Below are 57671 nucleotides of genomic sequence, written 5' to 3' on the forward strand. Positions count from 1 at the left end.
CCAAGCATATAGAATCGCCGATCCTGCGGGACCAAACAATAAGGATCCACCTGAACTAGTGATACATCTTCATTTTGAGGCGAGCTGTATTCCGCTTCAATAGTCTGCTGCGTAAGACTCGCCAAAACAATCAGCCTGAGCAGATAGGGCTGGTTTTCCCGATCAAGTGTCGAGCCGAGCCGGACAATATTTTTCATTTCCTGCGCGAAGCTCGTCTGGTCCATCTTTTTTTTCTGACTAGAGGCCATCACTTTCTCATAAGCACTTTCAAAAGCTGGCGGTAAAAGAGGCTTTACCGTTTCCATAATCTCTCCCAGCTTAGTAAAAGCCTCTGCCTCTTCTTCCGTCCAATTCAGAGGATACAAAGCAAAATTGCTAATAAAAATGTACCCCTTGCCATGCCCCATATTCGTAATCGGAATATGCATAGCGCTTAGCGCCTCCATATCTCGGTATATGGTACGTTCTGATGTTTCACAACGTTCGGCAAGCTCTCTTGCCAATATCCCTGGATTTGCCTGAACAATAGTAATAATCCGCATTAAACGTATCAACCGATCAGTCAAGGAAGTCTCTCCTTTACAAAAAGATAGTAAATTAGACTCACTATATTACACAAATAAACTAGCATAATTGCCTATCTCAAAGTATCATTTTCAGTAAAACGAACATCTCCTAGCGTTATCGGCTTATTAAAAAAGACTTTAGAACTATACGCAGTAAATGATACAAAAGTACCGCTCCATTTATTACGTATAGCTAGAAGCAACTCGGCTTCCTGCAGGTAGTCCATATCATCGCTTCTTGCTGCACGTATAAGTAATTCATCTGCTTGTCTGGTAAGGATGAACGCCCCTTGCTCAAATTCCCCTTTCTCGTACATACGCAATGCCTTTTTTACAATAGGGGACGTCTCATTCAGTTTTATGTATTTTTCCACCTTCGGGTTGGATGGAATGCTCAGCAGACCAAGATGATGCGTAAAATGGATGTAGAGCTGGTCTGTCCGGATCAGCGTTCGCTTTTCCTGCGATGGCTTGCGCCAACTCCACTCCATCATTCCAATCGTATGTCTTCCGGACGAGTGAGCCGGTATAGAAAACGTTAAAATAGCCTGTCTATATTTCCCCCGCCGTACATCACCACAGTGAACCAACATGCAATCTCCGTTTTCCGAGCGTTTAAAACCGAGCCTTACCCCTTCAGCTTTTAATAGACTTACCTCGTTTTCTGGAATGAACTGGAGTTGAAGGTCACATCCCGCTGCTTTCGGTATTAGATTTCCTTTTCTTTTACGTATAGCTCCATAGCCCCATTCTATCAGTAGATTTACTTGTTTGGACCCATTCGCAGATATAGACTCTTTGTCCCATGTGTACGTTACATTGAGCATTGACTTCACCACTGGTAAATTCCCCCTAAAAGAACATGTAACTCTAAATTAACAGTGTTATCTGACACTATATTGTCAGGGAACATATGTTTGATTGTGAAAATTATACATGGGAATCTTTATGAAGGGGGGCCTAGTTTGGTAAATAACATTTTAAACCATTTGAATTACATGAACGCGCAAAAATAGCCCGGCGTATGCCGGGCCATATTATAGTCTACTTCTATGTTTAAACTTATGCGATTGTAGTTTCTGTTAAAGAAACATTCGTTTTTGTGCAAATATCAGATATAGGGGCAAAAGTAGTGCTATCTACGACAAGATCCTTTGATAATGGTTTTCCATTTACAGTAATTTTTAAAGTTTTATAGTTTTGTTCTTTCTTATTCATCTTGCAAAATCTCCTTCTATATTAATTTTTAATATATTTCAGTTCATATATTTAACTTAAGCCCTGATCAGGTGCGGATCGTTCTTAACTCGTATGCTGGGAAAAATGCCGGAATGTTGCCGCTTCCTTGATATACCCGTTTTAAGGTACACTTAAACTAATATATCGATTTTTTTAGAACATTTTCTCTGTATTTGTCGTCCGTTTATTTTAAAATCTGCATCCGAATCTTCATATTATACGTAACCATGTCATATGGGTAATGATCTGTATCATCTAACATCTTGGTTTATCAAAAGGGGGAACATCTCTTGCCACGACCAACTTTTCGATTTGCTTTGTACCGCCGCATTGTCTGTGCTGCTATAGCACTTTTGTTTGTTTTTGGGATAACTCGTGTACCCGAAGTACATGCTGCTTATTGGGATGATGTGTACCAAGGCTTCGAGCAATTTTCGCGCCTTCCCGGTGATGTGTACCAGCTCAAGGAAAGCTACCGACAAACACAGGAGGATCTGGAGAAGGCCCGTAACAGCTTAGAAGCCTATCAAGAGCAAAACGCCCAATTGCTGGAGCAAAACCGCAAGCTGACTGACACTGTCACAGAATTAAAAAATCTTCAAACCCAGCGCGATCAGGCTTCACACCGAAATAAAATGCTCATCATCACAGCTATAATTCTGCTGGCCGGTTATTTTATCGGTATCCGACTGTTGCGTTACGGGATGCGTCGACGTTCGGGAAGATACTAACTGCCTGAAAGGATGAAAGGTCTGAATGGACATACAAGCAGGACAACACCATGATGAAAGCGTCGGTTCGGTCGTAACGCTCGATCTGGCGGAAGGAGAACAGCTGCACGTTCTGCATCCGCAGCAAATCATCGCATACCGCGGGCCCAGCTCAGGCCGCAGTGACAAACTGATGAATATTAAGGGCATGTATCGCAAACACAAACTGATTCAGGCCGATTTCACAGGAGCTTGTCGCCTAATTGCCGCACTTCCTCCTGGCTTTAGTCTGAAAATGATTAAGCTTGAAGGAAGCGATGATCTGTTATACGATTTTCGCAACCTTTTTTGGTACAGCTCCGGTATACAAATGCGTACCAAACTGCTAAGCATGAAAAATATGTTGTTTAGCCGCGATGTTATAAAAATGAAATTCGACGGTGTGGGTCAAATCGGTCTTTTGACGCAGGGATTGGTATGTCAAGAACAGCTTCATCCGACAGAGCCGATATATGTGGATGCGAGCAGCGTCATTGCCTATCCCGAAAACGCCAAACTGGAGTTGACCGTGTACGGCAACCATCTGGCCAGCCAGCATATGAACTATCATTTTAAAATGACCGGACACGGTACCGTACTATTTCATGCCGGGGAACATCATCGGCGGCTGCAACAGGATATGAACGACGATGGCGTGATCAAGCGCTTTTTAAGGGAAGTCATTCCATTTGGTGGAGTGTTTATCAAATAGCCCTGCCATGCTATAATGACAATGCTAAAGCCGTCTGTCCTCGTGACAGATACTAATGAAGAAAATCCATGCGTCATGCATGGGAGAGGTTCGCGAACTCCCTCTATAAAAAACTAACGATGCTTTGTCCTCCGCAAGAAAAATGAATTCGCGGGGCAAGGCCTGTTTTTTGTTGAAGTCGGTTCAAGAACTCTCCTTCTTCCAAGTGACAAGACTCCATGTCTTGCACCATTCCAAGAAGATCGAGAGGTTTTTTTATGTTTGCAAACGAAAAAGCAGTCGTCGTTTTCAGCGGCGGCCAAGACAGCACAACCTGTTTATTTTGGGCAAAAAAACATTTTGCTGAAGTAGAAACCGTGACGTTCGATTACGGTCAACGCCACAAGCAGGAAATCGAAGTAGCCGCTGGAATCGCCCGTGAGCTGGGTGTTCCTCAAACGGTATTGGATATGAGCCTGCTTAATCAACTAGCCCCTAATGCCCTCACACGCACCGACATTGACATTACTCAACAGGAAGGCGAACTGCCGAGCACCTTTGTAGACGGTCGCAACCTCCTGTTCCTGAGCTTCGCGGGAGTTCTCGCCAAGCAAAAAGGAGCGCGCCACATCATTACAGGCGTTTGTGAGACGGATTTCAGCGGCTATCCCGATTGCCGGGATTCCTTTATCAAATCGCTGAACGTCACACTGAACCTTTCGATGGACTATCCCTTTGTGATTCATACCCCGCTCATGTGGTTGAACAAGGCCGAAACTTGGCATATGGCCGATGAGCTGAAAGCTTTTGAATTTGTAAGAACACGTACACTAACGTGCTATAACGGCGTCATTGGCGATGGCTGTGGCGAATGCCCTGCTTGCAAACTTCGCCGTGCCGGACTGGAGCAATATCTCGCGGTGCGCGGAGCTTCATCCCAAGGAGTTGAAGGTCATGCGTGAACCAGGTACCTTTCGTATTGTCGACAAGCTCCAGCAGTTCGGGACAGACATTGAGCACTCTCAGCTGCGTTATCACCGCAAACGTGTATTAGTCAGCAAACAATTTACATTCGATGCAGCACATCATTTACACTGCTACGAAGGCAAATGCAAAAACCTGCACGGACACACCTATATCGTCGTTTTTGGCATAAGCGGTATACCGGGCGAAACGGGTCTAACGCTGGATTTTGGTGACATCAAAACGATCTGGAAAGAGCGAATTGAGCCTTTTCTGGACCATCGTTACTTGAATGAGACGCTTCCTCCAATGAATACAACGGCGGAAAATATGGTCGTCTGGATCTTTGAACAAATGGAGTCAGCCTTGACCTCGGATGCATACTGCAACCGTGTCGAAGGTGGACGTACCGAGTTTGTACGGTTGTTCGAGACACCTACCAGCTACGCCGAGTTCCGACGGGAGTGGATGCTCGATGAGTAATACTGTGACTTCTCACCAACCCATGGCAGCCTCCCACGGCACCAAAATAGCCCCTATTCCCGTACTGGAGGTGTTTGGTCCCACTGTTCAGGGCGAAGGTATGGTCATTGGTCGTAAAACGATGTTTGTACGCACCGCAGGCTGCGATTACCATTGCTCGTGGTGCGACTCCGCCTTTACCTGGGACGGCAGCGCCAAGGATCAGATCCGTCGTCTGAGTGCCACGGACATTTGGCAGGAGCTGAAGGCCATCGGCGGCGAACGCTTTTCGCATGTGACCCTTTCTGGAGGCAATCCTGCCCTGCTACCGCAGCTTGGGCAGCTAATCACCCTGCTGCGCAGTCAAGGCATTGCCACCGCTGTCGAAACACAAGGCTCCCGTTGGCAGGAATGGCTGTACGATATCGATGAGGTAACCCTATCCCCGAAACCGCCCAGCTCTGGTATGACGACCAACTGGGACGTGCTAGATGATATCGTCGCCCGTCTGTCAAACCGGAAGATGGCGGGTGAGTCCCGAGCGGCGTCCAACGTCCCGACCGCAACATGCTTGAAGGAACCCGCTAATGAATCTGCGCGGCTCTATACCGGAGCTTGCAGCTTGAAGGTCGTCATCTTCGATGACACCGATCTTGCCTATGCCCGCATCGTTCACGAGCGCTACCCACACGTACCGCTGTTCCTCCAGACGGGTAATCCAGATGTGAACACGGAGAACACCGGACAGATTGCGGAGTCCCTACTCCATCGTTATGAATGGCTTATCGACCGTGTCATGGACGATTCCCGACTAAACGACGTAAGAGTACTCCCGCAGCTCCACACCCTCGTATGGGGCAACAAACGCGGCGTATAACACTTATATGTAATATATTCCGTATGAGCTGTATGTGATACACAGCACTTCTGCCCCCAACCTACAGGTAAACGAGCAAGGACTTTATGGTGGTGACGGCGGTCGGCAGCGAAGCGGAGGAATTGAAGCTGGAGAAGCGTTAGCGTTCGCCTTTGAAATGGGATTCTAACCTATACATCTTTTAAATCATCAGAAAGAATCCCATTTCAACAGCGATCGGAAGCTCAAATCCTTCGCGGAGCGACCTCCCCATCACCATAACTCTCTATTCCTTTTACCACTAAACCAACTATAAGGAGCCTTATCCATATGACTGGAAGAACACCCGAAGAAATGACCGACGTTACCCTGCTTGGCAATCAAGGCACACAATACACGTTTGCCTATGATCCCGCCATTCTCGAAAGCTTTGATAATAAACATCCGTATCGGGATTATTTTGTTAAGTTCAATTGCCCGGAGTTCACCAGCCTGTGTCCGATTACAGGACAGCCTGATTTTGCAACCATCTATATCAGCTACATTCCCGATATTAAAATGGTAGAAAGCAAATCCCTTAAGCTGTACCTGTTCAGCTTCCGTAACCACGGCGATTTCCATGAAGACTGCGTCAATATCATCATGAATGACTTAATTAAGCTGATGGACCCTCGCTACATTGAAGTATGGGGCAAATTCACGCCACGCGGCGGTATCTCTATCGACCCGTACACCAACTACGGCAAGCCAGGAACGAAGTATGAACAGATAGCGGAGCACCGTATGATGAACCATGATATGTACCCGGAAAAGATCGATAACCGTTAAGACAGAAAAGGCCCTGATATCATTTAAATGATCAGGACCTTTTCTTTACGGATTATATTATTTGCATATATATAAGTATTATTAGAGAATATTATCAACAACTAGACAAAACCCTTTACGAGTCACAGTATATTGGACACTTATATTGTGTTACTGATGGATGTGAAGCTGAAATTAAATTTACGGAAAGAAAAGATGGTACAAATTTTTTTAGTACCATGAATAATCAAGGCAGCAAGCATAGTATTACTTGTCCTGACTATGTAAACTATGATAAGCCAAAACCTACAAATGAAATTACTTTTGCAGGTAAAGCAGAAGTCCCAATCTCTACATTTAGCGGCAACGCTACACCAAACACGGATACACCGAATATTAGATTTGGTAGTATTAATTCTAAGTTTATAACAGATGAACTTCTCGGGGAAAGAAAGCGTGTTTTTGGTTTAGCTATACATGTAGAATTTATCGAGAACGTTGAAAGTGAATATGGATTAATTCGGCTTAAAAATGAAAAAATATATATTAACGCTTATTTTCCATCAGCGTTCTATGCTGACGAAAGATATACAAATAAATCTGCGTTACAATCGTATTTAAGCGTAATCAAGAAAGCTATTTCTGACGATGAACGTATTAGCAAATGAAAATAAATATTATAAGGTAATCACTAGTCAGAATGTTTCAAATAACCCTTATCCAGAATAATTATTACTTAACAGACCACAAATTAATGTTAAAATACTTCCATCATGAAACAATAAAGTGCACCCCTAGAATACACGTTGGAATAACCTTCTGGTTTATCCCCATGTATTTTAAAGGTGCACTTCAATTGTTGTATAGCGAGTTAATTACGTTTTACTTAGTGACTTTCAACTGAGCACTGTCAGCTGTATAGATAACCTTCACTTTATAATTGCTTGGTAAACCTACCGTTTCAATCGAAGAAAAGGCTCCATTTCGTTTACCATAAGTTAAGATCGTAGCACCATTAGCCGGTACATATTTGTTAGAAAAATTCAGGCGTAATTTTCCGTTGAGTATGGCTGTTCCCTTCATTTTGAGCACATCATTTTTACTGCGCAGGTTAAGCTCAAGTGTTCCCTTGGCAGATTGTCTGTAATTTCCGCCAATAATCAGCTTTCCAGATGCATTTTTAAGAAGAGTTCCCCCGTTATTCGTAATTCCGCCACTTCCGAAAGCCGTTTCCGAAGTTCCCTCCAAAGTACCTTGGTCGATCTGTGTACCACCGGAATACGTATTGTTGCCCATTAGCTTCAACGTACCTGTTCCCTTTTTAGTCAGCTTTCCAACACCGGAGATATTGTTGCGCCAGCGATCCAATGCATTGAAACCGCCTTTGGAGGCGTCCATATTCACCGTCACATTATTGGCGAAAGCACCGTAGCCATCCGCAGCGGAAAACAGGTTCAATCGTCCCCATCCCTCAGCATCATCAAGTACAGGATAGCCGGAAGGAATCCCTGTAGTAGCCAAAACCCAACGACGTTGTGAGCTATCCAGGTAAGGCAAGCGTGTCTCCAACAGTACCTCGGCTCCCTTAGGCACTGTCATTGGCGTCGTAGTTAGATTAACCTGACTGAATCCGTATGTTAATCGTTGATTATAATTTTTTTTGTTTGTGGCATAATTGCTGAACCGATCTGGAGCTGTGCCTTTTTGAGACAGCAGTTGTTTGCGAGCATCCTGATAAGCCGCTTTCTTCAAACTGCTATTGGCTGGATCAGACAGGATAGCAGCAGCCATCGCTGTTGCCATGACACGCCCTCCCATAACATCAAGCGGGGAATGCATACCGGCAACAACACGGTTATTGCCCAGCTCCGAAGCTCGTGTCAGCAGTTCCTGATAACGTTCCGGCACGGCATAGGCCATAGCAATAGAACTGAGATACGCAGCATTGGTATGACCACTAGGAAAGCCGCCATCGCTAGTAGCATCAGCTTTGAGAGCGGGGATAAGGCTTGGAACAATCACTGAGTTATCGCTCCAGCGAAACGGACGAGGATAGCTAAAGTAAGACTTAGCCGGGTTCGTCGTAGAGTATTCTCCGCGCAAGGTATTTACCAAATTTACGATGTTGCCTAGATTGGAGCTTGTACTCCCTGCATTCGTTCCCTCATCTTCGTATTTCTTAGTCAGGGCATCTGCCGGAATGTCGTTGATCGTTGTCGTGGCACCTGCATTCTTTCGATATACATCAGTGAGTGAACCCAGACCGTCGATCACACTGTAGCTCTGGTTTCTGCGATCATCCAAATAAGCCGCATCGGCCTCACTGGAAGTGCGACGGGCAGCGATATCAATCACTTTTTGAATATTGGCGTCCAGCACGCTGCTGTTTAGCTTGGTACCTGTATCCCAGGTAGCGCCGGGAGTCCAAAGCTTATTAAATTCGGAGAGCAACCCGAGGGTCGGATTAGAGCTTTCCGTCTTATTTGCAGAACTATTATTTTTATAATGATCTACGAAATATCCCCACGACGGTTCTGTTGGAGTTACCGTTGTTGGCAGGGTTGCCGCACTCGCATAACTTCCACCCAGGGAACCTAGAAGTAGTGGTAAAGATAGTAATGCAACTGATAATGGTTTCCTTAGCGATTTCATTCTCAAATCAGATCCTCTCTTCTCTTGTGCTCTTCATACTTTCTCTACGGAACTATTATCTATATAACAAGATGTATGACATAAAGAATCATATCTTAAGTTTGTTAAATCAAGAGCTTAGTTTTGTTAAATGAAAAAAAGGCATCCCAAGATTCGTATATACGAATCTGGAGATACCTCTTTCAAACCGTTATAGAAAACCAGCTACCCTACAGCCATACTTCTATGACTTTGCCATTCACGAAAGCTACTGCCTTGAAATAAAGACTACGATTACCGTATACCCAGGCTTCGACTTGAGTTCCGTTTGAAGCAGCCCCCTTTTCTCTGACTGTTGGGTTTCCCCATGCGAACTGCACCTGCGTCGTATTCATACCCAAGCCTACCTCATTATTTTTAATTTTGTTCCAGATGGCTTGCGACCATTGGTATTTCTTGTACGGATCGTAAGTCAGAAATTGATCGGAATCAGACAGCATTTGTGGAATGCGTGAAGCTCCGATAATGGAAAACGTGTCATAAGTTTCGCCATTGGCCCCCTGGAAAATAACTTCGTAAGATTTAACACCGTTCGGGTCTGTACTGACTTCGATGTCTTTAACTGTTACCTTGCCAAATCGCTCTCCAGCGCTATAGAAGTTATTGACCCAATAGGTTTTGCCAATTAATTTGGACAGACTGCCCAGATCAATGGCTCTGATAATTTTTTCCGTTTCCGGCGTCTCAATGACCAGCTTGGTAGCGCCCACAGATAATTCTCCTTGCTGACGGTCACGATTCCATTTGAATCCGCCCAAGTTCAGATCGGTCAGTAATGTTCCCGGGAATACAACCTGTCCGTTAACCGTTTGAACCTTGCCCTTCAGTGCAACAGGTTTACCATTGACCACCGCGGTGGAACTCCCTTTTTGGAGTACGATATTGTTTTTACCCAACCTGATCGTAAAGGTCTGGTTCGCCACGGTAACAGATCCACCCAGCGTCTTGAACACAGACTGCACAGGCAAATACACATTGCCGTTCAGTATAGCCGCCCCGGTCAAGGTTTGATCGGACGAAACCTTTAGTGTAAAAGAAGAGGGTATACCTTCGTTCCGCAGAGATACGGTTGTGCTGCCAATACCCCGTACTTTGAGTTTGCCTGATCCGTCCTGCTGTAGCTCGGCAACCTGGGGCTTCTCTACTTCAATTTCACTGGCTTCGGGATGCCGCGTGAGTCGATAGCCATTCGAATACCTCTCCTGTACATTCAATTGAATACTGTCACCGATCGCAGCCTCTTTGGAGGTCGTCAACAAGGACATACCCGTTAATGTAGGCAAACTCAGCGCAGTCGTGGTTCCGTCCTTATAGCCGACCCAAGAGCCATCCTTTAATTGTGCAAAAAGCTCGTCAGGCGAATCAACCAACCGTGCAACATTAGATAACCCGCTAAGTTGCACAGCTGGATATTTCTTCATCCGATCATAGCTCCATACAGTCCCATCATGATGTACAGTAATCAAGACATGTGTACCCTTTTTCCATAAAATAGAAGCGATATCACTTCCCACTTCACGCGGAGGTTCATTCGTCAGCATATCCAGCATCGTGACATGGCCGTCTTCCTTCAGCACCGCGGCATAAGCCGTACTCATTTTGATATCAAGCGCACCGTCTACATGACCTATCTTGCGGGGCTTGGATTCTGCGTACCCTGTGGAATACCATACATCACCGGATCGAGTAAGAACCGTAAAGTAGGTACTTACCTTGTCACCGTCTATAGCATCCGATATTCCCTCAATCTGTTCTCTTCCCCAGGAGATCGTCCCATCGGTTTTAATAGCCAAACCCTCACCAGTAATTTCTTTAACTCCTGGGGATTGAGCCGTCACTTTTGGGTCGGAGTTATCATCCCAGATGGCTACCTTCCCGTCCTCGGTCCAGCCATAATAACCTTGACTCTTGTCTTTGCTGCCTGTAATGCCCTTCAAATTCAATTTCTCAATAGCCGGGCCATCTATACTTTTTCTCCATAAAGAACCATCATCCAGTATGTAGTTATTCCGGTCGATCACGTCTATAATTTTAGCATTTTTCCAAGAGTTGTTCGTCGTTACATTTGCCGCTACTGCTGTTTCTCCAGTGTTTAACGTAGTTCCCACCACCGCTCCACATACCATGGATACTGCCAGCAAAATCATCCCTGCTTTTCTCATCGTGGTTCCCCTTTTCTATCTCTATTTCCATATTAGTAACTTGCATAATTCCATTCCCAACGCTCAAAAATACAATATATAGACGAACTGGATCGCTTCGATCTCTATATTGCTGATTTGAAAGCCTCTTGAGACTGATACAAAATACTCACATATATATCGGTTTTGAGGATGGTAAATGTTTGAATTTGGATAGGTCATTTTAGAAATTCTAACTAAATGGAGCAATGAAGAGTATCCAGCAGGATGGGCAAGCAGTAATGAGTAAAGGTGACCTTAATCCCACTTTCAGCCATTTGCTGCAAACGGATCGCTTCCTATATCTTAAAATATACATACATATTCGGAGGATGCCATGACTACTAAATCTGCTACAAAAAATGAAACGGGCCGATCGCTCCCCCTCCCGGGTCCACAAGCGAAAGGCACCGTTTTTGCGATTCTGATTGCGATCAGTTTCGTCCATCTGTTCAATGACTCGATTCAATCGGTCATTCCAGCGATCTTTCCGATCTTAAAGGAATCTATGAGCCTGAGCTACACGCAGATCGGCTGGATTTCATTCGCGATCAATTTTACCGCTTCAATCATGCAGCCCGTGATTGGCTTGTTTTCAGACAAACGGCCTACGCCCGCTATCCTTCCCATCGGTATGGGCTTTACGCTGACTGGCATGCTGCTGCTCGCCTACGCTGCCGATTATAAAGCGGTGCTGATCGCAGTCATCTTTGTGGGTCTGGGTTCGGCTGCCTTTCACCCTGAAGGCTCCCGCGTATCCCATATGGCGGCCGGGCCGCGTCGGGGATTGGCACAATCCATTTTTCAAGTTGGCGGCAATGCGGGCCAATCGCTGGCGCCGATGCTCACGAGCTGGATTTTTATCCCGTTGGGACAATTTGGTGCGATCTGGTTCACAGGTATTGCGGCAGCGGGAATTGTAGTGCAAACGTTCATCGCCCGCTGGTACGGTAACGTCCTGCGTACAGAAGGCATTGCACGCAAAAAAGCGGTGGCACGCCGCATGAAGCCTGAAGTGCGTAACCGCGTTATGTTTGCCATGATTGTCCTCATTCTACTGGTATTCGTCCGTTCGTGGTACTCGACCTCGGTCGGAAGCTACTATTCGTTTTACCTGATGGAAGTATTTAAAATGCCATTGGCTGATGCACAGCTTTACATTTTCCTATTCCTCGGGGCTGGAGCGCTGGGCACCTTCTTTGGCGGTCCGCTCGCGGACCGTTTCGGTAAACGCAACATGATTTTTCTGTCCATGGTATTAGCTGCACCACTCGCGCTGCTGCTGCCCTATGCCAACCAATTCTGGACAGCAATCCTGCTTGCGATTATCGGATTTATTATGCTATCTAGCTTTTCGGTCACCGTCGTATATGCACAGATGCTCGTGCCTGGTAAAATCGGGACCGTGTCCGGTCTCATTACTGGTCTGGCTTTTGGTCTTGGTGGGGTGGGCGCACTCGTACTTGGTAACTGGATCGACAAAGTAGGCATCACCAACATCATGTTCCTGTGCGGCTTTTTGCCACTGCTCGGCATCTTAACCTTCTTGCTTCCTACAGATAAAACCCTGAACCGCTGGGCGGAAGAAAATGGAGCCGAAGTGTAACAAACAAACGTGTGGCGGCCAGCTTGGTCGCTGCACACCTTTATACCCAACTAACGTAATTCCTCACTCTCTACTTCTGCCAAACGCATTAAAATCCGACGCTTCCGATAGAGCATTTTCCCTGCTTCAGCTACATCACTAATAGCGCTTCGATTCGCGATGGAGCCGAACAAAATACCCGCAATCGGGACCATTTGAAGCAGCTTTTTCCATCCAAACTGATCACGATAGGTGTTAATGACCTCTCTCCATCCCTGCATCTGGGAAAAAACCTGTGCCTGACGTGAAGGATCATCGAACAAAGCCAGCTCCTCTAATACAGCCTTTTTACCCACAATATCAGATGAAGCAAATTGCATACATTTAATAATAAAAATGCGTTCCTGCTTATCATGGGGATTAAAGCCATAGCACAAGGCTATTTCCTGAAGCACTTTGAGTGACAAGCCGAGCAAAAGAGGAATATCCGCCGCAATCGTAAACACACCGCCAATCCCCGTTGTTGCTCCCTGAGCGGTGGCAAAGGTAATGCGACCCGACGTCATCTCGTCAGCAGTCCGATCCATGATTGTTAGCGGGAGCTCAGCCGCCTGCTTCAACTCCCACATAGGTTCGGCACTATGTTCCGAATCAGCGTTTTTCCCGGCACGAAGCAGGTCCTGCGTATCTGAAGCGGAATCTGCGCCATTTTGCTGAATGACATGTTCATGGGCCGTCTTGTTCAGCCTGTTCAGAACCGTTTCTTCCTTCACCAAATATTTGCCGCCGTTCTGAATGAAACTGCCCAGCTCGTTAAGCAGTTGCTCCAGCTTGTCTTTAATGATTTTGGGCGTCAGCCGATCCAGCAGCATAAAAGGCCATCTGCCGATTTTTTCCCAGAAAAATATGTCCTTCTGCTCCTTCTCCCATTTTTCAATATTCTTCAGCTCATGACGCAATACGTCCTGGCTTTCCCGATATTCTGTAAGCTGCTTCATACCCGTAGACGTCTCCTTTTGACTATGCTAGTTTATGTATGAGTAATACGTAAGCAAGGCGAGTTCAGGTTTCTTTTTTTAGCAAACTAGATGATATAGTACGTTAAATTACCACAGTTCATCGCCAGACACTTCCCACATATTCGCGAGATTGTACTGGGCGTCAATGCCCGTAATCTGCCTGCCCAAAGTCTGTATCGCAAATGCGGCTTTATCGATGAAGGCAACACTAAAATGGGACAACACGGCTTGCAGCATATTTTTAAAATGAGCCTATGACGTTGACCTCGATAGCCCTCGCCCAAATATAAAAGCTTTCGGCACAAACGCCGAAAGCTTTTAACGTTAAATCTCACCAATGGAAAAACTCAATTTGTAATTACCAAACTTCGTAAGCTCATCCAGCATGGTATTTAACTCTGCCTGTGATGACATGCGCAAGCGCATCCAATAACAGCCTTCCCCACTCACTCGATGGATTTCGACAATATAGGGATGCTCCCGTGCAAAAGCCTGGAAAGCACTGTGAGTTGTTCCTGAATTCAAAAAAACCGTAATAAAGGCATGAATCGTCTGTCCTATTTTTTCAGGGTTCCAGCGCAGCGTATAGCCCTCGATAATGCCCGCATCCTGCATTTTTCGAACACGCGCCCCTACTGCTTGGCCCGTCAAGTGAACAAGCTGACCGATCTCCTTGTGTGATAAAGAGCTGTCTTCAATTAAATGATGAAGAATGCGCAAATCGGTGTCATCAGGTACGAATAGTTCCATAGTTATTTTTCCTTTCATGATGAAACGATAATGCTGGTTTTCCTTTCAGTAGGCCGTAGCCTGTAGCTCCTTGCGTCAGATATGATTGTAACAGAAACAAAGAACCATCGAAAATACACCCTGTCAAAAAACATTCACTACCAAAGGAGCTTCCATAGATGAAAATCACACTAATCCGCAACGCAACCTTATGGATCGAATACGCTGGAGTAAAATTTCTGATTGATCCAATGTTAAGTGATGCTGGCGCAAACCCGCCGGTTCCCAATACGGAAAATGCCCGCCGTAATCCGCTGGTTCCCTTGCCGCCGCAATGGCAGGCACTCGGACAGCCTGACGTTGTGATCGTCACACATTTGCATCCCGATCATTGGGACCCGGCAGCAGTACGCTGGTTGGATAAACAAATTCCCCTCTTCTGCCAGCCCGGAAATGAAGAACAAATTACTGCTGACGGTTTTACACAGATTACTCCGATTTGGGTAGCTGGTTCTGTGGGAGAAATTGAGATTATCCGTACAGCCGGGCATCACGGCACCGGAGAAATCGGGGAACAGATGGGACCCGTATCCGGCTTTGTGTTTCAGGCACCAGGTGAACCTGTCATCTATTTGGCCGGGGATACGATCTGGTGCAGTGAAGTCGTGGAAACACTGGATAAATACCGTCCTGAGTGGACAATTGTGAATGCTGGAGGAGCACGGTTTACGGTAGGTGATCCCATTATTATGACTGCCCAAGATGTAACGGCTGTTGCGCAGCATGCCTCTTATACACAAATTGTGGCTGTCCACATGGAAGCGATCAACCATTGTCTACTAACTCGCTCCGAGCTTACGGAACATATCAACCGTGAAGGTTTGGAGGGGCGCGTCCATATTCCAGCAGATGGAGCGACGATTTCGGCATAAGGCGATAATCCAGAGTCACCGCTTGCGCCCATTTTGAATATATTGGATTTCAAAACGCCTAAAGAAGGGATTATCAATGAATTGGCAATATCCTTATTATGGTACAGAAACCCAATGTAAAGAAGTTCCGATAGCTTTTCCTCCCCAGCATCAGTATAGACAGCCGGGGTTGGAATACCTTATGGTTCCACGCCCTATTTATGATAATCCAAAGTATATCGGCACCGGAAAGCTTCTGGATCGGGTGGCTATTATTAGTGGCGGAGACAGCGGTATTGGTCGTGCGGTTGCTGTGGCTTTTGCCAAAGAAGGGGCCGACCTGGTCATCGCCTATCTCGATGAGCATCGGGATGCTATGGAAACCCGTGATGTGATTCACAGGCTTGGCAGACGTTGTTTGTTAGTTCCGGGCGATCTAAGGCTAAAAAGCAACTGCTGTCTGGTTGTTCAACAAACGATGGACACCTTCGGTCGTATTGATATCCTCATTAATAATATGGGTGTTCAGTTTGTGCGCGAATCGTATCTGGATATCAGCGAACAGCAGCTTCGTGATACGTTTGATACGAATATTATTTCCTTCTTCCATATGACTACAGAAGCCTTGCCGTATATGCGGTCTGGGGCTAGCATCGTTAATACGGCATCGGTTACAGCTTATGTTGGGCAAAAGAATCTGATCGACTATTCAGCTAGCAAAGGAGCCATTGTCAGCTTCACCCGCGCTCTGGCTAATAATCTGGTCGATCAGGGCATTCGCGTGAATGCCATTGCCCCCGGTCCGATCTGGACTCCGCTGAATCCGGCCACACAGTCGCCTGAAGTCATTCGCACCTTCGGCAGCAATACACCAATGAAGCGTGCCGGGCAGCCTTATGAATTGGCTCCTGCCTATGTGTTGCTGGCTTCGGATGACGGTTCCTACATTACAGGACAAACGCTGCATATAAACGGCGGCCAAATGGTCACGACTTAGTTTCGTTGGCTGATAGCCACAAGACCCAACAAGCAAGAAAACCTCCAGCATCCACATTTCTAGTGGAACTGGAGGTTTTCTTGTTTTACGATATCGAATCTGAGCTTAAGCAGATCTTTTGTTTTTGTTGTAAATATCGAAGGCAACCGCCAGCAGCAGTACCAAGCCCTTGATTCCTTGCTGCCAGTCAATACCCAGACCGATCAGAGACATACCGTTATTCAGTACGCCCATGACCAAACCACCGATAATGGCTCCAAAAACGGTTCCGATCCCGCCGGATGCGGAAGCTCCACCGATAAAGCAGGCTGCGATGGCATCCAGCTCAAAGTTCGTACCCGCTCTCGGCGTAGCCGCGTTCAGACGTGCAGCAAAGATCAGACCGGAAATGGCAGCCAGCACGCCCATATTGACGAATACCCAGAACGTTACTTTTTTCGTTTTGACACCGGACAGACCCGCTGCCTTTTCATTTCCACCCAACGCATACACATGCCGGCCCATAATCGTGCGGTTCATGACGAAGGAGTATACAACGATCAGTATGAACAGCAATACGAGAATGTTAGGAATCCCCGCGTAGCTCGCGAGCATGAAGGTGAACAGATTGATGACCGCAGCTACCACAATCAGCTTGAGTACAAATAAAGTCTGTGACGGAACCTCAAATCCATATTTAAGCTGAGAACGACGCTCACGAATTTCGTTCACGATAAACCATACCGTGAGTGCAATGCCGACAATGATCGATACCAGGTTATAACCGGTAGATGAAAAATCCGGCAGGAAGCCTGAGCTGATTTTCTGGAAGCCCCCCGGAAATGGAGAGATCGATTGGCCTTCCAGCACGATCATTGTCAATCCGCGGAAGAGCAACATCCCCGCCAATGTAACGATAAATGCCGGAATCCGTACATAAGCGACCCAGAACCCTTGCCATGCGCCGATTAATGCTCCGACCAGCAAAGATGCAATCACAGCGATCCACGCTGGAAGCTGCCAATCGACCATCATTATGGCGGCAACCGCACCGACAAAAGCGGCTATGGAGCCGACGGACAAATCAATATGCCCAGTGATGATGACCAGCACCATCCCGATGGCCAGCACGAGAATATAGCTGTTTTGCAGAATCAGATTTGTAATATTAATCGGCTTCAACAGCAGGCCGCCCGTCAGCACCTCGAACAAAATCATAATGACGACCAGCGCAATCATCATGCCATATTGGCGGATGTTATTTTTAAATAATTTAGTTATGGTTTCCATGCTTCACGCCTCCTGACTTGGTCATATATCTCATCAACGTTTCCTGCGACGCGTCCTCACGGCCAACCTCTCCAGTGATCCGCCCAGCATTCATGACGTAAATCCGGTCACACAAGCCCAGTACCTCTGGCAGCTCGGACGAAATGACCAGCACTCCCTTGCCTTCAGCGGCAAGTCGATGAATAATCGTATAAATTTCATATTTGGCGCCCACATCAATGCCGCGTGTCGGCTCATCCAGAATCAGAATATCCGGTCCGGCGAAAATCCATTTGCTCAGCACCACCTTCTGCTGATTGCCGCCACTCAAATTACCTGTTTTCTGTAAAATGCTCGGCGCTTTGATATTCATGCTTTTTTTCATTTCCTCTGCAATGACGACTTCCTCCTGCTCATTGACGACAGCGCCCTTCGTCAGCTTGTTCAGGCCAGTCAGCGAAATATTACGCTTGATATCATCCATTAGGATGAGGCCATACTCCTTGCGATCCTCTGTTACATAGGCAAAGCCGTTGTTGATCGCGTCCGTAACCGTATTGTTCTGGATCGGCTTGCCGTCTTTAATCAGCTGACCGGAAATGTTGCGTCCATACGACTTGCCAAAAATGCTCATCGCCAGCTCGGTCCGTCCCGCCCCCATCAGCCCGGCTATACCGACAATTTCACCGCGACGAATGTTCAAATTCACCTGATCCAGCACCTTACGGTCTGCATGATGCTCGTGATACACCGTCCAATCCTTCACTTCCAAAACGACCTTGCCAATCTCGGCATGACGCTCTGGATAACGGCTGGTCAGATCACGTCCAACCATCCCACTGATGATCCGATCCTCTGTAACCTCATCCTTTTTCATATCCAGTGTCTCAATCGTCTTCCCGTCCCGCAAAATCGTGATCGAATCTGACACCTTTGCGACCTCATTCAGCTTATGAGAGATGAGAATGCAGGAAATGCCCTGTCTTTTAAATTCCAGCATCAAATTAAGCAGATTTTCACTATCATCTTCATTCAACGCCGCTGTCGGTTCATCGAGAATAAGCAGCTTTACCTTTTTAGAGAGCGCTTTCGCAATTTCGACCAGTTGTTGCTTCCCGACCCCGATGTTCGTCACTAATGTATTGGGATTTTCACTCAAACCGACCTTGGACAGTAGCTCGCGTGTCCCTACAAAAGTCTCTTTCCAATCAATCACGCCGCCGTTGGCGCGTTCGTTGCCCAGATAAATATTTTCCGCAATCGAGAGATACGGGATCAGCGCTAGCTCCTGATGGATAATGACAATGCCCAATTCCTCGCTCTGCTTGATATCCTTGAACTCACACGTTTTGCCCTGGAAAACAATATCCCCTTCGTAGGTTCCATGCGGATATACACCGCTTAGTACCTTCATCAGCGTCGATTTGCCCGCGCCGTTCTCACCGCACAGGGAATGGATTTCGCCTTCCTTGACCTTGAGATTTACATTTTCCAGTGCCTTTACGCCGGGAAAGGTTTTGGTAATTCCCTTCATTTCCAAAATGATTCCAGTCATGGGATACGCTCCTTTCGGTTGGATTCTTACTCTTATTTCAGTCCGATTTGTTCTTTGGTGTAATAGTGACTGCCGACAATATCCTTCTCCACATTCGTCCGATCCACCGAGATCGGATCAAGCAAGTAAGCAGGAATGACCTTTTTACCGTTGTTATAGGATTCCGTGTCATTTACTTTCGCTTGCTTGCCCTGTAAAATGCTGTTGGCCATTACGACCGTTTGCTCAGCCAACTTGCGGGTATCCTTAAATATAGTTTGCGTCTGCTCCCCGGCCACAATAGACTTGATGGAAGCCAGCTCCGCATCCTGCCCCGTAATGATCGGTAGCGGCTTGTTCGCTGATCCATATCCGACCCCTTTCAGGGATGAAATGATACCAATACTGATTCCATCATAAGGGGATAGTACCGCGTCCAGATTGGCCCCCGAATAGTAGGCACTCAGCAGATTATCCATCCGCGACTGCGCTAAAGCTCCGTCCCACCGCAGTGTAGCGATCTGCGCCATCGTCATCTGTTTGCTGCGCACGACCAGCTTACCGGAATCAATATAAGGTTTCAGTACGGACATCGCACCATTAAAGAAAAAATAAGCATTATTATCATCCGGTGAACCGCCGAACAGCTCGATATTGAAAGGGCCTTTGCCTTCCTTGAGTCCCAGCTTTTTCTCAATATACGCCGCCTGTAGCACGCCCACCTTAAAGTTATCGAAGGTCGCATAATACGTTAAATACGGTGTGTTGCGAATCAGACGGTCGTAAGAAATGACCTGAATGCCTCGATCGTGTGCCTTCTGAATCACATCCGTCAGCGTGTTCCCGTCGACCGAAGCGATCACCATAACATTGACGCCCTTGGTGATCATATTTTCGATTTGGGAGATTTGGTTTTCCACCACGTCCTCAGCGTACTGTAAATCCGTTTTATAGCCTTGCTCCTGAAACAACCGAACCATATTTTCTCCGTCCCCTACCCAACGCTCGGACGATTTGGTCGGCATGGAAATGCCCACATAGCCTTTTTCCTTGCTGCCCGTTCCACTCTCCGCCAGATTGCAAGCCGAAAGCATCAGGGCCAAAACCAGAAGCCATACGACAACAGCTCCTTTTTTCATATGAAGTTCCCCTTTCCTCATGTAATGCAGGTCATTTGAAGGTAAGGATTTTGCAAAATCCTCAGGTCAGTGCTGATTAGACTAGAAGTTAGATAGCGCTTACATAAGTGAGGCAACGAGTGCCTCTCCTTTTTTTATGTGCAAACACATGGTATCATTCCAGGCCGGGAAAGGTCTTTGCTGGTTTTGAACTTTTTTTATAAAATTTTAACCTTTGTGTGGGGAGGAGAAGCTGGATGAGATAAAATGAAGATTGTCAGGAGATCGTTCATATATTTTGAAAACGAAAAAAAAGACTTAGCCTTCTTACGATTGGCAAAGTCTCAATTTGTTGAATCATTAAATCGGCTATCTAAAGAGTACACATAGCCCCCGGCTCCAACGGAGCCACAACTTAAATATTTATGTTATACGACGGAATCACTCCTTGAATCTGCTCTCACTATTGATTATCTCCAGGTAGATATTCAATCAAATCAGATAATTTACAGTTAAATGTATCGCAAAGCTTGAATAAAGTCTCCAGCTTTGTTGTTTCTATATTCGTTTCCCTATATAGCTTATTAATTGAATTCCGACTCAATCCTGATTTCGCCATCAATTCTGTTATATCATCTATTCGATGTTCTGCCATGAGTTCCCTTATATTGCACTTGATTACGGTCATCTTTTTCCCTCCATAATTCTATCTTATCTCCCATATCAGTAATCATCAACGAAAAGCAAAGTTTTAACTCTACAAAGTCAAATATTCACCTTGTAATTAACCCTGTAAAGTTATATAATAACTCTATAAAGTTAATTAAAGGAGGAACAATATATGATTAATGCACTAGAATCATTAACAGAGCCACTTATAAGAATACGTTTAGAATTACTCTTTGCTGAGCTTCTGGAGTACCATACGGAGTACAATCAGCTTTCTTCGGAGACAGATCGATACTTTAGAACGCTTCGCGAAGCGTTACCCGATCAACTTCAACATACGGTTTTTCTGTACGAAGATGCTCAAATTTCTCTCCAATCCATCTTAGAAAGAAGCATCTACATACAAGGTTTCAAAGACGCTCTACAACTCTTTAGTGAATTGAAAAATTCTAACATCTAGAGGATCATATGATCCTCCTTCCTATTGCTTTTGATTCTGTCGTATAACGTTCTTGTATTCTTGAACCCGAGGACCTTAAGGCCGGCTTGACCGGCCGGGTCCGCTTGAAGACTTAGGTTGGCAGGGTTATCTGCCTGACTTCACTTCCTCGAAATGCCTCGGGCAGATCAAGGGCTCCGCCAGGAGCCACAGCGTGAATATGGTGTTATCTGATGAATCTGCCCTACATCTCCGAATTAAGACAGGACGTCGACCCACATTTAATTACTAATGTTATAATATATTTCAACTGAATATCTATTTACTCGTCAATTTCATTTAATAATTCTTTCTCAATTTCCTTTTCAAGCAAAAAATATCTTCTAATTTCACCCCAGCAATCCGAAAAGATTTCTTGAATCTCTACTTCCTTTAAATTGTAATCACTAGAATCTGTATATATTTTAAGTTCATCATTAGCAACGTCGAATTCAGAATCAAATATTGTATCACCCATTGGGTGTAAACCTGAAATTTTCAAGGATAGCCCCAGAGAAACAGTTATTTCTCTCGTTTTGTCATCTTCGTAAAGAAATGCACTAATGTTGAATTTATCATCACTTCTCTCAAATATAACTTCTTTCTCCCACTCGTACTCCATTAGAAAATCCATAATTTCTTCTAATATCTTTCTTATTTCATTCTTAAGCTTACTAATCCTTATACAATACGCCTCTACATCTATTTCTTTCAATCCTTCATAATCATACATTGGAAAATGTCTTCCATCATTCTCGAGACCTCTAAGATGAGCAATTATCAAGTCATTTTCAAAATCAATAATAAGTCTTTCAGGAATAAATATAAAATCAATATAATTATTACTTCCTTCAGAACTAGCTCCTGAAACTTCAAAAATAATAAATGTATTTGAGCTAGAGACTTCGGCCCATGGTTTTTGAGTTCCTCTTATGTCTGTACTAGATTTAATATAATCCGGAACTATTTTGCTTAAATAATTCTGCAATGATGTGCTAGTAATAAATCGTTCACGTTCAACTGCTTCGGGGGCTTCTCCATTTAATGCCTTTATCAGAAAATGTGTCCATATTCCATGTCCTAGTTCTGGACTACCGTATGATTTCTCTCCACGTGAACATGACAGAAACATAGCTCTATAATTGCTTGATCGCACAAAATCGCTAAACTCTTTGGTATTCATATCAGCAATAAAATCTCTGCTAACTAATTGCTCATCAATATAACTCGCACATGCATCTATAAATATCAAACATTGATTACATCTTGAGTTTCTTAGTGGCTCCATTAATATTCGGTTTAGTGAAACAGTAGTTTCTTGTATATTATTGGGGTGAGTGTCCCACGTTGTTATTTTGTTATATCCTCCATCATAAAATCCATGACCAGCATAATAGAAAATAAATCGATCACTTTCAGTAAGATTTGATATCTCATATTGAAGTTCTTCATTAAGCGCGGATTTTGTCGCATCAACATCAAGCCAAAGCTTAATATTTTCTTGAGGTACTTTAAGATTATTTATAAGCCATTGTTGAAATGCTATTGCATCATTCCTCGCATAATCAACTGTCTTGATTCTAAATTGATAATTTTCCACTGCTATTATTACTGCGAATGTATTCCCATAAAATCCTGAATTCATAAAACACCACCCATGAATCTGTATAATTTCTTCGAGCAACAGGACGTTGCAAATGTAATACTTTCACTCTCTCTGGGGCAGATCTTTTAGATAATGTTCCTGTATTCACGACCCAGCATATGCTGGGTGTTCGGCGCATGCCGGGCCAAGGACGAATGTCCGCAGCGTGAATATTATGTTATGTGATGTCTGCTTCTTCTTCGAACTACTTAGACAGCTTGTTTGATTTCTTTGCCATGCTTTTAAACTCTTCATATTTCTCTTTAGCAGTTTTAATTTTACTTTCCACTACATAAGGAGCATCATCTGAAAAACTGGGTAATTTCTCATTTATGTAATCGTATAATGATTTTTTCTCAGCAGTCGTCGGAATTATCGGCGCAACAGGTATAGGTAGTGGCTTATCTTCTACTTCTATTCCTTCATGCAAATCAGCCATCCCAAAAGAAAGAAAATTATGAATAGCTCTTTTTCTATCTTCTTCTGTCTGTTTATAATTTCCGTCCGAATCTAAATGAAATCTATCAAATTCCACCATAAGTAGTTTATGCGGCTTCCTGTCTTTATTCCTGTAATATAAGATCACTTCAAGTACTTCCTCACCTGCTAATTGAGGAACAGATTTATGCTTATGATCTTTAGGTCGGGCGATCTTTATAACTTTGCCTGCACGAGACACAAATAAATATCTGCTTTGAATCATCTATCTCACTCTTTCTCTCTTATTTAAGCTGATTTCACATAACGTATTATTCACGAAGTTCATAAATATAAGGAATACAATTGATTAAACGAAATCATCGTGTTTAAATAGCCTTTTTGAAGCATGTTTTTATTATACTATTAAATGGGAAAACATGGCGATCACTAATCTTATACTTTCAAACAAAAGCCTCCGCCAGTTCCTTTGGCAGAAGCTTCTTAACAATTGATTCACGCGAACATCCCAGTTATGTGGCTGTGTACACAGTTAATGAAATCAAAATTTAAAACTTCGCCAATTAACTTGATTAATCGCAATAGCAGTAATAAAGCAATTATTAAGTACATTGTAAAAATTGTAATCTCCCTGCTTATAAATTAATCCAGTAGAATTTATTAATATGAAAATTACTATATAGATTAAGTTGATATGTGATACTAGAACCTCAGAAGTGTATTCGTGTTTAATTTTTTTCTGACTCATAACAACAGAAATAAAAAACTGATTAACCCATACTCCTACTAAGCGATATAAAATTAGAAATAATGTAATCAGAGTATAGAGTATACTATTAAGATTAATTGTGAAATTGGGGACAAATAAAAACAGCAATGCACTACTACCCAGAATAAGTAACAAATATATGAAAGAGGTAACAATCATAGTGGTAATTGTCGAGTATACTTTAAACAATATAACTACTATAAAAAATATAATTGCATCTACAAATAATGTAATAAGTAAAATTCTTGTAAGGCTGTTATACACACTAACGCCTATTAAGATGCCCATTAACAAAAACAATATAAACTGATTGATTTTATTTTTGTAATTTAAATGACTCAAAATCATTATTACTCCTAATAAAGAACCCATAGCCGAAATAAGAGTGACAAGGATCGCATAGTAAAGAATTCTGGGTTCCTCATGAAGGTTCAGATCAGGCGTGTACTTTTTTAGTGCAAAAATAGAGCCCCACAATATTATCATGCCAGCAATAGAAAAACTTATTTTAAATTTAGTTGAAGTATTGGATATAAAAAATGAATTGCTCATTTTTAGTAATGGTCACCCCGAATAACAGCATTCTTTTCTAAACATAAGCCACAAGATTAACTGTCTTATCATACCACAAAATGGATGAATATGACGAACGTTGTTCCTGTATCCTAATGAATAACTTCCACTAATACTATTAGCTGAAGCTTCTATAGAAATTGACCCACACAAACATCTCATCAATGACAGGTACATGTAGGTCAATAAACGTTAGCTATACTCAATAGATAGAAAGATAGGCCTGTTGTCGCGCTTCGCGATTTCAAAAGCTTCGTCCGACCTAGGGAACCAGTTCACAGGAACGTATTGATGCTGCAACTAATACAGCGACTGTTCCTTATCTAATGTATTGGTTCCAAATTGACAAAGGCCCTCACAACATAGGGGAATCTCCTCTCAAGTTAAACTTCGTTGAGTTTACCTTGGTAAGAGATATCAGTACAAATATAATTTGTTCGATTAGCAAACAGCTAGAGCAAAGATCTCATTAACTTCCGTTCTTTTCAATCCTTCACTAAGAACTTCCCTCACTGCTCGTAAACTCATAATTCTCCGATGATTTTTCCGATCTAATTCAACTGAGGAAATATGACTTTTCGATTATGGCTTCATCGGTGACCTCGAAGCAACTTTCTCGGCTACTACGTCGTAATTAAAATCTGTTTAATTAATAGCCTTAATTTGAAAAGGAGAAAACTTGCAAGTAATTAAATGTGCATCAATAAACTCAAGTCTTATTTTCAAGGCTATTTTCACTAAATTGTGTTTTACTTTAAAGCTGGACTTATTGTCGAATTAAATAATACCAACGTTATTGCATATTGCAATATTTGAACTTTAGTTTTTGCATCCTCTAGCTCATTTACAGCTATTTCATTTTGGAAATTCGATCCATGTGCAATAGAATGCCTTTTTTTTAATAATTCATCAATGAATACTATCCATAGAGAATCTTCTCTTGCTAGTTTTCCATCCAATATCGACATATTGTATTTTTCTAAATCTATTTCATATGGATAACTAACAACCGCTTGTATCGTATAGTTTTTCAAATCTTCTAGAAGAGTTAATGTTTCTGAGCTATTATTTTCAAATACTATATCTAAAGAAGACTTGTGTAGTAGTTTAAAAAAGTCCTTTACTCCAAAGTTATTGAGAATGATTTCTATAACTGTTGGAGATGGATTCTTATTACGTTCAAATAAAAAAGGTTCCACAGAAAGTCGAGCGTTTAATTCTCCAAATTTTTCCAATAATTTCCCTTGTATTCTATTATCAATACCGCCACTATCATTTATATTTGATAAATACAAAGAACAAAAAGTTTTTTGGATACGTTTTGGAAATTCCGAAAAACTACAATGCTTGTTTAAGTCCTTGATTAAAGTAGCAGCGGCTTCTTTCATAAATCCTTCAAGATGAGCAACCAATAGAACTACAGCTGATCTACAAAGAACATTTTTTACGTCATCATTGGTTTGTAATTTTATTTGTTCTATAAGTATCTCTATCTCTGACCATCGTTCCTCTAATTCTATAATAAAAAGAGAAGCAAATGTGCTAGACTCTTCATCTTCTTCGCTCACATAATTGTTAAAAGGAGTCATTTGAGCAACCCCTTAACAGCATCAATTCGTTTAGTGACCTTTTCTCTATCATTTACACTTCCAGATACTGTATCGAAGAATGTTGTATCTTTGAATAATGCTTGAAAAGTGTCCTTGTTCAGTTTCGAGAAATCTTGGGAATCTAAGTCAATACTATCTACAACAGCTATTGCTAACGCATCGTATACCGCCGCATTAAATTTAGACATCTGAACAAATTCTCCATTTTCGAATCTATATTTTGCAAAGGCCTGATCTCCAAAGTGTTCTCTTATTACTTTCATTGTTTTTAGAAATTTTTCTCTTAGTAGTACTAATTCAGCATCTGACAATTTGTTGAATTCCTCCATAGACTCAGAGAGGAAAAGTTTGAAACCCTTCTTTAAATTCTTATAGTTGTTATTCCGTAAAGCAAAAAAACGAAGAACTAGTTCTATATCCTCCATCTTTTGAACTTTCTTACTTTCCTCTGGATTATCCAAGTTGATTTGGTTTAAAACTCTGAAATCATCGTGTTTAGCAAGTTCCTTAATCAACTTGTTAAATGGTCCTCTATATATAGCATTACGTAATTCTTGCGCTTCCAACTTAACAGAACCAGAATTCAACCTCTCAAATATGTCGTATTTCACTTGTGGGTCAAGGGTTGAGTCGATTCTTAAACACTTAATTGTTCTTTCTTCCAATCTTCTAATCAGGAACGGAGGTAAATCTTTATATAATGATCCATTTAATGGTTTTAATACTTCCATTCCTTCCAAAACCAACTTATTTGTCATGAAATTAAAAATTGCAGTTAATCTTTGTTGCCCGTCTATTACAGAGTACCGAGCTAAATCGTCAGCCTCATCATCCACGTCCACATCCTGAGATAGATATACCAAAGGAACAGGAATGTTTAGTATCAAACTTTCAATTAATTTTGAAGAAGTTTCTTCGTTCCATCTATGATTTCTTTGGTACTCTGGATCAAGTTTAATTGTGTTCCTTTCAATTTTTTTTACTAAAGTTTCCAAATCATATTCAATACTTTGCGTTTTAACAGTCCGCTCTTTAGCTAGTTGTTGTAATTCAGCTAAATTTTTTTTTAGTGTATTCATAATGGCGATCCCCCATCAATAATTTTCTTACTATCTTCGGCTTTAGCTCCCGACCTTAAACATCTGACGCTGTGCCTCTATAAATTATAACACTATACTCAGCGGTTCATCTGATCTCCTAAAAAATAATGTTATCCTTCTTGCTGTGAGCATTCTCCACATTACTCGCAATAAAAATTCCCTTCACAAATATACACTTTTAAACCTATTACTTCATTTCTCGGATAAGCTTATTCCGACAAGAATAAATAGCGAGCGCCTCATAGAAACTTCATTTGTAATGTTTTTCCTCTTATGCTTCTGAAAATATAAAGACGTTAACCAGATCTCAGCGGTTCATCCCAGAAGCATATCGCATCTCCAATATAAGCTCATCCGCCAAATTATCCGTAATGAGCTTGACATTATTCTTCATCGACATCAATTAAAAACACCCGCTCCTGAAAGCCACCTCGCGCCTCGGCTTTGTCCGCCCGCAGCTTGTCCAGCTCGGTCACATTCGCTCCATGTACTTCTGCCAGCGCTCGGATGACTTCCAGCATATCCGCCAGCTCTTCCAGCGCTCCCTGATCTTTATTCGCTTCAAAATATTCCTCGGCTTCTTCACGAAGCTTCGTTCGCAGTTCCTGCTTATACTCCTCTGGTTCCAAGATACGTGTCCGACATTCCTTGCCCTGAGACATAATGATATGCGGAATCCGATCCCGCACCAGCTTGTTGTATGTAGGCATATGAAATACCACCCTTTCTGATATGGAAGCATTAGCCAGCATCCAACATCTTCCTTTTCGTCATTATATCATTAGCTCAAAAAGAACCGGGGATTATTGATAAAAGATCTACCAATTCATTAAACGAATTTTCTTTATAAATAGATGGATACCGCTTAGACGGATCAGCTACGATCCGTTGTGACAGAGACTCTAGAATAGAGTCCGTTTTATAAAGCAACTTGTCTACTTCCCCCAGCTTCATCGGCTCTTTAGTTACATCATCTTCTCCCGAAACCAGATAATGTACCGTACCGATAAACAGCACTATATCTAAATTGGGCTCAGCATCTGTGTGAATTAAAGGGAACAGGTCAGTTACGGATAAACGAATGTACGATGGAATGATTTGGTTTCGATGAACATAAATAGCCTTAGCCATAGAGAACATCGCTCGATCACAAAGAATGAGGCAGTTTTGAAACTGTTTATGGTCGCGCATCATCTGTGCAAGCTTGATCTGGTATTCGGCAAGCTTTTGAAAATCCATCATGCAATTGAATATGTAGGTGTCGCTGTACTTAGGCAATTTGAAATCGGAATCACTATGTAGTTGGGGACTTAAGGAGTAATGTTTCATGGGGAATCAACTCCTGAATTAAAATTTCATAAATAAGGGTTTTGCAAAATCCTGAAACAAATGTGAGCAACGTAGCACAAATATGTACCATCAAGATGTATAATTTTCTAGCTACCGGACAAGCTTCCTAATAAATATTACTATATAGTAGTTTTTAATTCAATTTACTTACTAACACTTATTAATTAGATGTAACTCTTTCTCTACACTTCTAACTAGAGGATTTTGCAAAATCCAACAAGCGACTTCCAATAATAATATATAGGTCGAGATGATCTAGTTCGTCTATATATTGCACTTTGGAGCGATTGGAATCGATTTTGTAGAATCCTTACTATAGAGAGGTGTATTCATGTCAGAACTTTTGGAATTAGTCGGTACACGTATTCGAGATATTCGAAAGTCTAAAGGGCTTTCCCAGGAAGCTTTAGCCGAAAAAGCAGGATTCAATTCGAGTTATATTGGATTCATTGAGCGAGCGGAGAGAAATATATCTTTGAAAAATCTGGAGAAAATAGCGAAGGCATTGAACGTGGGCGTCTATCAGTTGCTTACATATGTGAAGGACAATGATGAGCTTACCGAAGAAGATTCAAGTATAAAAACCATTTTGACTCTCCTAAGAACTCGTGAATCCAAAGATACTGAACTGGCACTAAAGATTCTTACGGACATCTTTATAAGAATCGACGAACGATGAAACAAAAAAGGAACTGCGCTTTGCAGTTCCCCACCAACCCCTTACGACAACGCCAACATCGCTTTCATATCTTCCTCTGCGGTAGTAATTAGCTTCAAGCCAAACATTTCCACCAACACATCCAGCACACCAGAAGAAATAAACTCAGGCGGCTTTGGCCCAATGCGAATATCCTGGATGCCAAGGCTGAACAAGCCTAGCAGGATGGCAACGGCTTTTTGCTCAAACCAGGACAACACAATGCTGACAGGCAGCTCGTTCACCGTACAACCGAAAGCATCCGCCAATGCCAGAGCGATTTTCACAGTAGAACCCGAATTGTTGCATTGTCCCAAATCAATATAACGCGGAATGCCGGTATCTCCAACGGTGCCATAATCCACGTCATTAAAGCGGAATTTACCACAGGATGTGGTCAGAATAACCGTATCGTTCGGCAAGGATGTAGCCAGCTCGCGGTAATAGTTGCCGCCTTTGCCCGGTGCGTCGCAGCCTGCAATGACGAAGAAACGGCGGATATGCCCGTCTTTAACTGCCTGAATAATCTCAGGAGCCAGCCCGATAACCGTCTCATGATGATATCCCGTTGTAAGCACCTGCTCCGAATCTACATCTGCGGCTGGCAGGGCCAACGCGCGCTCGATCAATGGTGAAAAGTCGTCGTCCATGATCTTGGCTACTCCCTCCAGCCCGGCTACTTCATAAGAGAAGAAGCGGTCTGCATACGTGCCTTTAATCGGCATAACACAGTTCGTCGTAGCCAGAATTGCACCCGGAAACTCTTCGAACAGTCTGCGTTGATCGTACCAGGCTTTACCGATATTCCCTTTGAGATGTGGATATTTCTTCAATGCTGGATAACCGTGAGCAGGCAGCATTTCCGAGTGGGTATAGATGTTGATGCCTTTACCCTCCGTCTGCCGCAGCAATTCCTCCAGCGCATATAAATTATGTCCGGTCACGACGATGCATTGGCCTTCGATTTTATTTTGGCTGACAGTAATTGGCTGCGGAATGCCAAAACGATCCGTATGCGCACGATCCAGCACATCCATGATCCGTACAGCCGCATTTCCGACCTTCATCGCCATTTCCAAATGCTCTTGTACATTAAAGTTAGAATTGGTTAAGGTCATATATAACGCTTCATGCGTGATGCGATCTACCTCAGGATCGGTATAGCCCAACTGGCGAGCATGTGTCGCATAGGCCGCAATCCCTTTTAATGCAAAAATCATCGTATCCTGCAAGCTCGCTATCGTCTCATCTTTCCCGCACACTCCAACTACTTTACACCCGCCACTCGGCGTCTGTTCACACTGATAACAAAACATATCGTTTTCCTCCAAATATTTATAGATATTTGTTCGTTATCCCCAGCGTAACAAACCCCTGAATGCGTAGGTGTGATTACACACACATTTTTTAGCATTTATCATAATAAGACAATGTAGGACAATTCCACATTCCAATTATTCCTATTCCAACGAATTTTCCTGAATTCCACCGCCTTTACGGTACTGCACAGGAGACACGCCCATGGTCTTTTTAAAAGCGGTGCTAAAATAGTGCTGACTGTCGTAACCCGTACGTTCTGCTATATCATAGATAGACAACGTCGTGGAATCCAACAGCTGTACTGCTTTACGGATACGGGCACGCGTGACGAGGGTCACGAAACTGTCATTGAGCTCCTTTTTGAGCACACGGCTGAGATATACGGCGGATACTTGTAGCCGCGAAGCAAGGGCTTCCAGCGTTAATTCCCGATCGGCGTAACCTTCCTGAATGAGCTGCCGAGCCCGGCGTACGATGGGAGACAGCTGCGATTCGCCATACACTCGTTCCCGACTCACCCGGTACGCGTCAATTGCGCCTTCCAGCCCACCCGCGTTGGACTCCACATGCGTATGAACCGCTATATTCAGGTAGCGTCCAATCGCCTGCTCCATGGAAGCACCAATCGTCTCGGGTGCCTCCTGCCACAGGCATATGCCGATCAGCCCGTTCGCATCGCGGAACAACACATGCGGCCGGTCCTCCAGCAGTTCGCCAATAATATTTTCAGCGGCAAAAAGAAACAACTGGCGGTCATTCTCGCGCATAATCGTCTGCCGGGCCTCTGCCGCAGGCCACCGTACGACACCGATCTGAGCAGGCGGCCGCGATGGAAGCCGTAAAAACGCCAACTGCTCCATGACGTCTTTTCCCGTGTGTTGCCCTTCCAGCCATTCCAGGCAAAACCGCTGGCGCAGCAGCGGAATATTCCGTTCAATCTGTCCGGCGGCTTGTTCTACATAGGCAGCACGCTTGTGCTCTTCGTCCATTCGCTGACGAAGCCGCAACAACGCAGCATGAAGCTGATCCGCATCTACCGGCTTCAAAATATAATCCTCCACACCAAGTCGGACAGCCTCCTGCGCATAAGCAAACTCATCATGCCCGGAAATGATCAGACAGCGGCATTTCAGACGCTCTTCCCGCAGCCGCCGAATCAGTTCAATCCCGTCCATGAACGGCATGTTCATATCGACCAGCACGATGTCGATACTAAGCTGACCCAACAGCTCCAGCGCTTCTTCTCCGTCCTCCGCCTCTGCTGCCACCTCCATTCCCAGTGCCGCCCAATCTATGCAATCTCGTATCCCCTCACGAATGATCGGCTCATCATCTGCGATCAATACTTGATAACGTTTTGCCATCCCTATGGTCACTTCCGGTATGGCTTGGTCAATCAGATTCGCCGTAGTCGAGTTGTCTGTGGCCTTTGATTTCGTCATCCTGACCCTCTCCTTTTTCATAAGGCTTCTTCAGTTGCGCCATATCCAGCAGCAACGGATGAATGATCGTAACGCAGGTACCTGTCCCTTCTTTGCTCTCCAGTACAATTCCATATTCCTCGCCAAAAGACAACCGGATACGCGCTTGTACATTCAGCATGCCATAGCTTCTGCCATGGGTATTAACTCCCTTTTGCTGCTGCTTTCCTTCCATCGCCTCCAGCGGGATTTCCAGCCACTCACGCAGTTCACGCAGACGTTCTGCCGTCATCCCTGCGCCATCGTCACGTACCGTCAGCAGCAGCTTGTCGCCCTCAGCTTTAGCTTCTATCCAAATCGTGCCTGGGCCACGTCTGGCCTTGATGCCGTGATAAATCGCATTTTCCACTACAGGCTGAAGCATTAACTTCAACACGAACAGATCCTTTAGCTCGTCGGGAACATTCAATTCCCAGCGAAGTCGGTCACGATAGCGGGTTTGCTGGATTTGCATATAGCTCGATATATGCTCCATCTCGGAGTGCAGCGGAATAAAGTCATCCCCCTTGCTCAGCCCGAGGCGGAACAATCTCGATAGCGCTCCTACCATGTCAGATACGTCATCCGCACCATTTTTCCGGGCCATCCAATGAATCGTATCTAGCGTATTGTATAGAAAATGGGGCTTAATATGCTCCTGAAGGCTGCGCAGCTCGGCATCTCGTTTTTGCCGTTCTCTCAGTTCGCTAAGTGACATGAGACGGCGAATTTGCTCCAGCATCCGGTTAAAGCTCCGCCCCAGCATTCCGACTTCATCCCCACGGTCACTCCATTGGCGAACTGTAAGATCCCCTGTCTCTGCCGTCCGCATATAGGACATCAGCCGAAAAATTGGCTGCGCAATGGAACTCGACAATCGCAAGGATGCCGTTAAGCCAAATAGACATACAATGAAAACAAAACAGACGACATAGAACTGAATTTGTCGCACTTCCAGTGTAGATTCGCGTGCCGGGAATACCCCCACTGTTCTCCAGCCCGTGAATTCGGAAGCCCTGAACATGAACAGCAATTCTCTGCCCCCAGCTTCACGGGTAAACATCCCGCTGTCACCTGCCCCGAACCATTGCGGCGGAATGCGCTCAATCAAAGGCATATCCGGTCTGTACACGCTGCGTCCCTCAGCATCTGTCACCATTAAATACCCGCTTTTGCCCAAGGTTACATCTCTGGCAGCCTGCGACACAGCCCGTAGCTTGAGGTCAATCATAATCGCGCCTAGCACGCGTCCGGTTTCCGAATCCGTAACTGAACGGACGACGGATACAATTTCGCTGTCCTTGTACCGGACATGAGTGGTCACATTACGGTGGCTCGGCTGTCCTAGCACAGTGAATATGCCTGCATGCTGCGCCGCCTGTTGGTACCAGCCTTCTTCCGTCAGGCTACGCGTGCTTCGAGCATACATTTCGTTGCTGATATAGTCGCCTTTTTCGTTCACGATCAGAATCCCTGCAATTTCAGGATATAACGTAGTATAGCCCTGCAAAAATTGCTTCATTTTATACAGCGTATCCTGCTCCTGTACAGAACTTAATGCCTGCTTGGAGCTGAGAGCCTGATTTTGCGCCGAGTTCTGAGTCTGCTCCCCCTGATTTTCCGGTGTTATTACACTCGCATGACCCGCGTGGCCGTCAGCCAGCGTCTTCCCTTTCCAGAACTCCCCGATATCGGGGTTAAAAGCAATCAGATACGTCATGTTTTGCAAATTTTCCATTTTGGTGTCCAGCGCTTCGTTCACCTTGCCAATCAACTGCATCGTATGATCTTCCACCTGCCGCTCAATAATCCGTTCCACCGTCCAATTGACCAGCAAACCTAATCCCAGCGAAGGCACAATGCCAAACAACAGGAACAGCAGCATGAGCTGATAACGTAAAGGCATATTGCGCAAGCGTAACCGCGGCATCATTTGGAGCACCCCTAATTGGATACGCTCCCAAAATTTATTTCGCATAATAATCGTCTACATTCGCCCGGGTGACCACGGAAATCCCAGTATCTACCCGCACGGGCAGCGGAGTGTTGTCGCCAGTGGAAGAAGGTGCAGGAATCGTCAAATGATGATGCAGATGGAACAAATATTGAAGCGACCAATAACCCATATTCCATGTTCCCTGGGCAATCGTTGCCGAGATCGTCCCACCACGAATCATATCCAATGTCGCTTTATTCGTATCAAAAGAAATGATTTTCAGTGGATGGCTCTTCTTTTGACTCAGCACCGCTTCACCCACACCTGTTCCTCCCGTTGCATCGGTCACAAAAATGCCCGCCAGTTTCGGATAAGCTTTCATCAGCCTTTGCGACTCATCCCGGGAGACCATCGCGTCTCCGCGGCTATCTGCGACTTCCACCACCTTCATCGCAGGATACTGCCGCCTAATGGTATCGCGAAAGCCACGCGAGCGTTCCTCATGATTTTGCTGTCCAGGCAGCGTCAGAACAGCGACCTGACCTTCTCGTCCCAACAGCTCTGCCATTTTATCCGCAGCGGTCACGCCCGCCTTATAATTATCCGTGCCCAAAAAGGAATACGCCCGGCTCCCCGGCGCTCCGGCATCAAACAGCACCACAGGAATGCCCGCGTCCAGCGCCTTATTAATCACCGGAATGAGAGAGTGAGGATCAATCGCTGATATGGCAATCCCTGCGGGCTTACGAGCAATCGCCTGTTCAATAACGGTCGTCTGCTCCTGCGCATCATAACGGGTAGCTCCCCGATACTCCACAGTCACCCCCAGCGCATCCCCGGCATCCTCGAAGCCCTTGAGCCCGCTTTTCCAATACTCCAAACCAGACTGGAACGTAATCATCATATAGGTTTCTCCGATGCTGCCTCGTAGCCCCTTATCTTCCCAAGTACCATTCAACGGGCCAGTTTGTTCATACCTGAACACATAGAGAGCAAAGGCCGCAATCAACAGCATATATACCAGCAGCGTTTTTTTCATCCTTCCTCTCCTCTTCCTGTGTGTATCCTTAAGTTATAAATTCACTTTAATTTATTCTTGTTTTACTTAGATTGTAAACGCAATCATATCAAATTGGAACTACTTCACTCTTCTTACTTTCAGGTGGCGTTAATCCTGCACTAATGTTTCTACGTTACAATACCTACAATTGTGCTAGGGAAAACATATGCGTATCTTAAGGAAAAGGAGTGATATGGATGAGCAAGCCGCGTATCGCGGAGTGGACAGAACTACGGGGCCTTGCCTACCTCGCTGTCGTGCTTCAGCATTGCATTGGCGAATATATTTATCGCAGCGACATCCAACAGCCAGATTCTGTGATGCTCGCGATGCTGTATCATTTGACACGTTTTGGCACACCGACGTTCGTTTTCCTGTCTGCGGCGCTGCTTTTTTATAACGGCAACAAACCGATTGGCTATCCTCGCTATATTGGCAGGCGGTTTCGAGATATTTATGTTCCTTTCCTTTGCTGGACTGTTATTTATTGGGTATGTACTCAAAACTGGTCGACGGCGCAGTGGGGAAATATTTATTTTTACAAAGGTATGTTCGCGGAAATGATCATCCCCGTCAGCGGATATCATCTATGGTTTGTAGTGATGATCTTTCAGTTTTATATTTTGTTTCCTTTATTTTCAAAAGCAGCCGGGCAGGTTCAAGCGTTTCTACGTCGTTATAGCACGAAAAGACGCAAACAGCTTGTTTTGGCTGTTATGCTGATTGCCGCTGCGGCTTACGCTTTGTTGTTACAATGGTCCTACTATGACATGTCTGCATGGAGCACTGGGTTGCCGTCCTTTTGGCAGACTCTGTTAGATTACCGCACTTATAACTTTGTTATGTATTTTTTCTATTTTATGCTGGGCGCAGTGTGCGCCTATATGACGGACACCTGGCGGGGATTGGCCCAACAGACGTTGCCGTGGAATGTATTTGTCTTTATTGGTCTATTCATGCTTATGGGTCACACAATGCTGATCCAGTCGGGTGATACGATCAATCTCAATATTTCTACTTATCTGAAACCAAGCACCTTCGTGCTGATTGTCTCGCAGTTGCTTTTGTTGTACGGACTGTTGCTTCATTTGCAAAAAGACCAGCGATCCGAGCCGTTTCGTCGTATGCTGAACTGGATTGGACGCTATTCCTTCGGAGGATATCTGGCCCATGCGCTCGTGCTGTCCTTCATATCCTACTACACCCGCCCGCTTGCACTGGGCGATCATCATTTTACAGCTACGCTTATTACGTTTATCGTCGTGGCAAGTGTTTCTTTGGGCATCAGCTGGCTCTTTGCCCATCTGCCCGGCGGTAACTGGATTGTTGGCTCCAAAGGCAGACAGCGGTTGAACTGGCATTCGTTTCGCTTCCAGTTCTTTTCCTCCAAACGTGCTTCCAAAAGCACGCAGGAGCTTGGCTAATCTTGTAGATCTGTGTTTCAGCAAGGGGTAATAAATCCAATGGACTTTGGCAGGGCTCACTTATTGAGCTCTGCTTTTTTGTTGCCTTAGTATGCTACCCCCAAAAAGCGATTAACATTTTATGACATGAATATGTATTTAATTTTAAAATAAGTCATTATATAGAATAATCATAAACGTTACGTGGGAGAAGTCACAGTTTTGCATAAAAAGAAAGGGGAGGATGGACTGAACATAACATCGTCGTTGTTAATGATCTGATCCAAAACATGGTGAGGCTGCTTTCTGGTCTGAAACATACGGTTGTACTGATTAATCAGTTCATCCAAAAGCATAGACTGTTCAAGTACACAAGCATGTCCGAAGCCATGCTCTTCGTAAAGATCATACAAGTGTTGTCTGGCATTTTCCATTTGTTGAATTAACATTAACGTGTCATCTCTGTTCATCCTGCATACCTCCTAATGAATCTCATTTTAAGGAGGGATGTACAAATACGTCATGATCTTTTTTGAACCAAAAAATTACAAAATAATACAAAAAGAGACCAGCAATAAGCTGGTCCAGGGTAATGAATTAGTGCTTGGTCAAGATCCACCAACGTGTCCTTGTGTTTGGATCGTGTCATGGCTTAGATTTCCAGCTTGGACTGGTACTGTGAATACCAGTAAAAAGCTAGTTACCGCCAAGAAGAAAGCCATCCTTTTGATCATTTTTCTCCCACACCTCCTCATAAATAGATTGGAACTGTGTCTGTGTTTCGGGAGCCGCATGTGTTTTGAAATGAAAAAATAATCCAAAACAATTGGCAATAAGTAGTACATGGTTAATTGTAACAGCTTTTTCAAATGCGTTTATTAAACATTTGAAACCATATGGATATCTACCTTTATATAGGCTATACTTAGCCATTTTATACCAGAAGCGTACGTATTCTTCAGGTAAAACTTGTTGTGTATACATGTCAGAAGACAACGGTTCCTGATACGCTGCAATTTGGGATTCAAAGCGCCGAAGGATATGGTCTACATCTACATTGTACCGATTAGCTACTTCAAGGACGTTCAATAGCTCGGCAAAAATCTCCTTTTCGGCAGCCATATGTTCTACGTAATCTTGCAGAACACTGATATCCCCAGACATAAGTCTGTTGACGTACGTATTAATTTTCGCCCATTGCTGATATTGCTTCTTCCAATACAGAGACTCGGAGTCTTTTTCCTTTACCCAACTTAGATCAGCATAACCGCGAATATGTTCTAATGCCTGTTCATGATCTCCTTTTGCATCACAAGCATTAGCACACAACAATTCGGCGTAAACTATGTATACAAACAGCGGCCTACTTAGCTTTTTTCGTGGCTCTGCCTCTTTTCTCTTGGAGTTATGAACCAAATTATACTGGATCTGTCCTAATTGACCCATTTGATGTGCAAATTCATACACCTTGTCCCACATGCTTAATGATCTGTACACGTTCGCCAAATCTTTTAGGGCATCTAATTGCTCTATCTCGTCTAAACGATCCACAAAAGGGGCAAATTCAATGGCAGCTTGAAGATTTACAGCTCGATCTTGTCCAATATTGATTTGGAACAAGCGATACTGGCAGACCGCCAATCGCTCTGAATGCTGTTGTTTCTCACTTTCAGCCACCTTTTTGTATAGATAGGCTGCTGCTTCGTTGTAACCTTCTTTGTATACATTTTCGGCAACTTCAAAGAGCGATGGCGGATAAGTAGGGTTATCCAATAATAAAATTACAACTCGCTGCAAGCAGTCCAATCGCCCTAGCTCAATGCATCGGTATAGGAAAGGGCTGATTTTTTTCCAGTTTAGCGGAGATTCTTCAATGCATTCTTCAATATAACGCTCGTAAAAATAATCCGGTGGTAAATTCATTCCCGCAGTAATACTATCCAGTTGGTGAACAGATATAGATCGGTTACCGGTCACAATGCTACTAACTGTACCTACATTCAAATCAATCGTGTGACCAAACTTGGTCATCGTTAAGCCTTTTCGTTTCAGATAAGTTTGAATTTCTGCCTGTATCGTAGGTGTGATTTCCATGGACAAACCACCCTTTCAGCATTTTCATAGAATTTCAATTTCAATTTCAATAAACAATATAGTTTGGAAACTAATAGTATAATTATTGATTTTCCTTCACGATAATACCATCTTTTGGAACAAACATAAATGCTTTTACTTTATTGATTTTTATATTTTTATTAGGAGATCATTGGATGTTGGATAATGGAAGGAGAAGATCACTTGAAAAATACAGGTATGACACGTCCATTGGATACGTTAGGTCGAATTGTTATTCCTAAAGAGATGCGAACCTCTATGGGTATTCAAGCTGGTGAGTCCTTAGAATTTTATTTAGATGTTGAGACAGGATTGTTGAGTATGCGGAAGTATATTGGAGTCTGTTGTCACTTATGCTATTCGATTCAGGACTTAAGCTATTTCAGGGATTCATTTTTATGTAAAAAATGCATAAATGATCTGAAGGGAAATATAGGTGTGAGTCCATTACCTGTTCCTGTTGTAAAGAAACCTGCGTACAAAGAAAAAAGTAACCATCGGTCGTCTTCACAACATTTAGTTGAAAATCTAAGAAAACTCATGCGCGAGCATCCAACAGCCAAGCAAGGCGAATATGCTGAATGGCTCGGCGTATCCCAAGGCCGTATTTCCCAGCTAAAAAAGCTATTATAGGTATTGCTCAACTCTTATTCTAGCAAAGCTAAATAACCAGTCGCTGGTTGATTTCGTGCGACTGGTTATTTCAACTCTTCATTAGTAGGAAGGACTACAGGGGATAAATCATGATGTATTAATTGTTGCTCAGGCCCCATCGTTGCAAGATACGAAAGAAGCACCCAACTAAACTGACAGGGCTGACTGCTGTGACAAATCCCCCTGACAAAGCCTGTTTTTTTCGAGATAGTGTAGATACACGAAACAGCACAAAGAATGGAGAACTTATGGCAACGACAAGGAAGAATAAGAAATCTTCGCAGGAGCGATCAGCCTCAGTCTGTACCTGCATTAATCTGCGCCGTTCCTCGATGGCTGTTACAGGACTGTATGACCGATATTTGGCCCCGAGCGGACTCAATATTAGCCAATTCTCGCTGCTTAAGCACTTAACTGCGCTGGGACCAGCAAGTGTAAGCGAATTGGCGCTGGAGATGCGGCTCGACCGGACAACGATTGTGCGCAATTTGAAGGCCTTGGAGCATAGCGGATATGTGGAGGATACATCTGCTGAAGGCAGTCGCAACCGCTGCCTTACTCTGACGGAGAGTGGAAGAACGGTATACAACGACGCAGCCGAGCTTTGGGAGGAGGCGCAACGTTTTTTGCAGGAGTCATTGGGAAAAGAGAATCTGCACATACTGACCTCACTCTTATCCAAAATTGAACATTTGAGTTTGTGATTACCTGTCTTCTCATACATGAAGTGTTTGCTCGATTCGTGTATATACACGAAAAAAATGTTTCGCGGTATCAAGGCTGGTCAGTGATATATGTTAGCCCGCCACAAGGCTTCTGAAAGGAAGCTTTATTATTAACAATAACCATGGAGAGGGATGTGGATAGGATGGTTGAATCTGTATTGGATATGAGAGAAAACATCGTAGCCGAGATGAAAACCTATGTGAGCGAAGACAAAGGCAATGTTTGTGAAGAACTGCAGAGTCCTTATTACGAGGAGCCGATTATTCAATTTGCCGCCGCCCATGACCCTTTGTTTGAGGAGTACAAAAGAGTGGTGGGGCCCGATCACGCCACCCCGCAGGAAGCATTTGAGCGTTCCTTTGGAATGGAGAATTTTGATGGAGGTACCGTTATCAGCGTTGTTCTGCCGATCAGCGAGACGATCCGCAAGGCTAATCGTGCGCAAAAAGAAGGAGCCTCAAGGGAATGGGCGCTGCTGCGGACCTTTGGCGATGAATATTTTGAACAGTCTGCGAGGCAGCATTTGGCGGGATACTTAACAGGCCTTGGTTACCGTGCGGTTGCGCCGCTGGATACGGATTGGTACAGCATCCATGGTGCAACAGGGGGGCCGATCTCCAACTGGTCGGAGCGACACATTGCATATGCTGCGGGTCTTGGCACCTTCAGTATCAACGACGGCTTCATCACCGAAAAAGGAATTGCCATCCGTCTGCTGTCCGTGGTGACCGATCTCAAAGTTTCGCCTGATGCCAGAACATCTTCAGCCACAGGCCATACCGGAAACTGCCTGCTGTGCAGCAAAGGCATCTGCGGTGTGTGCATTACCCGCTGCCCTGTGCAAGCCATCAGCAAGGACGGCGGACATGACAAAATCGCCTGCATGAAATTTGTGTACGGCCAGGCTTCACGGGACTTTGCGGTTCTAAACGGTGGCGAGGCCAAATCGGGTGCTGGCTGCGGACTGTGCCAGACCAAGGTACCCTGCGAGAGTAGGAATCCGATGCGGACCGCCCGGTGAATATGGAAACCTTGCCTCCATTCACAAGGTTTTTAGTATAAAAAGATCATGCTAGTTTTGCATCAGCCCACCAAGCACCCTTTTACATTTAGATTTCGTTAGCCGAGGTTGAGGGCCTCCCCGGCTAACGCTTCAATTGAGCTTCATTCGAAGCTCCGGACTTACGATCGAATGTAATCGGGCCTTTACGGTTCACAAGCCGTTTCAGATCCACGGTCATTTCATTCTTCAATTTATCAATGAGCTGGTCTTCTTGGATGCCTTTGCTTTTAGCAACCTCGGCCAATGACTTCCCTTGTCCCAGTTCTTTCTCTAATTGGACAGGAGTGATGCCCAGCAGCTTGGCTACTTTCTCGTTGAGATGGTGATTCAAGCCGCCAGGCCGTTTGCCGTGTCTATGTCTGTGAACATGCCCATGCCCGTGGTCGTCCTGTGGTTCAGCATTCCATTGGCGGGCTGCCCCTTGGATAGAGTCGTTGGGAGTGAGAGTTTGCAACGAATTACTCGGTTCCGTCCCGGAAGCTCCAGCTGCACCCGCAGTGCCATACATCATCACTCCTCCATACAGAATAGCAGCGGTCAATTTCCATTGTTTTTTCATGTTGCAGACCCTTCTTTCATCCTTTTTAAAATAATATTTTCTTTTCCCGCTATTTTTATTCATATTTTCGCCTGTTAAGTAACCATAAGACGGGAAAAAGAAATTATGAACATTGCTATCACAATTACACCCAACCTTCGATCTACACGTGCTCCTTGGGAACCCTATCCTGTAGAGTGAGCAAGAATGAATAACTATACTTTCTACAATATAACTTGAAATTTTTCAAGTTATATATTAAGGAAAATATGATAAAATCAAATTGTAAACGTTTACAATTTGATTTTTGGAAAGACATGTTGCATCAAGCTACTACAGAATGCACTGCATCATAGTGAGGCTACAGGAGAAAAGTCCAATGAAACAAAAAATAAGGTTATTTTTATGGACATCCAAACGCACGAGCAAAACCATATCGGTCAGCGAGCACTTCAAAAAGTGGGAAGACATGGACAAGATGTATGAAGATTCACTTACTGTAGAGGGATACCAAAGCAGTCGGAGTGCCAATGTAACTAGTAATACAATTACGATTGGCGGCAATAATGGCACCAGAAACCAAGAGATCGAGCTCGTTGTAACAGCCGATGACGGGACATGGGATGCTTATATTGACTATTTGGAGATCGACTAACCTTACTGTCTATTAAAATTGTTAGGAGGTAGAACCTTGTTTATAGCTAAAGCAGGAAAATGGACGGCGATTATGTCAATCACCTTGTCTTTATTCACAGGCTCGCTGGTGATCTCGAGCAACCAGGCGCTTGCGGCTGATTGCTCGAGCGGTTATGTAGCGTTAACCTTCGACGATGGTCCCAATCCCTCTAACACCAAAGCGCTGCTTAGTGCTCTGAAGCAAAACGGTTTACGCGCGACGCTCTTTAATCTTGGACAAAACGCGCAGAATAATCCTTCGCTTGTACGTGACCAACAAGCAGCAGGCATGTGGATCGGTAACCATTCATGGTCACATCCGCATATGACGCAACTGAGCACATCGCAGATGTCATCGGAAATTACACGCACGCAGCAAACGATACAGTCCATTACTGGCACGGCACCAAAGTTGTTCCGTCCTCCGTATGGCGAGACCAACGCAACCCTCAAATCCATCGAGACCCAAAACGGTCTTACCGAAGTGTTGTGGAACGTTGACTCTCAAGACTGGAACGGCGCCACCACCGCACAGATCGTAGCTGCCGCAAGCAGACTTAAAAACGGCGATGTGATCCTGATGCATGATCAGTACCAGACTACACTCCAAGCGATCCCACAAATTGCACAGAACCTCAAAAACCGAAACCTTTGCTCTGGTATGATCTCACCGAGCAATGGCCGGGCGGTAGCGCCTGACGGCGGAAACGGCGAAACGCCGCCAAGCACAGGCACAAAAATGGAAGCAGAGAATATGACGAAAGGCGGTCAGTACACTTCAAATATCAGCTCGCCGTTCAACGGAATCGCTTTATACGCTAACCATGATTCGGTGAAATTCACACAGAATTTTACCAGCGGCACCCATAGTTTTTCACTCCGTGGTGCTTCAAATAATTCCAACATGGCCAAAATTGACTTAAAAATTGGTGGACAAACGAAGGGTATCTTCTACTTCGGCGGGAGCAGTCCTGCGGTCTACACTTTAAACAATGTCAGCCATGGAACCGGAAATCAAGAGATTGAGCTTGTTGTAACAGCCGATGATGGGACATGGGATGCTTACATTGACTATTTGGAGATCATCTGATTTTTTAAAAACAAAATCCCGGCGGGATCTTCCCCGCCGGGATTTTTGTCGGTACCCTTTTCGTCAACATTCTCAATGTAAAAATAACAAAATCTTGAAAATTGCAATCTGTTGTATAATGGCGGGTAACAACTAGAAGTCGCTATAAAAATATTCATAAGAGATGCAGGTGATGGCGATGGAATGGTATTTTGCATACAAAGACGAATTGGAAAAAGTATTTCGTCAAGCGGAGGAACGGACTTCCACGTTTCCAGCTCCCTTTCAGCAAGAGGGTTTGGACTATCTGGCGCGTTTTAATCCGTTGCGGGAAGACAGCACGCGTAATTACATATGCTATTTGCTTCCATTTTGGCTGCAAGAACTCACCGGACTGCCCCCCGAAACATGCCGCAAGCTGTCACTTGGCAACGTGTTCGTCATGGCTCACTATTTAATTCAAGACGATGTGATGGACACAGCAGCAGACAACCGTAAAACGCAACTTGCCTTAAGCCAGCTATTCTATACCGAGTGTCTAAGCGTATATCGGGACCTTTTTCCGGCAACCTCTCCTTTTTGGTCATATGCCCGAACGTATGTTGATGAATGGGCCGTTAGTGTGATATCCGAAGGAACAGAGGACTATTTTCAAGGAGAAAGAAATAAGGTCGCGCTGAAAGCAAGTCCATTAAAAATGGCAGGAACGGGTGCTTTACTACTCGCAGGCCGTGCCGATCTGATCCAGATCATTACAGATATGACGGACTTGGCGCTACTCGTGCTTCAAATGTCGGATGATTGGGCGGATTGGTCAGAAGATTTGGTCGAACATAGCTATAACTGTCTTTTGTCCCATATCAGTGCCGAGCAGAAGACAGCTTACTGTGAAGGATTGGGACCCCAACAGATTCAAGAAGCGATTTATGTACGCGGTGTGCTCGCCAGCTATGTGAGCATTGCCGATCAAGCAGTCCAACAGTTAGAGACCCTGGAGCCTTCTATCCACGGCCTAAGTAGCTTTGCACATTCTATCGCAGCAGAACTGGGCGAAGTGGCGGCGGAAATTGAAGGCGGACGCTCGCATTTGAGAAGAGGCGGACTTGATTATTGGCTCTCCAAAAATATGAAATAATGCTAGATTTTTCTGAGTCTTTCGTGGTATACTAACTAGGTAAATATAACCAATTGAATGAGAGGGTGATTTTTGATGGCTACTGAAGTTCTTCAAACACAAGTCATTCAAAAAGCTTGGGAGGATGCCAGTTTCAGAGAGAAACTGATGACTGATCCCAAATCTGCAATTCGTGATGTGTTAGGAGTCGTGATCCCCGATCATATCCAAATCAAAACATTAGAGGAAACGCCTGATCAGTTTTTTCTGGTAATTCCTCCAAATCCCTCCGGCGTGCTCGCTGCATCCCAAAAACCTCGCTCAATGTGGTAGATTGGTTGTTAATGCTTATTTAATCTAGATTCCTTAATCTCATGTGGGTGGGCTCAGCAAGCTTCCCTCCGTTTTCTCCGAATGCAAAAAAGCCGGATATTATCCGGCTACGGGGAAGCGGATGGTCGCTTCTGTTCCCACCCCTTTTGCACTTGTAAAAGTTATTTTTCCATTCATCGTTTCAATAATCCGAAAAGTTACCATCATCCCCAAACCCGTGCCTTTTGTCTTATTCGAAAAGTAAGGCTCACCTAGTCTGGATAAAGTCTGAGCATCCATCCCTTCACCATTATCCCGAATATGAATGACAGCTTCTCCGTTGTCCACATAAGCCCATATATGAATATGACCCTGGTCTCGCAGCGATTCAATACTGTTTTTGATGATATTGATGAACGCCTGCTTGAACTTGGAGGAATTCCCACGTACTTTGATTTCCTGGGGAATATCCAGCGAAATTTTTCCACCTTGCAAATTAGCCATTGGACTGATGATTCCCTCAATATGTTTGAACTCGTCCAATATGGTCAACGTTTTGGTTTGGTCAAACTCTGGCTTGGCAAAGGTCAGAAAATCAGTAATAATCGCGGAAGCTCGATCCAGCTCCTCCAGAGCGATATGTAGATAGTCTTTGTTTTTACCATCCTCCTGCTTGCTCATCAACTGAAGAAATCCACGTGTAACCTGAAGGGGATTACGTACCTCATGAGCTACAGATGCAGCCAGATCGCTAATAATCTCCATTTTCTCCGAACGTTGAAGCTCATTATTGAACATCTCCAGTTCTCTGGAATACCGAACCACCTGCTTATGCTTTTCTGCCAGCCTTCTGCCCAAAATCGCGATCAACGCCAGTACAAAACCGAACACGCCCCATTTCCACAAAAACATATTGTAGTGTCCGTCCAGAATGAAGAACCAGCTCAGTTCCCCAATAGAGATGACTGCAAAAAATGCAAAGCCTGTCGATAAGATGATCGCTTCGTGATCACCCTTAAGTGCCATGCGAACCGAAGCAAATACCAGCAGTACCAGTAAGGCCACGAGTAATATACCCAGGATGATTACACTGAAAAAATAATATAAATCGTTCAACCGCTCCTGTGCTCCTAAATTCACAATCATCATGGTGAAACAGAACAAAGAGTAGGCGGTTAACAATTTTCTAAATTTACGAATCAGTATGATCGAATTGATATTTTGCTCAAAAAAGAAAGCTAATGAGGGCAGCAGAATAAATAGTGCCACATCAAAAAGTTGTAAGTACAGCTTGCCGTAGCCGCGATAGAATGTATACAAGAATGGTGAATACGTTACGATCATCAGACCAATAGACAATACAATCGCACTTAGGGACAGCCACATGGCCATACTCGGACGGAACAGAAAAAACGAGCAGATCAGTAATACCAGGGCGATAAAGATAAACGTACTGCCCAGTACAATATCTAAAACATCCATTCTGACCAAGGTTCCCAACAAATCACGATAATCACCGGTCATCACATTGCCGATAATGCCCAGTCTATTCTTACTGCTTTCCGTCCATATGTATAATGTTTTACCGCTGTCTTCCGGCTTGAGCGGAATCAAAATACGATTATTCTCATAATTGTACCCACGGTAGGATTCGTAAAAATTGGTCCCATCCTTATACAGCGTAATATGCCTGCCATAAATATTTTCAAAAAGTACCGCTGGCGTTTCATCATTTAGTGAAGGTAACTTAATACGAATCCAGGCGGAGCCTATATTGCCGGGCTGCCTAAGCAGTTGTGTATCATCTTCAATATGCATCCAGACCTTGCTGGGATCCTTTACCTCATCTAAAGAGCCATCCTCGTCTACCGCTCCCCATCTCATATCCCAGGAGGGTATTTTATAATCCCTTTCCGGGGTCATTTTGGCCGCACAGGCGGAGTGGCCCAGCGACAACAGCATCACAATGACCGCTAGCAGGGCGGCGACAGCTTTGGGCACATGCCTCATGTTAAGCACCTCAAAGTTACATAGTAGGATTTACAAGTTTGTATACGTTTTAACATTTTTTACGTCCTGAAATTATATTATTCTATACGATGATGTGCATACCTTCTTCATAAGAAGGGTATCATGTTCTTTTTACTCATTTTTTGTAAAATCTTCATCCTCATAGATCGTCCAAATATCGGAGAATCAATAATCGCGTATTTCTACTATTTTTCCGGCCTGTCCGCCATCTGTCCAGTATAAACCTTCCGGGCGCCGAATGAGGGTGCGGGAAAATCCCGGGGTAGATGCCTTTTGACCTACTCGGATACGACTAATCATCGGACCAAACATATACCATTCCAATTCATATCCCTCCCTATCTTCTTTATCATATCACAGCAGTTACCAAAAAAACGCTAATTGAGAATGGGCATATCCCTATTCGCATGATTTTAACTTCCTACAGACACACTAACTCAAGGTTTAGCCGTTCTTCTGTTTGGGTAAGGTCGGAATAAGCAACAAAAAGTAAAGGAGCTGAGCAACATGGCCAATCGTGACGATCAAACTACTGAGCTACATGACAATGAATTTGAGCCTTCTCTGCAAAATGCAGAAACCAACTGGGAGAATCTGACGGAAGGGCCGGATACTCCTCTGGAGGACGTACCAGATGCCGATGAACTGACACCGAACAGTCCTGTCGATCCTTCTGCTCCTGCTGAATTCCTGCATGGAACCGATTTGCTGAATGGTACCGATGGGGACGAAGAAGAGCAACTGGACAGCGACGATATGCTGGATTAAGCACTTCATTTTATCGGGTGAAAGAAAACGGTTACCCATTCTGCTATGCGGGTAATGAAGTGTATAACAGAAAGGAGTTGACTGATCTCCTATGTATAAAGATCCGATGTCTCAGGCCGATATGGAGTATAAGCGCTATAAAACCTTGAATCCTGTGGAAGCAGACGAACGTAGGACCGCGGACAAGACAATTACGGACGATATCTCAGCCGAAGATAACCCGCGAGGAGTCGCATCTGCGAAGCCCGAACCCAGGGATCAAGGAAAATGAAAGGGCAGCAATTCAAGGGCAAAAACTTGAACCTGATAATCAGGGCTTGCCTTCTGCACCTACTTTGTTTAAAATAAGGTCAAATCTTTTGAATACCATGAACAAAGACAGTGACGGAGACAAGTAAACGTCTAACGGATTCCCACAGAAAGGTACGAATTGCTGAGAGCGTACCGCAATCCCGCGTTGAAATTCACTCCCGAGTCGAGCCTTGAACCGACAGAAGGATTCATTCCTTTGTCCGCAGTAGAGGTTTCCGGAAGCCCCCGTTACGGGCATCAAGCTCAGAAGTTACTGCCGTCGACTGAACGACGTTGACGATTCGTATGTATACTTCTGTAATTAGGGTGGTACCACGGCATTCGTCCCTTGCGACGAGTGCCTTTTTGTGTTATTTTCTGCAAAAAAAGTCTATCGGCTAACAGAAAAAAACAAATTTAAATTCGGGAAGGGTGTACTGTATGTCAACCAATGAAAATTCTTTGGAGCTGTTGCGGGAACAGCTCGATGCTACAAACTTGCAATTGCTGGAGCTGCTGTCCCAACGCGCTGAACTGGCGGGACAACTTGGAAAATTGAAGGAAGCTCAAGGGGTACCTGACTTTGATCCGGTACGTGAGCAACAAATGCTGGACAAGCTGATCGCGGCTAACCGTGGACCTTTTGACGATGCTACGATTCGCCAGCTGTTCAAAAATATTTTCAAGGCTTCTTTGAACTATCAAAAAGAAGAACACAAAAAACATCTGATCGTCAGCCGCAAAAATCAACCAGATAGCACAGTTATTAAGGTTAAAGATACGCTGGTGGGCGGCAAAGCCTCCATCATGGTCGCAGGTCCCTGCTCGGTGGAAAGCTACCAGCAAACTCGTGAAGTAGGTGCAGCTCTCAAGGAAGCCGGTGTGCCGATTCTTCGGGGTGGCGCGTTCAAACCACGTACGTCTCCGTACGATTTCCAAGGACTGGGTGTGGAAGGCCTGCAAATTCTCAAACGTGTAGGCGACGAGTTCGGGCTGGCTACAATCAGTGAAATCGTCGATCCAAGACATTTGGAGGAAGCGATCCAATACATCGACATTATTCAAATTGGTGCGCGTAACATGCACAACTTTGAATTGCTCAAAGCTGCGGGTGAAACCAGAACTCCGGTTCTGCTCAAACGCGGACTGGCTGCCACAATGGAAGAGTTCCTTCATGCTGCTGAATACATCGTTTCCCGTGGTAACACGCAAGTTATGCTGATTGAACGCGGTATCCGTACGTACGAAAAATGGACGCGTAACACGCTGGATATTTCCGCTGTTCCGATTTTGAAAAAGGAAAGCCATCTGCCTGTATTGGTGGACGTGACTCACTCCACAGGACGTAAGGACATCCTGGCCCCTTGCGCCAAAGCTGCCCTGGCTGCTGGAGCTGACGGTATCATGGTGGAAGTTCATCCGAACCCGGCAGTCGCTTTGTCCGATGCTCAGCAACAGCTGAACATTCCTGAGTTCCACAACTTCCTGTCTGAAGTCAAAGAATCCGGTTTATTCAAAGCCTAAAACTAATTTTATGCCGGGATTCATAAACCGCTTTCATTTTCTCGGACATTGGTGTAAAATTGAATCAGGATTGTGACTGATCATGCAGGCAAAACCTAAATGTATATATGCTCGATATTTGTCGAGGCATATATATGTTTAGGTTTTTTTTATGCCTAAATCTTGAATAAAATGAATACCTACATGGTTATAATCCTAAAAAAACATCATAGTAACGTTCAGAGAGGGGAACAGAAATGAGAGAAAGAAAAGGGTTAAGCATTTTTCTATTAGCCATGATATGTATCCTGATCATCAGTGGTTGCAGTGGTAAGGCACCCGCCGTTGTGAAAGATGAAAGCGCTGCTCCAACAGAAAAACAAACGGAAAATAAAGTAGAAAATAAAGCAACCAAGGCCAGAACAGTGATCACTACCGATGGAGAAGTAGATGATATGAACTCTGTCATTCGCTTTCTTCTTTACTCCAATGAAATGGATTTGTCCGGGATTGTACTAACTAGCTCAGTATATCATTATGCAGGTGATGAAAAGGCTGGCATCAAGCCCTTTAGATGGACCGGAACACAATGGGTAACGGACATGATCGATGCCTACGGAGAGATTTATCCCAACTTAATCAAGCATGCCGAGGGATATCCAAAGCCTGAATATATCAAGAGCGTTACCAAAATAGGTAACATTTCAAATAAAGGTGAAATGGACAAAGAAACGGAAGGCTCCAATTTCCTGAAAACACTTTTCCTGGATGATGACAAAAGAGATTTATATGTTCAAACTTGGGGTGGAACCAACACCACAGCCAGAGCTCTAAAGTCCATTGAAGACGAATATAAAAATACAGATCAATGGGAAACGATTCAAAAAAAAGTAAGTGATAAACTCGTACTGTACATCATTTTGGACCAAGACGATAGCTACAATAATTACATCGCTAAAAATTGGCCTGACATCAGAATTATTAATGATCAATCTAACTTCTGGCATTTCGCTTATGCTTGGAAAATGCACACAGAAGAAGTAAACAGCAAGTTGCATGGGGAATGGAACTTCAAAAATATTAAAGATGGTCATGGCAAGTTGCTCAATATGTATGCCTTGATGGGCGATGGCAATATCATCAAAGGCGAGTTGGATGAAGAACAAAGAGGCAGTGAAGCCTACTTAAAGAAAAATCCACAATACGACAAGTATGACTTTATTTCTGAAGGTGATTCTCCATCCTTCTTCTATTTAATAGATAACGGATTGCGGAGTATGGAAAACCCAACCTACGGTGGCTGGGGAGGTCGTTTCGGTGTCGTTAACGATAAATTATTTAGAAATACCGTGTTAGATTATGATGTGCATACGAAAAAATTCGAAGCAGAATATTCTCTGATGCGTTGGTTTGATGATATTCAAAATGACTTTGCTGCTCGTGCAGATTGGGCTATGGCATCCGACTACAAAGATGCTAACCATAATCCAACATTGACCATTAAAGAAGGATTAGACCTAACCGCTAGTCCAGGGGAGAAAATAACCCTGCATGCCGAAGGTTCAGATCCCGACGGTGACCAGTTGACCTATAAATGGTGGAGATATTTTGAAGCAGACACGTATGAAGATTCTAAAGTAAAACCAGCAGAGGTTAAGCCTGAAATGCTGGGTGACATGCAGCTTGGGCTTCATCGTGAAGTAGCTAAAGGCGAGAAAGTAAACACGATTGACTTGCAAGGTAGTGACACAAATACAGCAAGTTTCACAGTTCCTGCAGATGCTAAGTCTGGAAATACGATTCATATCATTGCAGAAGTACAGGACAATGGTAAACATCCTTTGAAACATTACCAACGTGTGATTGTAACCGTAAAATAATAAAACACAACATCCAATAAAATTAGGCTCATGGAATAACACTCCATGGGCCTTTTTATTTTTGTACATCGCACCTCGAACAATCTCTATATACGGTTAATGCTTTTTTCAGTCAAAGGAATATAATATCCTTTGCCATTCGGACCCATAGCGAATTTATTGCGAAGATGAATTAGATTAGGACCGAATTTTTCCTCTAGTTCTTCACGGAACTCATATAGGATTTCCATGATATAAATATCATGAATAATCACTTCCGTAATCGGCATCACCAGACCCGGATGCAACGTCCATGCAGCGCGGCTGTCATCACCAAGTGAAAGTATGCCCGCTACGACCTCGCGGTCGTCTATGCTAAGTACAATCCACCGACCACCAATTTCAGACGTAATCTCCTCACTCATATCATGGCGGTAAACAGTAGCGAAATCAAAGTTAAGCTCCCCATACGCTACAATGATCACTTCAATTCCTTGTTGAGCGACTTGCTCTAAGGCATCTCGGAACACCTCGGCATCCTCTTTCCAAATTTCCAATAAAATTCGGTGTTTTGCTCCTTTTACCCCTTCATTTATGCGATTGATAATGGCTTCATACCCCGAAATATTCCAAATATTCTCTCTGTTTTGAAATGATGCTGTGTACTGCTCCAAACTCTCTTGCGCCACATTGAAAATCTGCTCTGCTTTGCGTTTTCTCTGAGCAATCAATTCATGTGGCGGGAGCGGCACATACAGAGGCGTATTTTCTTGACTGACCATGATATCCCCACGGTTGACCATTCCAGACAAAACCTCGTAAATTTTGGACCTCGGTACCCCGGAATTCAATGAAACGGCGTATCCCGAAAGTGGAGAGCTTTCCAATAAGGTCACATAAGCCTTGGCTTCATATTCACTAAAATTCAAATCCCGTAGAATTTCTAATATATTTGGTTTTGGTTTCATGACGTCTTCTCCTCAATTCGTGTTCATCCTTACTATATCACTTCCCCTTGACAAAAACTGATATACACACTATCTTTTTAGTAACGTTTTTATAGTAGTCACTATGGTAGCTACTATTATTATTTCACAGAGGATTACCTCAGGGAGGATTCAACTTGAATAAAGTCATAGCTCATCACAGGGAAAGCAACCGGATTTACTACGGTTCTACGATTCTGGCCCTATTGATCTGGAGCACATCGTTTATTGCAACTAAAGCAGCCTACACGACGTTCCCCCCTCTTACCTTGGGTCTATCCAGATTTATTATAGCTTCCGTTGTGCTAGGTATCGTTTTGCTGATTAAAAAAGAACATGTCAAAGTAAAGCCAAAAGATTTGGCTACGATTTCGTTTAGTGGTGTTTTGGGAATCACTCTCTATTTTTCAATGGAGAATATAGGGGTTAGCCTGACTACCGCTTCCAACGCAGCATTAATTGTTGCATCCTATCCCGCAATTACATCGCTGCTTGAACTTATTTTGTATAAAGTGAAAATATCCAAATATAAAATTTGCGGCATAGCATTGGCCATAATCGGGGTATATTTCTTGACTTCAGTTGGCGAAAGTTCGGATAGTAAGAATCAACTCATCGGAAATTTAATATTAATTGGAACGGGTTTTGCGTGGGCGTTTTACACTTTCATGACGCGCAAGGTTGTGGACAAATATCCACCCGTGACATTATCTTTTTACCAAACCGTTGCAGGGAGTATCTTTTTTATACCGTTGGCTCTATTAGAAAAGGATCGTTGGCAGATTCCGACAACAGGATCGTTTATGTTGTTAGTATATCTGGGTGTATTCTGCTCCGTTATCGCGTTTTTGCTTTACAATTACGGATTAATCAAGCTGTCACCGAGCAGTTCCGTTTCTCTAATGAATTTGGTTCCGATATTTGGTGTCTTATTTTCTGTGTTGCTTTTGCAAGAAACGATTACATGGCGCCAAATCATCGGCGGTTTGGTCGTTATTATCGGTGTTTTACTAAGCGCACATCAAACAAACCGTACCTAAGATGATAGATTGCGCACTCGTTATAAAAGTTAAGACAAGCATCGTTGTTATAAATATCAGCGCTACAATACAAGGGCGAGTGACCTCACCAAAAGTTTCTCGCCCAGTCGGTTGTATTTATGCAGTTGGCTTTTTTTCTTTTATATAAAAAAGGTGGTTATATTGATTGATGAGGTTATCCATAATTACAGACTGTCTGAGCACACTGGCATGATTAAAACCATGTTTTGCTTGCAAAATATACAGCTTTTGACGAGCTTTCTCAAGCTGTTGACGCAAAATGTCGTCTCTTATCATAATATATCCCTCCTTGTCATATTATCAGTGTAGAGGGTTATGAATAAGTATACTAAAAGTAAAGGTTTGGGATAATTATCTAATCGCGCAAAAAAAGACCTGCTCTATAAGCCTAAAGCTTATACCATTAGACAATCTGGTGTCATTCCCCTATCCTGCAGAATGGATATCCCGATCCGTTACGTTACTCTTGGCTGAAACCGGAAAAACATTTTTTCCCTTGGCCCATAGCAACAACGCTGCAAGCAGCAATATGCCACCGTTTAACACAAAGATCCAGCGAATTGGCATCCAGCTGCCAAGCATGCCGCCAATCAATGGCCCTGCCATGGTCGCGAGTTGAGTGGCTGACTGGTTCAAGCTAAAGGCTCGTCCGCGAAACTCCGGCTTGGTGACCTCCACAGTCATTGCGTTGATAGCTGGCATGACGGACGCATAAAACAATCCGTATCCAAACCGAAGCGCACCAAAACCAACAAAGTTGGTTACAAAAAATTGTAAGATGTTCCCGATTCCTGAACCGATCAGTCCAATCAGCAGCACATGTGCAAATCCAGTCCGTCCCCCAATCCGTCCCCATCGGGGAGCCATCAACACCGCCGCAATGCCTACGGCTGAGAATACAATCCCGGAACTTAAAGACGCCTGGCTGCGATCAACTCCCATTTCAAGCACATATACCGTAATTAACGGTTCCAGTATCATAACAGAAAAGGTACTTAACCCCGCCAAAATAAGCAAAAAGTACAAAGGCCGATTAGCAATAGCCTCCTTGATATCATCACGAACATGCGAGCGGGTACTGGTTCCCTTGAAGCTGTCCTCTCTAGCGCCAAAGGTCGCAATTAACGCAGATACCAGTACAAGAGCCGCAGAGAAAAAAAAGGCATTCCGATTGCCATAATAATGGCTCACCACACCGCCAATCAGCGGGCCTATAATGCTGCCTGTCGCTCCAGCGGTCGCCATTATACCGAGCGCATAGCCGGTTTTTTCTTCTGGCGAACCCGTTCCGACCAGCGCAATCGCAGCAGGAATAAACCCGGATAGAAGGCCTTGAAATAACCGCACTCCTACGAATACATATGGATCTGTCACAAAAGCACATATCAGGTACAACACCGCCAGGCTAAAGCCTGAACGAATCAGCATCGGCTTACGTCCATACTTATCTGCAAGCGAACCCCAAAATGGGGCAATCAGCGCGCTGGCTAAAAAAGTGACTCCAAAGGCAATCCCCGACCACAGTTCCAGATGATCATTTACGCCCATTTCCGTATTCAGAAAAATAGGTAAAAACGGAATAGACACGGAATAGGCCATGCTGCAAAACAATACTCCAATCCACAAAATGACCAGGTTTCGCTTCCAATATAGATGCATGATGCCACACGTCCCTTCTGCTCATTCCATTATTACCCTCTAAATTAGAAAAGTCTACCGCCCCCCTCATCCTTCAATCGTGGAACAACCGTGAAGAAGCTGATATAATCGAATGGAATGGAGATGATGACATGGCTAAGAAGAGAAATTCGTCTTCCCCTGCTCCTGCGGCTCAGGACAAACCTGCTACGTTAAAAGATCTGTTGAGCCAGGATGTGTTGAACAAGCTAAAGGCTCAAGCCAATGAAGCCCAAGCAGAACAGGACAAGCGTAAAGAAGACGAACGGCAGCGTGCCCTTGAAGCAAAAAAAGCTGAACAGAAGAAGCTGGATAACAACTTCGAGCATCTACTGAATAACAGCAATTTGGACTGGCACAAATACAAATAAGCCAAAACCATAGCGGTTTTGGCCTATCTTTACGCTTTATGTTATAGCCAGTCACGAATATGTTGTACTGAGTACAGCACCCCTACCCAAACCGGCAGACTGAACGCCATACCCCATATGAGACCTTTTGCCAGCTTTTTGTCTACCTCCATCATGATCCTGCCCCTTTCCTTGGGAATAGCAGCAGTATGGGTCAAGAATACGGCTTTCAAACCCGTATTTCCTTATCCCCAGCAAAAAAGGTATGATAGAAAATGGAAAAGTGTTCTGCGCTGCCCCCAAACTATAAATTAGGATGTTACACCATCCAACCTTTCAGGAGGAATATCAATGAACCGAAAAACGATACGCCCATGGTATACGCTGTGCCTACTGGCCATCATGCTCGTGCTGGTTGCTGGATGTGGCACAAAAGCGGCCGATGTGGAGGCTGCCAGCCGGACAAACACTACAACTCCTGCTGCGACTAAAGACAAAAGCAAGGCTGTTTCACATCCGATTGTCACGATTGTCATGAATGATGGTAAGAAAATTAAGCTGGAGCTGTATCCGGAAGTAGCACCGAACACGGTTAACAATTTCATTTCTTTGGTGCAAAAGGGAGCCTATAACGGCACCATTTTCCACCGTGTAATCCCAGGCTTTATGATTCAGGGTGGTGATCCGCAAGGTAACGGTACAGGTGGCCCCGGCTACAGTATCAAAGGCGAATTCAAGAGCAATGGTGTTAACAATACACTCAAACATACACGTGGCGTATTATCCATGGCCCGCTCAGCGGATCTGGATTCAGCCGGATCGCAATTTTTCATCATGGTTGCCGATGCGGACTACCTCGACGGTCAATATGCCGCTTTCGGTAAAGTAACGTCCGGGCTAGACGTGGTCGATGCTATCGTCAATTCCAAACGGGATAGCAATGACAAACCGATCCAACCGGCTACGATGAAAAAAGTCACTGTGGATACGCTGGGTAAAAAATATCCAGCTCCAGTCAAAGTAAAGTAAGACATCAAATCAGTCTTTCAAAACGGGATAACAGCAACGACCTTGTGCATACGCATGAGGTCGTTTTTGCTTATCCCTTGATGCTCTCTAAGCTGCTGCCTCTATGATGTAGTAAGAGTATATACACAAAAGGAAGCGTTTTCAATCATTATTTTTAAAGTTTTTTTCCGTTATAAGAGCCGCCAGCGTTCGACAAAAAAGCTACTGTAGGAGCAGTAAATTCGTCTAATTGGACTTGGTCTCGACCGAACGAATACCTTCCATCTCTTGCAGCAGTAACAGCAATTCCTCCACTCCCTCTGACCGGGACAGCTTTAAAAGCATATGAATAACCAACTGCTCACCGTTATTGATGCGCTCGGCGTGAAAGCTGTGAATCGTCAGCTTCTTGTACTCCAGCAGTTCTTTGATCCGATTCAGTACGCCCGGTTCATTGTCGACCTGAACAACCACTTGTCGCGTAGACGGGGTAGCCATCTGATAAAAACGACTATGGAGCAAGGACTGAGCCGCTAAAATAAACAGCGTTACACCTGCACCAAGCCCATACATCCCTGCACCTACGGCAATACCGATTCCGGCGGTAGTCCAGATGCCTGCGGCAGTGGTCAGTCCTTTGATTCTATTTTTTTGTGTAAAAATCATGCCTGCGCCGATAAAGCCGACTCCACTTATAACCTGTGCTGCTATTCTGGAAGGGTCCAGCGACAGGTTAGACCAGACGGTTTGATCCTGAAAACCATATTTGGATACCACCATCATGAGCGCTGCGCCAATACCGACAATGAAATGCGTGCGAATGCCTGCCTCCTTCATCCGACTCTTCCGTTCATAGCCGATTAACGCGCCGCACAAGCCAGCGAACATGACCCGAATCAGATAATCCCAATCCCACATACTTTTTTCACTCCACTATTGTTTATGTTTTGAAAAGATGTTGCCTTAATATATACACTTCGAAAATGCTACGGCAAATGAGCCGTGTATACAGCTGTTA

The 57671-nt window shown here is 44.2% G+C and carries 57 protein-coding genes, 1 pseudogene, 1 riboswitch and 1 other annotated feature (1 of these 60 cut by a window edge); of the genes and pseudogenes, 27 read left to right on the plus strand and 31 right to left on the minus strand.

The genetic code is table 11. The features are described 5' to 3' along the window. The 3 genes from AC5ELV_RS16480 to AC5ELV_RS16490 all read right to left on the minus strand — a co-directional run. On the minus strand, window positions 1–566 hold the 5' portion of the coding sequence (locus AC5ELV_RS16480; RefSeq protein ID WP_493431034.1) for a helix-turn-helix transcriptional regulator. Its footprint begins 418 nt before the window's first position; only the first 566 of its 984 coding nucleotides appear in the window; its start codon is at window positions 564–566; its stop codon lies beyond the left edge, outside the window. 71 nt (window positions 567–637) lie between these two features. Next, window positions 638–1405, minus strand: coding sequence for a hypothetical protein (locus AC5ELV_RS16485; protein ID WP_493431035.1), 768 nt, complete (start codon window positions 1403–1405; stop codon window positions 638–640). A gap of 223 nt (window positions 1406–1628) precedes the next feature. After that, window positions 1629–1784, minus strand: coding sequence for a hypothetical protein (locus tag AC5ELV_RS16490; RefSeq protein WP_493431036.1), 156 nt, complete (start codon window positions 1782–1784; stop codon window positions 1629–1631). 311 nt (window positions 1785–2095) lie between these two features. Between AC5ELV_RS16490 and AC5ELV_RS16495 the strand changes: the two genes are divergently transcribed. The 7 genes from AC5ELV_RS16495 to AC5ELV_RS16525 all read left to right on the plus strand — a co-directional run bounded on the left by AC5ELV_RS16495 (window position 2096) and on the right by AC5ELV_RS16525 (window position 7001). After that, window positions 2096–2536 (plus strand): SH3 domain-containing protein, encoded by a 441-nt coding sequence (locus tag AC5ELV_RS16495; protein ID WP_493431037.1) that lies wholly within the window; start codon window positions 2096–2098, stop codon window positions 2534–2536. 25 nt (window positions 2537–2561) lie between these two features. After that, window positions 2562–3266 (plus strand): AIM24 family protein, encoded by a 705-nt coding sequence (locus AC5ELV_RS16500; protein WP_493431038.1) that lies wholly within the window; start codon window positions 2562–2564, stop codon window positions 3264–3266. A gap of 79 nt (window positions 3267–3345) precedes the next feature. Beyond that, a riboswitch (PreQ1 riboswitch) is annotated at window positions 3346–3389 on the plus strand. A 134-nt stretch (window positions 3390–3523) separates the two neighbouring features. Then, window positions 3524–4207 (plus strand): 7-cyano-7-deazaguanine synthase QueC, encoded by a 684-nt coding sequence (gene queC / locus AC5ELV_RS16505; protein ID WP_025720578.1) that lies wholly within the window; start codon window positions 3524–3526, stop codon window positions 4205–4207. After that, on the plus strand, window positions 4200–4691 hold the full coding sequence (queD, locus tag AC5ELV_RS16510; RefSeq protein WP_025720580.1) for a 6-carboxytetrahydropterin synthase QueD: 492 nt from the start codon (window positions 4200–4202) through the stop codon (window positions 4689–4691). The genes queC and queD overlap by 8 nt, the downstream gene beginning before the upstream one ends. Further along, window positions 4684–5547 carry a 7-carboxy-7-deazaguanine synthase QueE gene (gene queE, locus AC5ELV_RS16515; protein WP_493431039.1) on the plus strand — a complete coding sequence of 288 codons (864 nt, stop codon included), beginning with the start codon at window positions 4684–4686 and terminating at the stop codon, window positions 5545–5547. Before queD ends, queE begins: the two co-directional genes overlap by 8 nt. 309 nt (window positions 5548–5856) lie before the next feature. After that, window positions 5857–6354 carry a preQ(1) synthase gene (gene queF / locus AC5ELV_RS16520; RefSeq protein ID WP_013309106.1) on the plus strand — a complete coding sequence of 166 codons (498 nt, stop codon included), beginning with the start codon at window positions 5857–5859 and terminating at the stop codon, window positions 6352–6354. Window positions 6355–6572: 218 nt separating this feature from the next. Beyond that, window positions 6573–7001 (plus strand): hypothetical protein, encoded by a 429-nt coding sequence (locus AC5ELV_RS16525; protein WP_493431040.1) that lies wholly within the window; start codon window positions 6573–6575, stop codon window positions 6999–7001. 214 nt (window positions 7002–7215) lie between these two features. Here the strand turns inward: AC5ELV_RS16525 and AC5ELV_RS16530 are convergent, their stop codons facing one another. Beyond that, on the minus strand, window positions 7216–8985 hold the full coding sequence (locus AC5ELV_RS16530; RefSeq protein WP_493431138.1) for an acid phosphatase: 1770 nt from the start codon (window positions 8983–8985) through the stop codon (window positions 7216–7218). A gap of 209 nt (window positions 8986–9194) precedes the next feature. After that, window positions 9195–11186, minus strand: coding sequence for a stalk domain-containing protein (locus tag AC5ELV_RS16535; protein ID WP_493431041.1), 1992 nt, complete (start codon window positions 11184–11186; stop codon window positions 9195–9197). Window positions 11187–11541: 355 nt separating this feature from the next. On the opposite strand from AC5ELV_RS16535, the gene AC5ELV_RS16540 reads away from it, so the two are divergent. Next, entirely contained in the window at window positions 11542–12810 is a 1269-nt protein-coding gene (locus AC5ELV_RS16540) for an MFS transporter (RefSeq protein WP_493431042.1), read from the plus strand. 50 nt (window positions 12811–12860) lie between these two features. On the opposite strand, the gene AC5ELV_RS16545 is transcribed toward AC5ELV_RS16540, so the two are convergent. After that, entirely contained in the window at window positions 12861–13787 is a 927-nt protein-coding gene (locus AC5ELV_RS16545; protein WP_493431043.1) for an EcsC family protein, read from the minus strand. A gap of 108 nt (window positions 13788–13895) precedes the next feature. Between AC5ELV_RS16545 and AC5ELV_RS16550 the strand changes: the two are divergent. Then, a pseudogene (locus AC5ELV_RS16550) lies at window positions 13896–14066 on the plus strand (GNAT family N-acetyltransferase); the annotation flags it as partial. 66 nt (window positions 14067–14132) lie between these two features. Here AC5ELV_RS16550 and AC5ELV_RS16555 read toward each other — a convergent pair. Next, window positions 14133–14558: an Lrp/AsnC family transcriptional regulator gene (locus AC5ELV_RS16555; RefSeq protein ID WP_025720601.1), complete on the minus strand. Its 426-nt coding sequence runs from the start codon at window positions 14556–14558 to the stop codon at window positions 14133–14135. Window positions 14559–14716: 158 nt separating this feature from the next. On the opposite strand from AC5ELV_RS16555, the gene AC5ELV_RS16560 reads away from it, so the two are divergent. Together AC5ELV_RS16560 and AC5ELV_RS16565 are read left to right on the plus strand one after the other, a co-directional pair. Further along, a complete protein-coding gene (locus tag AC5ELV_RS16560) occupies window positions 14717–15469 on the plus strand; it encodes an MBL fold metallo-hydrolase (RefSeq protein ID WP_493431044.1) in 753 nt (250 codons plus the stop codon). A gap of 76 nt (window positions 15470–15545) precedes the next feature. Beyond that, on the plus strand, window positions 15546–16445 hold the full coding sequence (locus tag AC5ELV_RS16565; RefSeq protein WP_493431045.1) for an SDR family oxidoreductase: 900 nt from the start codon (window positions 15546–15548) through the stop codon (window positions 16443–16445). Between the two features lie 105 nt (window positions 16446–16550). Here AC5ELV_RS16565 and mmsB read toward each other — a convergent pair whose 3' ends face one another. The 4 genes from mmsB to AC5ELV_RS16585 form a co-directional block, all read right to left on the minus strand. Beyond that, on the minus strand, window positions 16551–17714 hold the full coding sequence (gene mmsB / locus AC5ELV_RS16570; RefSeq protein WP_068938496.1) for a multiple monosaccharide ABC transporter permease: 1164 nt from the start codon (window positions 17712–17714) through the stop codon (window positions 16551–16553). Continuing rightward, window positions 17698–19248: a multiple monosaccharide ABC transporter ATP-binding protein gene (gene mmsA, locus AC5ELV_RS16575; RefSeq protein WP_493431046.1), complete on the minus strand. Its 1551-nt coding sequence runs from the start codon at window positions 19246–19248 to the stop codon at window positions 17698–17700. Before mmsA ends, mmsB begins: the two co-directional genes overlap by 17 nt. Before the next feature lie 32 nt (window positions 19249–19280). Continuing rightward, window positions 19281–20366: a multiple monosaccharide ABC transporter substrate-binding protein gene (gene chvE / locus AC5ELV_RS16580; protein WP_493431047.1), complete on the minus strand. Its 1086-nt coding sequence runs from the start codon at window positions 20364–20366 to the stop codon at window positions 19281–19283. A gap of 442 nt (window positions 20367–20808) precedes the next feature. After that, window positions 20809–21033, minus strand: a complete 225-nt coding sequence (locus AC5ELV_RS16585; protein WP_069291285.1) for a helix-turn-helix domain-containing protein — start codon at window positions 21031–21033, stop codon at window positions 20809–20811. A gap of 153 nt (window positions 21034–21186) precedes the next feature. On the opposite strand from AC5ELV_RS16585, the gene AC5ELV_RS16590 reads away from it, so the two are divergent. Further along, the gene (locus tag AC5ELV_RS16590) at window positions 21187–21474 is read left to right on the plus strand and encodes a DUF6809 family protein (RefSeq protein WP_007431381.1); all 288 of its coding nucleotides are present in this window, start codon (window positions 21187–21189) and stop codon (window positions 21472–21474) included. A 301-nt stretch (window positions 21475–21775) separates the two neighbouring features. On the opposite strand, the gene AC5ELV_RS16595 is transcribed toward AC5ELV_RS16590, so the two are convergent. The 7 genes from AC5ELV_RS16595 to AC5ELV_RS16625 all read right to left on the minus strand — a co-directional run bounded on the left by AC5ELV_RS16595 (window position 21776) and on the right by AC5ELV_RS16625 (window position 28956). Then, window positions 21776–23137 (minus strand): caspase family protein, encoded by a 1362-nt coding sequence (locus AC5ELV_RS16595; RefSeq protein ID WP_190298766.1) that lies wholly within the window; start codon window positions 23135–23137, stop codon window positions 21776–21778. A 205-nt stretch (window positions 23138–23342) separates the two neighbouring features. Continuing rightward, window positions 23343–23840 (minus strand): hypothetical protein, encoded by a 498-nt coding sequence (locus tag AC5ELV_RS16600; protein ID WP_190298765.1) that lies wholly within the window; start codon window positions 23838–23840, stop codon window positions 23343–23345. Between the two features lie 1269 nt (window positions 23841–25109). After that, entirely contained in the window at window positions 25110–25217 is a 108-nt protein-coding gene (locus AC5ELV_RS16605; protein ID WP_223822022.1) for a DUF255 domain-containing protein, read from the minus strand. Window positions 25218–25666: 449 nt separating this feature from the next. Then, complete coding sequence (locus tag AC5ELV_RS16610) at window positions 25667–26506, minus strand: MAE_28990/MAE_18760 family HEPN-like nuclease (protein ID WP_493431048.1); 840 nt, start codon at window positions 26504–26506, stop codon at window positions 25667–25669. Beyond that, complete coding sequence (locus AC5ELV_RS16615) at window positions 26503–27606, minus strand: DUF262 domain-containing protein (protein ID WP_190298763.1); 1104 nt, start codon at window positions 27604–27606, stop codon at window positions 26503–26505. Before AC5ELV_RS16615 ends, AC5ELV_RS16610 begins: the two co-directional genes overlap by 4 nt. 404 nt (window positions 27607–28010) lie before the next feature. Next, complete coding sequence (locus AC5ELV_RS16620; RefSeq protein ID WP_493431049.1) at window positions 28011–28337, minus strand: nucleoside triphosphate pyrophosphohydrolase; 327 nt, start codon at window positions 28335–28337, stop codon at window positions 28011–28013. 76 nt (window positions 28338–28413) lie between these two features. Then, on the minus strand, window positions 28414–28956 hold the full coding sequence (locus AC5ELV_RS16625; protein ID WP_493431050.1) for a hypothetical protein: 543 nt from the start codon (window positions 28954–28956) through the stop codon (window positions 28414–28416). 352 nt (window positions 28957–29308) lie between these two features. Here AC5ELV_RS16625 and AC5ELV_RS16630 point away from each other — a divergent pair, with 352 nt between their 5' ends. Further along, entirely contained in the window at window positions 29309–29656 is a 348-nt protein-coding gene (locus tag AC5ELV_RS16630; RefSeq protein WP_023987345.1) for a helix-turn-helix domain-containing protein, read from the plus strand. A 41-nt stretch (window positions 29657–29697) separates the two neighbouring features. Here AC5ELV_RS16630 and hcp read toward each other — a convergent pair whose 3' ends face one another. From hcp to AC5ELV_RS16650, 4 genes are all read right to left on the minus strand, one after another. Beyond that, a complete protein-coding gene (gene hcp, locus AC5ELV_RS16635; RefSeq protein ID WP_190298761.1) occupies window positions 29698–30990 on the minus strand; it encodes a hydroxylamine reductase in 1293 nt (430 codons plus the stop codon). Between the two features lie 144 nt (window positions 30991–31134). Next, window positions 31135–32436: a response regulator gene (locus tag AC5ELV_RS16640; RefSeq protein WP_493431051.1), complete on the minus strand. Its 1302-nt coding sequence runs from the start codon at window positions 32434–32436 to the stop codon at window positions 31135–31137. Beyond that, window positions 32387–34387 carry a cache domain-containing sensor histidine kinase gene (locus tag AC5ELV_RS16645; RefSeq protein WP_493431052.1) on the minus strand — a complete coding sequence of 667 codons (2001 nt, stop codon included), beginning with the start codon at window positions 34385–34387 and terminating at the stop codon, window positions 32387–32389. The genes AC5ELV_RS16640 and AC5ELV_RS16645 overlap by 50 nt, the downstream gene beginning before the upstream one ends. A 34-nt stretch (window positions 34388–34421) precedes the next feature. Further along, on the minus strand, window positions 34422–35429 hold the full coding sequence (locus AC5ELV_RS16650; protein ID WP_493431053.1) for a substrate-binding domain-containing protein: 1008 nt from the start codon (window positions 35427–35429) through the stop codon (window positions 34422–34424). Window positions 35430–35647: 218 nt separating this feature from the next. Here AC5ELV_RS16650 and AC5ELV_RS16655 point away from each other — a divergent pair, with 218 nt between their 5' ends. Then, window positions 35648–36874, plus strand: a complete 1227-nt coding sequence (locus AC5ELV_RS16655; protein ID WP_493431054.1) for an acyltransferase — start codon at window positions 35648–35650, stop codon at window positions 36872–36874. Window positions 36875–37053: 179 nt separating this feature from the next. On the opposite strand, the gene AC5ELV_RS16660 is transcribed toward AC5ELV_RS16655, so the two are convergent. Continuing rightward, a complete protein-coding gene (locus tag AC5ELV_RS16660; protein ID WP_493431055.1) occupies window positions 37054–37323 on the minus strand; it encodes a Spo0E family sporulation regulatory protein-aspartic acid phosphatase in 270 nt (89 codons plus the stop codon). Window positions 37324–37549: 226 nt separating this feature from the next. Further along, a complete protein-coding gene (locus tag AC5ELV_RS16665) occupies window positions 37550–38947 on the minus strand; it encodes a helix-turn-helix domain-containing protein (RefSeq protein WP_493431056.1) in 1398 nt (465 codons plus the stop codon). 204 nt (window positions 38948–39151) lie between these two features. Here AC5ELV_RS16665 and AC5ELV_RS16670 point away from each other — a divergent pair, with 204 nt between their 5' ends. The 3 genes from AC5ELV_RS16670 to AC5ELV_RS16680 all read left to right on the plus strand — a co-directional run bounded on the left by AC5ELV_RS16670 (window position 39152) and on the right by AC5ELV_RS16680 (window position 41369). Continuing rightward, window positions 39152–39601: an AbrB/MazE/SpoVT family DNA-binding domain-containing protein gene (locus AC5ELV_RS16670; protein WP_493431057.1), complete on the plus strand. Its 450-nt coding sequence runs from the start codon at window positions 39152–39154 to the stop codon at window positions 39599–39601. Between the two features lie 269 nt (window positions 39602–39870). Further along, complete coding sequence (locus AC5ELV_RS16675) at window positions 39871–40326, plus strand: MarR family winged helix-turn-helix transcriptional regulator (protein ID WP_493431058.1); 456 nt, start codon at window positions 39871–39873, stop codon at window positions 40324–40326. A 164-nt stretch (window positions 40327–40490) separates the two neighbouring features. Next, entirely contained in the window at window positions 40491–41369 is an 879-nt protein-coding gene (locus tag AC5ELV_RS16680) for a (Fe-S)-binding protein (protein ID WP_493431139.1), read from the plus strand. A gap of 124 nt (window positions 41370–41493) precedes the next feature. On the opposite strand, the gene AC5ELV_RS16685 is transcribed toward AC5ELV_RS16680, so the two are convergent. Then, window positions 41494–41970, minus strand: coding sequence for a hypothetical protein (locus tag AC5ELV_RS16685; protein WP_307348174.1), 477 nt, complete (start codon window positions 41968–41970; stop codon window positions 41494–41496). A 358-nt stretch (window positions 41971–42328) separates the two neighbouring features. Between AC5ELV_RS16685 and AC5ELV_RS16690 the strand changes: the two genes are divergently transcribed. The 4 genes from AC5ELV_RS16690 (at window position 42329) to AC5ELV_RS16705 (ending at window position 45140) form a co-directional block, all read left to right on the plus strand. After that, window positions 42329–42604, plus strand: a complete 276-nt coding sequence (locus tag AC5ELV_RS16690) for a hypothetical protein (protein WP_493431143.1) — start codon at window positions 42329–42331, stop codon at window positions 42602–42604. A 36-nt stretch (window positions 42605–42640) separates the two neighbouring features. After that, on the plus strand, window positions 42641–43714 hold the full coding sequence (locus tag AC5ELV_RS16695; RefSeq protein WP_493431059.1) for a polysaccharide deacetylase family protein: 1074 nt from the start codon (window positions 42641–42643) through the stop codon (window positions 43712–43714). Window positions 43715–43892: 178 nt separating this feature from the next. After that, entirely contained in the window at window positions 43893–44828 is a 936-nt protein-coding gene (locus tag AC5ELV_RS16700; RefSeq protein WP_493431140.1) for a hypothetical protein, read from the plus strand. Window positions 44829–44903: 75 nt separating this feature from the next. Next, on the plus strand, window positions 44904–45140 hold the full coding sequence (locus tag AC5ELV_RS16705; protein WP_493431060.1) for an NHLP leader peptide family RiPP precursor: 237 nt from the start codon (window positions 44904–44906) through the stop codon (window positions 45138–45140). A 99-nt stretch (window positions 45141–45239) separates the two neighbouring features. Here AC5ELV_RS16705 and AC5ELV_RS16710 read toward each other — a convergent pair whose 3' ends face one another. After that, window positions 45240–47129, minus strand: a complete 1890-nt coding sequence (locus AC5ELV_RS16710) for an ATP-binding protein (protein ID WP_493431061.1) — start codon at window positions 47127–47129, stop codon at window positions 45240–45242. A 186-nt stretch (window positions 47130–47315) separates the two neighbouring features. Next, on the minus strand, window positions 47316–47474 hold the full coding sequence (locus AC5ELV_RS16715; protein WP_493431062.1) for a hypothetical protein: 159 nt from the start codon (window positions 47472–47474) through the stop codon (window positions 47316–47318). A gap of 183 nt (window positions 47475–47657) precedes the next feature. Here AC5ELV_RS16715 and AC5ELV_RS16720 point away from each other — a divergent pair, with 183 nt between their 5' ends. The 3 genes from AC5ELV_RS16720 to AC5ELV_RS16730 all read left to right on the plus strand — a co-directional run bounded on the left by AC5ELV_RS16720 (window position 47658) and on the right by AC5ELV_RS16730 (window position 51592). Beyond that, the gene (locus AC5ELV_RS16720; protein ID WP_493431063.1) at window positions 47658–47918 is read left to right on the plus strand and encodes a hypothetical protein; all 261 of its coding nucleotides are present in this window, start codon (window positions 47658–47660) and stop codon (window positions 47916–47918) included. Between the two features lie 372 nt (window positions 47919–48290). Continuing rightward, window positions 48291–48562: a binding site (T-box leader), on the plus strand. Between the two features lie 88 nt (window positions 48563–48650). Continuing rightward, window positions 48651–49733, plus strand: coding sequence for a bifunctional 3-deoxy-7-phosphoheptulonate synthase/chorismate mutase (locus tag AC5ELV_RS16725; protein WP_013309063.1), 1083 nt, complete (start codon window positions 48651–48653; stop codon window positions 49731–49733). Between the two features lie 236 nt (window positions 49734–49969). Then, window positions 49970–51592 carry a DUF1593 domain-containing protein gene (locus AC5ELV_RS16730; RefSeq protein ID WP_493431064.1) on the plus strand — a complete coding sequence of 541 codons (1623 nt, stop codon included), beginning with the start codon at window positions 49970–49972 and terminating at the stop codon, window positions 51590–51592. Between the two features lie 86 nt (window positions 51593–51678). Here AC5ELV_RS16730 and AC5ELV_RS16735 read toward each other — a convergent pair whose 3' ends face one another. Further along, on the minus strand, window positions 51679–52539 hold the full coding sequence (locus tag AC5ELV_RS16735; RefSeq protein ID WP_493431065.1) for a TrmB family transcriptional regulator: 861 nt from the start codon (window positions 52537–52539) through the stop codon (window positions 51679–51681). Window positions 52540–52694: 155 nt separating this feature from the next. Between AC5ELV_RS16735 and AC5ELV_RS16740 the strand changes: the two genes are divergently transcribed. Then, complete coding sequence (locus tag AC5ELV_RS16740) at window positions 52695–53597, plus strand: DMT family transporter (protein ID WP_493431066.1); 903 nt, start codon at window positions 52695–52697, stop codon at window positions 53595–53597. A gap of 117 nt (window positions 53598–53714) precedes the next feature. Here the strand turns inward: AC5ELV_RS16740 and AC5ELV_RS16745 are convergent, their stop codons facing one another. Both AC5ELV_RS16745 and AC5ELV_RS16750 read right to left on the minus strand, forming a co-directional pair. Beyond that, entirely contained in the window at window positions 53715–53894 is a 180-nt protein-coding gene (locus AC5ELV_RS16745; protein WP_025723205.1) for an aspartyl-phosphate phosphatase Spo0E family protein, read from the minus strand. Between the two features lie 150 nt (window positions 53895–54044). Beyond that, window positions 54045–55277 carry an MFS transporter gene (locus AC5ELV_RS16750; RefSeq protein WP_493431067.1) on the minus strand — a complete coding sequence of 411 codons (1233 nt, stop codon included), beginning with the start codon at window positions 55275–55277 and terminating at the stop codon, window positions 54045–54047. 131 nt (window positions 55278–55408) lie between these two features. Between AC5ELV_RS16750 and AC5ELV_RS16755 the strand changes: the two genes are divergently transcribed. Both AC5ELV_RS16755 and AC5ELV_RS16760 read left to right on the plus strand, forming a co-directional pair. Further along, window positions 55409–55666 carry a YqkE family protein gene (locus AC5ELV_RS16755; protein ID WP_025685196.1) on the plus strand — a complete coding sequence of 86 codons (258 nt, stop codon included), beginning with the start codon at window positions 55409–55411 and terminating at the stop codon, window positions 55664–55666. A 330-nt stretch (window positions 55667–55996) separates the two neighbouring features. Beyond that, on the plus strand, window positions 55997–56674 hold the full coding sequence (locus AC5ELV_RS16760) for a peptidylprolyl isomerase (protein WP_258296154.1): 678 nt from the start codon (window positions 55997–55999) through the stop codon (window positions 56672–56674). A gap of 225 nt (window positions 56675–56899) precedes the next feature. Here the strand turns inward: AC5ELV_RS16760 and AC5ELV_RS16765 are convergent, their stop codons facing one another. Then, window positions 56900–57571, minus strand: a complete 672-nt coding sequence (locus tag AC5ELV_RS16765) for an MgtC/SapB family protein (RefSeq protein WP_493431068.1) — start codon at window positions 57569–57571, stop codon at window positions 56900–56902. Window positions 57572–57671: the final 100 nt, after the last annotated feature.

It is taken from the genome of Paenibacillus sp. NMA1017, from assembly GCF_058895805.1.

Excerpts from the sequence above, each read along its gene's own strand:
- AC5ELV_RS16540 (WP_493431042.1), top strand. The coding sequence starts at position 11,542 with ATGACTACTAAATCTGCTACAAAAAATGAAACGGGCCGATCGCTCCCC.
- AC5ELV_RS16680 (WP_493431139.1), top strand. The coding sequence starts at position 40,491 with ATGGTTGAATCTGTATTGGATATGAGAGAAAACATCGTAGCCGAGATG.
- AC5ELV_RS16545 (WP_493431043.1), bottom strand. The coding sequence starts at position 13,787 with ATGAAGCAGCTTACAGAATATCGGGAAAGCCAGGACGTATTGCGTCAT.
- queC (WP_025720578.1), top strand. The coding sequence starts at position 3,524 with ATGTTTGCAAACGAAAAAGCAGTCGTCGTTTTCAGCGGCGGCCAAGAC.
- AC5ELV_RS16700 (WP_493431140.1), top strand. The coding sequence starts at position 43,893 with ATGGAATGGTATTTTGCATACAAAGACGAATTGGAAAAAGTATTTCGT.
- AC5ELV_RS16750 (WP_493431067.1), bottom strand. The coding sequence starts at position 55,277 with ATGCATCTATATTGGAAGCGAAACCTGGTCATTTTGTGGATTGGAGTA.
- AC5ELV_RS16755 (WP_025685196.1), top strand. The coding sequence starts at position 55,409 with ATGGCTAAGAAGAGAAATTCGTCTTCCCCTGCTCCTGCGGCTCAGGAC.
- AC5ELV_RS16645 (WP_493431052.1), bottom strand. The coding sequence starts at position 34,387 with ATGATGCCGCGGTTACGCTTGCGCAATATGCCTTTACGTTATCAGCTC.
- AC5ELV_RS16630 (WP_023987345.1), top strand. The coding sequence starts at position 29,309 with ATGTCAGAACTTTTGGAATTAGTCGGTACACGTATTCGAGATATTCGA.
- AC5ELV_RS16560 (WP_493431044.1), top strand. The coding sequence starts at position 14,717 with ATGAAAATCACACTAATCCGCAACGCAACCTTATGGATCGAATACGCT.
- AC5ELV_RS16590 (WP_007431381.1), top strand. The coding sequence starts at position 21,187 with ATGATTAATGCACTAGAATCATTAACAGAGCCACTTATAAGAATACGT.
- queF (WP_013309106.1), top strand. The coding sequence starts at position 5,857 with ATGACTGGAAGAACACCCGAAGAAATGACCGACGTTACCCTGCTTGGC.
- AC5ELV_RS16615 (WP_190298763.1), bottom strand. The coding sequence starts at position 27,606 with ATGAATACACTAAAAAAAAATTTAGCTGAATTACAACAACTAGCTAAA.
- AC5ELV_RS16675 (WP_493431058.1), top strand. The coding sequence starts at position 39,871 with ATGGCAACGACAAGGAAGAATAAGAAATCTTCGCAGGAGCGATCAGCC.
- AC5ELV_RS16660 (WP_493431055.1), bottom strand. The coding sequence starts at position 37,323 with ATGAACAGAGATGACACGTTAATGTTAATTCAACAAATGGAAAATGCC.
- AC5ELV_RS16490 (WP_493431036.1), bottom strand. The coding sequence starts at position 1,784 with ATGAATAAGAAAGAACAAAACTATAAAACTTTAAAAATTACTGTAAAT.
- chvE (WP_493431047.1), bottom strand. The coding sequence starts at position 20,366 with ATGAAAAAAGGAGCTGTTGTCGTATGGCTTCTGGTTTTGGCCCTGATG.
- mmsA (WP_493431046.1), bottom strand. The coding sequence starts at position 19,248 with ATGACTGGAATCATTTTGGAAATGAAGGGAATTACCAAAACCTTTCCC.
- AC5ELV_RS16730 (WP_493431064.1), top strand. The coding sequence starts at position 49,970 with ATGAGAGAAAGAAAAGGGTTAAGCATTTTTCTATTAGCCATGATATGT.
- AC5ELV_RS16565 (WP_493431045.1), top strand. The coding sequence starts at position 15,546 with ATGAATTGGCAATATCCTTATTATGGTACAGAAACCCAATGTAAAGAA.
- AC5ELV_RS16705 (WP_493431060.1), top strand. The coding sequence starts at position 44,904 with ATGGCTACTGAAGTTCTTCAAACACAAGTCATTCAAAAAGCTTGGGAG.
- AC5ELV_RS16595 (WP_190298766.1), bottom strand. The coding sequence starts at position 23,137 with ATGAATTCAGGATTTTATGGGAATACATTCGCAGTAATAATAGCAGTG.
- AC5ELV_RS16610 (WP_493431048.1), bottom strand. The coding sequence starts at position 26,506 with ATGACTCCTTTTAACAATTATGTGAGCGAAGAAGATGAAGAGTCTAGC.
- AC5ELV_RS16650 (WP_493431053.1), bottom strand. The coding sequence starts at position 35,429 with ATGAAAAAAACGCTGCTGGTATATATGCTGTTGATTGCGGCCTTTGCT.
- AC5ELV_RS16685 (WP_307348174.1), bottom strand. The coding sequence starts at position 41,970 with ATGAAAAAACAATGGAAATTGACCGCTGCTATTCTGTATGGAGGAGTG.
- AC5ELV_RS16710 (WP_493431061.1), bottom strand. The coding sequence starts at position 47,129 with ATGAGGCATGTGCCCAAAGCTGTCGCCGCCCTGCTAGCGGTCATTGTG.
- AC5ELV_RS16665 (WP_493431056.1), bottom strand. The coding sequence starts at position 38,947 with ATGGAAATCACACCTACGATACAGGCAGAAATTCAAACTTATCTGAAA.
- AC5ELV_RS16500 (WP_493431038.1), top strand. The coding sequence starts at position 2,562 with ATGGACATACAAGCAGGACAACACCATGATGAAAGCGTCGGTTCGGTC.
- AC5ELV_RS16585 (WP_069291285.1), bottom strand. The coding sequence starts at position 21,033 with ATGACCGTAATCAAGTGCAATATAAGGGAACTCATGGCAGAACATCGA.
- AC5ELV_RS16745 (WP_025723205.1), bottom strand. The coding sequence starts at position 53,894 with ATGATAAGAGACGACATTTTGCGTCAACAGCTTGAGAAAGCTCGTCAA.
- AC5ELV_RS16690 (WP_493431143.1), top strand. The coding sequence starts at position 42,329 with ATGAAACAAAAAATAAGGTTATTTTTATGGACATCCAAACGCACGAGC.
- queD (WP_025720580.1), top strand. The coding sequence starts at position 4,200 with ATGCGTGAACCAGGTACCTTTCGTATTGTCGACAAGCTCCAGCAGTTC.
- AC5ELV_RS16625 (WP_493431050.1), bottom strand. The coding sequence starts at position 28,956 with ATGAAACATTACTCCTTAAGTCCCCAACTACATAGTGATTCCGATTTC.
- AC5ELV_RS16655 (WP_493431054.1), top strand. The coding sequence starts at position 35,648 with ATGAGCAAGCCGCGTATCGCGGAGTGGACAGAACTACGGGGCCTTGCC.
- AC5ELV_RS16765 (WP_493431068.1), bottom strand. The coding sequence starts at position 57,571 with ATGTGGGATTGGGATTATCTGATTCGGGTCATGTTCGCTGGCTTGTGC.
- AC5ELV_RS16535 (WP_493431041.1), bottom strand. The coding sequence starts at position 11,186 with ATGAGAAAAGCAGGGATGATTTTGCTGGCAGTATCCATGGTATGTGGA.
- mmsB (WP_068938496.1), bottom strand. The coding sequence starts at position 17,714 with ATGGAAACCATAACTAAATTATTTAAAAATAACATCCGCCAATATGGC.
- AC5ELV_RS16525 (WP_493431040.1), top strand. The coding sequence starts at position 6,573 with ATGAATAATCAAGGCAGCAAGCATAGTATTACTTGTCCTGACTATGTA.
- AC5ELV_RS16555 (WP_025720601.1), bottom strand. The coding sequence starts at position 14,558 with ATGGAACTATTCGTACCTGATGACACCGATTTGCGCATTCTTCATCAT.
- hcp (WP_190298761.1), bottom strand. The coding sequence starts at position 30,990 with ATGTTTTGTTATCAGTGTGAACAGACGCCGAGTGGCGGGTGTAAAGTA.
- queE (WP_493431039.1), top strand. The coding sequence starts at position 4,684 with ATGAGTAATACTGTGACTTCTCACCAACCCATGGCAGCCTCCCACGGC.
- AC5ELV_RS16720 (WP_493431063.1), top strand. The coding sequence starts at position 47,658 with ATGGCCAATCGTGACGATCAAACTACTGAGCTACATGACAATGAATTT.
- AC5ELV_RS16600 (WP_190298765.1), bottom strand. The coding sequence starts at position 23,840 with ATGATTCAAAGCAGATATTTATTTGTGTCTCGTGCAGGCAAAGTTATA.
- AC5ELV_RS16620 (WP_493431049.1), bottom strand. The coding sequence starts at position 28,337 with ATGCCTACATACAACAAGCTGGTGCGGGATCGGATTCCGCATATCATT.
- AC5ELV_RS16760 (WP_258296154.1), top strand. The coding sequence starts at position 55,997 with ATGAACCGAAAAACGATACGCCCATGGTATACGCTGTGCCTACTGGCC.
- AC5ELV_RS16640 (WP_493431051.1), bottom strand. The coding sequence starts at position 32,436 with ATGACGAAATCAAAGGCCACAGACAACTCGACTACGGCGAATCTGATT.
- AC5ELV_RS16530 (WP_493431138.1), bottom strand. The coding sequence starts at position 8,985 with ATGAAATCGCTAAGGAAACCATTATCAGTTGCATTACTATCTTTACCA.
- AC5ELV_RS16735 (WP_493431065.1), bottom strand. The coding sequence starts at position 52,539 with ATGAAACCAAAACCAAATATATTAGAAATTCTACGGGATTTGAATTTT.
- AC5ELV_RS16725 (WP_013309063.1), top strand. The coding sequence starts at position 48,651 with ATGTCAACCAATGAAAATTCTTTGGAGCTGTTGCGGGAACAGCTCGAT.